General features: G+C 58.3%; 44 protein-coding genes and 3 tRNA genes (2 of these 47 running past the window's edge). 30 read left to right on the forward strand and 17 right to left on the reverse strand.

Going from position 1 to position 57,671, the window contains the following annotated elements; all coding sequences use genetic code 11:
- A protein-coding gene (locus ABD903_RS16995) for a methyl-accepting chemotaxis protein (RefSeq protein ID WP_345226273.1) crosses the window boundary here: on the reverse strand, positions 1-997 show its 5' portion. 3,446 nt of this gene lie to the left of the window's left edge; the window shows 997 of its 4,443 coding nt (coding positions 1-997); the start codon lies at positions 995-997; the stop codon falls past the left edge of the window.
- 370 nt (positions 998-1,367) lie between these two features.
- Here ABD903_RS16995 and topA point away from each other — a divergent pair, with 370 nt between their 5' ends.
- From topA to ABD903_RS17020, 5 genes are all read left to right on the forward strand, one after another.
- A complete protein-coding gene (gene topA / locus ABD903_RS17000; RefSeq protein WP_345226275.1) occupies positions 1,368-3,836 on the forward strand; it encodes a type I DNA topoisomerase in 2,469 nt (822 codons plus the stop codon).
- A 129-nt stretch (positions 3,837-3,965) separates the two neighbouring features.
- Positions 3,966-4,802, forward strand: coding sequence for a DUF4846 domain-containing protein (locus tag ABD903_RS17005; RefSeq protein ID WP_345226277.1), 837 nt, complete (start codon positions 3,966-3,968; stop codon positions 4,800-4,802).
- An 89-nt stretch (positions 4,803-4,891) separates the two neighbouring features.
- Positions 4,892-5,605 (forward strand): SIR2 family NAD-dependent protein deacylase, encoded by a 714-nt coding sequence (locus ABD903_RS17010; RefSeq protein WP_345226279.1) that lies wholly within the window; start codon positions 4,892-4,894, stop codon positions 5,603-5,605.
- 157 nt (positions 5,606-5,762) lie between these two features.
- Complete coding sequence (locus tag ABD903_RS17015) at positions 5,763-9,476, forward strand: BamA/TamA family outer membrane protein (RefSeq protein ID WP_345226281.1); 3,714 nt, start codon at positions 5,763-5,765, stop codon at positions 9,474-9,476.
- 89 nt (positions 9,477-9,565) lie between these two features.
- The gene (locus ABD903_RS17020) at positions 9,566-10,543 is read left to right on the forward strand and encodes a Ppx/GppA phosphatase family protein (protein ID WP_345226283.1); all 978 of its coding nucleotides are present in this window, start codon (positions 9,566-9,568) and stop codon (positions 10,541-10,543) included.
- A gap of 86 nt (positions 10,544-10,629) precedes the next feature.
- On the opposite strand, the gene ppk1 is transcribed toward ABD903_RS17020, so the two are convergent.
- The 8 genes from ppk1 to ABD903_RS17060 all read right to left on the reverse strand — a co-directional run bounded on the left by ppk1 (position 10,630) and on the right by ABD903_RS17060 (position 19,531).
- Complete coding sequence (gene ppk1 / locus ABD903_RS17025; RefSeq protein ID WP_345226285.1) at positions 10,630-12,930, reverse strand: polyphosphate kinase 1; 2,301 nt, start codon at positions 12,928-12,930, stop codon at positions 10,630-10,632.
- A 47-nt stretch (positions 12,931-12,977) separates the two neighbouring features.
- Complete coding sequence (locus tag ABD903_RS17030) at positions 12,978-13,358, reverse strand: RidA family protein (RefSeq protein WP_345226286.1); 381 nt, start codon at positions 13,356-13,358, stop codon at positions 12,978-12,980.
- Between the two features lie 224 nt (positions 13,359-13,582).
- Complete coding sequence (gene gyrB / locus ABD903_RS17035) at positions 13,583-15,565, reverse strand: DNA topoisomerase (ATP-hydrolyzing) subunit B (protein ID WP_345226287.1); 1,983 nt, start codon at positions 15,563-15,565, stop codon at positions 13,583-13,585.
- Positions 15,566-15,742: 177 nt separating this feature from the next.
- Positions 15,743-17,056, reverse strand: a complete 1,314-nt coding sequence (locus tag ABD903_RS17040; RefSeq protein WP_345226288.1) for a T9SS type A sorting domain-containing protein — start codon at positions 17,054-17,056, stop codon at positions 15,743-15,745.
- Between the two features lie 138 nt (positions 17,057-17,194).
- On the reverse strand, positions 17,195-18,667 hold the full coding sequence (locus tag ABD903_RS17045; RefSeq protein WP_345226290.1) for a T9SS type A sorting domain-containing protein: 1,473 nt from the start codon (positions 18,665-18,667) through the stop codon (positions 17,195-17,197).
- A 357-nt stretch (positions 18,668-19,024) separates the two neighbouring features.
- Positions 19,025-19,098: transfer RNA gene (locus tag ABD903_RS17050), tRNA-Arg, on the reverse strand.
- Between the two features lie 203 nt (positions 19,099-19,301).
- Positions 19,302-19,375: transfer RNA gene (locus tag ABD903_RS17055), tRNA-Pro, on the reverse strand.
- A 65-nt stretch (positions 19,376-19,440) separates the two neighbouring features.
- Positions 19,441-19,531: transfer RNA gene (locus ABD903_RS17060), tRNA-Ser, on the reverse strand.
- A 169-nt stretch (positions 19,532-19,700) separates the two neighbouring features.
- On the opposite strand from ABD903_RS17060, the gene ABD903_RS17065 reads away from it, so the two are divergent.
- The 7 genes from ABD903_RS17065 (at position 19,701) to ABD903_RS17095 (ending at position 29,717) form a co-directional block, all read left to right on the forward strand.
- The gene (locus ABD903_RS17065; protein WP_345226292.1) at positions 19,701-20,678 is read left to right on the forward strand and encodes a VWA domain-containing protein; all 978 of its coding nucleotides are present in this window, start codon (positions 19,701-19,703) and stop codon (positions 20,676-20,678) included.
- On the forward strand, positions 20,675-21,550 hold the full coding sequence (locus tag ABD903_RS17070; RefSeq protein ID WP_345226294.1) for a tetratricopeptide repeat protein: 876 nt from the start codon (positions 20,675-20,677) through the stop codon (positions 21,548-21,550). The genes ABD903_RS17065 and ABD903_RS17070 overlap by 4 nt, the downstream gene beginning before the upstream one ends.
- Positions 21,551-21,708: 158 nt before the next feature.
- Entirely contained in the window at positions 21,709-22,893 is a 1,185-nt protein-coding gene (locus ABD903_RS17075; protein WP_345226296.1) for an acetyl-CoA C-acyltransferase, read from the forward strand.
- Positions 22,894-23,138: 245 nt separating this feature from the next.
- Positions 23,139-24,542, forward strand: coding sequence for a toxin-antitoxin system YwqK family antitoxin (locus ABD903_RS17080; RefSeq protein ID WP_345226298.1), 1,404 nt, complete (start codon positions 23,139-23,141; stop codon positions 24,540-24,542).
- A 345-nt stretch (positions 24,543-24,887) separates the two neighbouring features.
- A complete protein-coding gene (locus tag ABD903_RS17085) occupies positions 24,888-27,350 on the forward strand; it encodes a TonB-dependent receptor domain-containing protein (protein WP_345226300.1) in 2,463 nt (820 codons plus the stop codon).
- Between the two features lie 1,026 nt (positions 27,351-28,376).
- The gene (locus tag ABD903_RS17090; protein WP_345226302.1) at positions 28,377-28,877 is read left to right on the forward strand and encodes a carboxypeptidase regulatory-like domain-containing protein; all 501 of its coding nucleotides are present in this window, start codon (positions 28,377-28,379) and stop codon (positions 28,875-28,877) included.
- A 186-nt stretch (positions 28,878-29,063) separates the two neighbouring features.
- On the forward strand, positions 29,064-29,717 hold the full coding sequence (locus ABD903_RS17095; RefSeq protein WP_345226304.1) for a TIGR02117 family protein: 654 nt from the start codon (positions 29,064-29,066) through the stop codon (positions 29,715-29,717).
- 176 nt (positions 29,718-29,893) lie between these two features.
- Here the strand turns inward: ABD903_RS17095 and ABD903_RS17100 are convergent, their stop codons facing one another.
- Together ABD903_RS17100 and ABD903_RS17105 are read right to left on the reverse strand one after the other, a co-directional pair.
- On the reverse strand, positions 29,894-30,241 hold the full coding sequence (locus ABD903_RS17100; protein WP_345226305.1) for a hypothetical protein: 348 nt from the start codon (positions 30,239-30,241) through the stop codon (positions 29,894-29,896).
- Between the two features lie 168 nt (positions 30,242-30,409).
- Positions 30,410-31,231 (reverse strand): helix-turn-helix domain-containing protein, encoded by an 822-nt coding sequence (locus tag ABD903_RS17105; RefSeq protein ID WP_345226307.1) that lies wholly within the window; start codon positions 31,229-31,231, stop codon positions 30,410-30,412.
- A 319-nt stretch (positions 31,232-31,550) separates the two neighbouring features.
- On the opposite strand from ABD903_RS17105, the gene hisS reads away from it, so the two are divergent.
- The 5 genes from hisS to ABD903_RS17130 all read left to right on the forward strand — a co-directional run bounded on the left by hisS (position 31,551) and on the right by ABD903_RS17130 (position 38,285).
- Complete coding sequence (gene hisS, locus ABD903_RS17110; RefSeq protein ID WP_345226308.1) at positions 31,551-32,945, forward strand: histidine--tRNA ligase; 1,395 nt, start codon at positions 31,551-31,553, stop codon at positions 32,943-32,945.
- 212 nt (positions 32,946-33,157) lie between these two features.
- The gene (hutH, locus tag ABD903_RS17115; RefSeq protein ID WP_345226309.1) at positions 33,158-34,654 is read left to right on the forward strand and encodes a histidine ammonia-lyase; all 1,497 of its coding nucleotides are present in this window, start codon (positions 33,158-33,160) and stop codon (positions 34,652-34,654) included.
- A gap of 125 nt (positions 34,655-34,779) precedes the next feature.
- On the forward strand, positions 34,780-36,693 hold the full coding sequence (locus ABD903_RS17120; RefSeq protein WP_345226311.1) for a T9SS type B sorting domain-containing protein: 1,914 nt from the start codon (positions 34,780-34,782) through the stop codon (positions 36,691-36,693).
- A gap of 145 nt (positions 36,694-36,838) precedes the next feature.
- The gene (locus tag ABD903_RS17125; RefSeq protein WP_345226312.1) at positions 36,839-37,174 is read left to right on the forward strand and encodes a YbaB/EbfC family nucleoid-associated protein; all 336 of its coding nucleotides are present in this window, start codon (positions 36,839-36,841) and stop codon (positions 37,172-37,174) included.
- Positions 37,164-38,285, forward strand: coding sequence for a glycosyltransferase family 2 protein (locus tag ABD903_RS17130; RefSeq protein ID WP_345226314.1), 1,122 nt, complete (start codon positions 37,164-37,166; stop codon positions 38,283-38,285). The genes ABD903_RS17125 and ABD903_RS17130 overlap by 11 nt, the downstream gene beginning before the upstream one ends.
- Positions 38,286-38,307: 22 nt before the next feature.
- Here ABD903_RS17130 and ABD903_RS17135 read toward each other — a convergent pair whose 3' ends face one another.
- Positions 38,308-38,526, reverse strand: coding sequence for a PspC domain-containing protein (locus ABD903_RS17135; RefSeq protein ID WP_345226316.1), 219 nt, complete (start codon positions 38,524-38,526; stop codon positions 38,308-38,310).
- 151 nt (positions 38,527-38,677) lie between these two features.
- Between ABD903_RS17135 and ABD903_RS17140 the strand changes: the two genes are divergently transcribed.
- The 3 genes from ABD903_RS17140 to ABD903_RS17150 all read left to right on the forward strand — a co-directional run bounded on the left by ABD903_RS17140 (position 38,678) and on the right by ABD903_RS17150 (position 42,534).
- The gene (locus ABD903_RS17140) at positions 38,678-40,489 is read left to right on the forward strand and encodes a tetratricopeptide repeat protein (protein WP_345226318.1); all 1,812 of its coding nucleotides are present in this window, start codon (positions 38,678-38,680) and stop codon (positions 40,487-40,489) included.
- A 316-nt stretch (positions 40,490-40,805) separates the two neighbouring features.
- Positions 40,806-41,783 (forward strand): pyruvate dehydrogenase complex E1 component subunit beta, encoded by a 978-nt coding sequence (locus tag ABD903_RS17145; protein ID WP_345226320.1) that lies wholly within the window; start codon positions 40,806-40,808, stop codon positions 41,781-41,783.
- Between the two features lie 187 nt (positions 41,784-41,970).
- Positions 41,971-42,534: a DinB family protein gene (locus ABD903_RS17150; protein WP_345226322.1), complete on the forward strand. Its 564-nt coding sequence runs from the start codon at positions 41,971-41,973 to the stop codon at positions 42,532-42,534.
- On the opposite strand, the gene ABD903_RS17155 is transcribed toward ABD903_RS17150, so the two are convergent.
- A complete protein-coding gene (locus ABD903_RS17155; protein ID WP_345226323.1) occupies positions 42,531-42,992 on the reverse strand; it encodes an acyl-CoA thioesterase in 462 nt (153 codons plus the stop codon). The two genes, ABD903_RS17150 and ABD903_RS17155, sit on opposite strands and share 4 nt — an antisense overlap.
- Positions 42,993-43,059: 67 nt before the next feature.
- Positions 43,060-43,797, reverse strand: a complete 738-nt coding sequence (locus tag ABD903_RS17160) for a class I SAM-dependent methyltransferase (protein ID WP_345226326.1) — start codon at positions 43,795-43,797, stop codon at positions 43,060-43,062.
- 104 nt (positions 43,798-43,901) lie between these two features.
- On the opposite strand from ABD903_RS17160, the gene ABD903_RS17165 reads away from it, so the two are divergent.
- Both ABD903_RS17165 and ABD903_RS17170 read left to right on the forward strand, forming a co-directional pair.
- The gene (locus ABD903_RS17165) at positions 43,902-44,093 is read left to right on the forward strand and encodes a DUF2256 domain-containing protein (protein WP_345226327.1); all 192 of its coding nucleotides are present in this window, start codon (positions 43,902-43,904) and stop codon (positions 44,091-44,093) included.
- Between the two features lie 68 nt (positions 44,094-44,161).
- Positions 44,162-44,551, forward strand: coding sequence for a hypothetical protein (locus tag ABD903_RS17170; protein WP_345226329.1), 390 nt, complete (start codon positions 44,162-44,164; stop codon positions 44,549-44,551).
- A 431-nt stretch (positions 44,552-44,982) separates the two neighbouring features.
- Here the strand turns inward: ABD903_RS17170 and ABD903_RS17175 are convergent, their stop codons facing one another.
- Positions 44,983-46,875 (reverse strand): CHRD domain-containing protein, encoded by a 1,893-nt coding sequence (locus ABD903_RS17175; protein WP_345226330.1) that lies wholly within the window; start codon positions 46,873-46,875, stop codon positions 44,983-44,985.
- A gap of 201 nt (positions 46,876-47,076) precedes the next feature.
- Here ABD903_RS17175 and ABD903_RS17180 point away from each other — a divergent pair, with 201 nt between their 5' ends.
- Positions 47,077-47,553 carry a nucleoside deaminase gene (locus ABD903_RS17180; protein WP_345226332.1) on the forward strand — a complete coding sequence of 159 codons (477 nt, stop codon included), beginning with the start codon at positions 47,077-47,079 and terminating at the stop codon, positions 47,551-47,553.
- Between the two features lie 180 nt (positions 47,554-47,733).
- Here ABD903_RS17180 and ffh read toward each other — a convergent pair whose 3' ends face one another.
- Complete coding sequence (gene ffh, locus ABD903_RS17185) at positions 47,734-49,080, reverse strand: signal recognition particle protein (protein ID WP_345226334.1); 1,347 nt, start codon at positions 49,078-49,080, stop codon at positions 47,734-47,736.
- Positions 49,081-49,284: 204 nt separating this feature from the next.
- On the opposite strand from ffh, the gene ABD903_RS17190 reads away from it, so the two are divergent.
- Positions 49,285-50,592, forward strand: coding sequence for a glycosyltransferase family 4 protein (locus ABD903_RS17190; protein ID WP_345226336.1), 1,308 nt, complete (start codon positions 49,285-49,287; stop codon positions 50,590-50,592).
- Between the two features lie 105 nt (positions 50,593-50,697).
- On the forward strand, positions 50,698-51,717 hold the full coding sequence (gene pseB / locus ABD903_RS17195; RefSeq protein ID WP_345226338.1) for a UDP-N-acetylglucosamine 4,6-dehydratase (inverting): 1,020 nt from the start codon (positions 50,698-50,700) through the stop codon (positions 51,715-51,717).
- 70 nt (positions 51,718-51,787) lie between these two features.
- On the opposite strand, the gene ABD903_RS17200 is transcribed toward pseB, so the two are convergent.
- On the reverse strand, positions 51,788-53,725 hold the full coding sequence (locus ABD903_RS17200) for a T9SS type B sorting domain-containing protein (RefSeq protein WP_345226339.1): 1,938 nt from the start codon (positions 53,723-53,725) through the stop codon (positions 51,788-51,790).
- A 133-nt stretch (positions 53,726-53,858) separates the two neighbouring features.
- Here ABD903_RS17200 and pseC point away from each other — a divergent pair, with 133 nt between their 5' ends.
- The 5 genes in view from pseC to pseG are tightly spaced (at most 11 nt apart) and all read left to right on the forward strand, a layout consistent with a single transcriptional unit that may run on beyond the window.
- The gene (gene pseC, locus ABD903_RS17205) at positions 53,859-55,031 is read left to right on the forward strand and encodes a UDP-4-amino-4,6-dideoxy-N-acetyl-beta-L-altrosamine transaminase (RefSeq protein WP_345226340.1); all 1,173 of its coding nucleotides are present in this window, start codon (positions 53,859-53,861) and stop codon (positions 55,029-55,031) included.
- The gene (locus tag ABD903_RS17210; protein WP_345226341.1) at positions 55,031-55,915 is read left to right on the forward strand and encodes an aldo/keto reductase; all 885 of its coding nucleotides are present in this window, start codon (positions 55,031-55,033) and stop codon (positions 55,913-55,915) included. Before pseC ends, ABD903_RS17210 begins: the two co-directional genes overlap by 1 nt.
- An 11-nt stretch (positions 55,916-55,926) precedes the next feature.
- Complete coding sequence (locus ABD903_RS17215) at positions 55,927-56,703, forward strand: SDR family oxidoreductase (protein ID WP_345226343.1); 777 nt, start codon at positions 55,927-55,929, stop codon at positions 56,701-56,703.
- Entirely contained in the window at positions 56,688-57,434 is a 747-nt protein-coding gene (locus tag ABD903_RS17220; protein WP_345226345.1) for a cytidylyltransferase domain-containing protein, read from the forward strand. Before ABD903_RS17215 ends, ABD903_RS17220 begins: the two co-directional genes overlap by 16 nt.
- A protein-coding gene (gene pseG, locus ABD903_RS17225; protein ID WP_345226347.1) for a UDP-2,4-diacetamido-2,4,6-trideoxy-beta-L-altropyranose hydrolase crosses the window boundary here: on the forward strand, positions 57,434-57,671 show its beginning. Its footprint extends 785 nt past the window's final position; the window shows 238 of its 1,023 coding nt (coding positions 1-238); the start codon lies at positions 57,434-57,436; its stop codon lies beyond the right edge, outside the window. Before ABD903_RS17220 ends, pseG begins: the two co-directional genes overlap by 1 nt.

Here is a 57,671-nt window from a genome sequence, read left to right on the forward strand (position 1 = left end):
TGTTGTTTACATTATCGGTGAGGTCCTTCCACACGCCTGCCACGTTTGGCACGCTGGCTTGACCACCTAGTTTACCCTCGGTGCCTACTTCCTGCGCCACGCGGGTAACCTCGCCGGCAAACAGGTTCAGCGAGTCCACCATCTGGTTGAGGTTCTCCTTGAGTTGGAGCAGCTCGCCCTTTACGTTTACCGTAATCTTCTGGCTCAAGTCGCCGCGGGCAACCGCGGTAGCCACGTTGGCAATGTCTCGTACCTGACTCGTCAGGTTCGAGGCCATCGTGTTCACGTTGTCCGTCAGGTCCTTCCACACACCACCCACGTTCGGAACCGATGCTTGGCCGCCGAGGCGGCCTTCGGTACCTACTTCCTGCGCCACGCGGGTTACTTCCCCGGCGAAGACGTTCAGGTTGTCGATGGTTTTGTTAATGGTTTCGGCCATCACCTTGAAGTCACCCGATACCGGAATCTGGAACGATTCGTCGAGGTTACCGCGGCTGATGTTCTTCAGTACCTTGCCTACTTCCAATACCGGAACGGCAATGGAGTCCACCAGGCCGTTGATGTTATTGATCATGTCGCGCCAGAAACCCGTGGCGTTTTCAGCCGAGGCGCGAGCTTTCAGGTTGCCTTCCACCCCGGCCACCTTGGAAATGCGCGACACCTCACCGCCTACCCCGCCTATCATCTCTACCATCGAGTTGTAGGCTTCGGCTATTTCAGCGAAGATGTCGTCGTTCTGCTTGGTGAGGCGCACCGAGATGTCGCCCTTCTTAAATGCATCGAGGGCGTAGAGCACCCGGTTCAGCTGCTCGTTAACGTAGTCCTGATCGGGGCCGGCTATTTGTGCGTTACCACGGGCAATACCGCGCTTGCGGGTTTGGTCAGTAGCGGGGGCCAAACCGTTCAAATCGACTTTGCCAGTAACGGTTGGCTTGGGCGTGTCGGGGTTGGCAGCGGTTGAATTCGTAGAGGTCTTGGTGGTCTTCGTTGAAGCCATAGACGGGAAGTAGTAGCGCGGTGGCGCCGGGTGGAGGCACGTAGGCTTGGCGCCAGAAACCCAAACGGGCAACCGGCAAAGCCTACAAAGTTAGCAATTCAGGGTTACCGTGAAACGAGCCTCAGTGGGAAATACGCGAAGTTTTTTCCAGGCAGTGACGTAGGTTGTTTCAGGATTGGGGAAACTGTGTTGGGGTGTACAATGTTCCCCGGCTTGCGTATCTGTTTATACGGCCTTTAGAGGCTGTGGCCGCAACCACATAGATTATTCATACATCTTTGCGGCCTCAATACGTGTTCTGCCTGTTTCGGCCGGCAGCTTTTTCCCGTCACGCACTGCTCCTCTGCCCTACCGCTACCCTCCTTCTTATATGGTCAAGAACCTTGTCATCGTGGAGTCACCCGCCAAAGCCAAAACCATTGAAGGCTACTTGGGGAAGGACTTTGTGGTAAAATCCAGCTTTGGGCACGTCCGCGACTTGCCGAAAGACAACAACGCCATTGATATTAAAAACGGCTTTAAACCCACCTACGTGGTGTCGCCGGACAAGCGCGAAATCATTGCGCAACTGAAAAAGCTGGCCAAGGAAGCCGAGGTGGTGTGGCTGGCAAGTGACGATGACCGCGAGGGCGAAGCCATTTCCTGGCACCTGAGCGAAACCCTCGACTTGACCAACGAGAAGACGCGGCGCATCGTGTTCCGTGAAATCACGAAAAACGCCATCCTGAACGCCATCGACTCGCCCCGCGAAATCGACCTGAACCTGGTGAATGCCCAGCAGGCCCGTCGCGTGCTCGACCGGTTGGTGGGCTTTGAGCTGAGCCCGGTGCTCTGGAAGAAAGTAAAAACGGGCCTTTCCGCCGGCCGGGTGCAGTCGGTAGCGGTGCGCATGGTGGTGGAACGGGAACGGGAAATATCCCAGTTCAAAACCGCTTCGGCTTACCGCGTAGTGGCCCGTTTCGATGCCGGCAACGGCGCCGTGCTGGAAGCCGAGTTGCCCCAGCGCCTGAAGACCCGCGAGGAAGCCGAAGCTTTCCTGGTTGCCTGCGTGGGTGCTGCGTACCGCATCGAGAACCTGGAAAAGAAGCCGAGCCGCCGGTCCCCGGCCGCGCCGTTTACCACCTCTACGTTGCAACAGGAAGCTTCACGCAAGCTGGGCTTCTCGGTGGCGCAAACCATGAGCGTGGCTCAGCGACTGTACGAAGCCGGCAAGATCAGCTACATGCGTACCGACTCGGTTAACCTCTCGCAGGAAGCCCTGTTAGGCGCTAAGCACGAAATTACCCAGAGCTACGGCGAGGAATACGCCCAAACCCGCCAGTACAAAACCAAGGCGTCGTCGGCGCAGGAAGCCCACGAAGCCATCCGCCCTACGGATTTCTCGCTGCTGAAAGCCGGCACCGATTCTACCGAGCAGCGCCTGTACGATTTGATCCGCAAGCGGGCTTTGGCTTCGCAAATGGCCGATGCGCAGGTGGAACGCACGACGGCTACCATCGGGATCAGCACCCAGCCGGGCGTTACGCTTACGGCGGTGGGCGAAGTCATTACGTTTGAAGGTTTTCTGAAAGCCTACGCCGAGTCACGCGACGAGGAAGACGGTCAGGACAGCAGCGAGTCGTCGTTTTCGCGGGGCTTGCCGCCCTTATCGGTTAACCAGGTGCTGCCCTTGCAGCGGTTGCTGGCTACGGAGCGTTACTCGCAGCCGCCGGCCCGCTTCACGGAAGCTTCGCTGGTGAAGAAAATGGAAGAGATGGGCATTGGCCGTCCTTCGACGTACGCACCTACCATCAGCACCATTCAGAAGCGCGGCTACGTGGAAAAAGACACGCGGGAGGGCAAGGAACGTAAGTTTCATGTGCTTACGCTGGACGGCTCGGAAGTAAAAACCGAGGTAAAAACCGAAACCTTCGGCGCTGACAAAGCCAAGCTGTTCCCGACCGATACCGCCATGGTGGTGAACGACTTTCTGGTGGAACACTTCCCCGTGATTGTGGACTTTCAGTTCACGGCCAAGGTAGAAGACGAGTTCGACCGCATTGCCGACGGCCTGGAAAGCTGGGAGGAAATGATTTCGGGCTTCTATGGCACCTTCCACGAAACCGTGGAGCGCGGCAAGGAAGTGGAGCGCGCCGACGTAGGCACAACCCGCGAAATTGGTCTGCATCCCGAAACCGGCGACAAAATCATTGCCCGTCTCGGCCGCTTTGGTCCTTACGTACAGTTGGGCGAGGCTGAGGGTGAGACCAAGCCGGCCTACGCTAACCTGCGCAAGGGTCAATTCATTGAAAACCTGACGCTGGAAGACGCGCTGGAGCTGTTCAAGCTGCCCCGCGTGGTGGGCCAGTACGAAGAGAAGGACATGACGGCCGCCATCGGCCGCTTCGGTCCCTACATTCGCCACGACAGCAAGTTTTACTCGCTCGATAAAACCCAGGACCCGCACACCGTAACGGCCGAAGAAGCCGTGAACCTGATTCTGGCCAAGCGCAAGCAGGAAGCCGAAAAGCTGATTCGCTCTTACGAAGCAGAAGGCCGCGCCGATATTCAGGTGGTAAACGGCAAATACGGCCCGTACATCGTGGCCGGGGGCAAAAACGTGAAGATTCCGAAGGGCGAAGAGCCTACCGAGCTAACGCTGGAGCGCTGCATTGAGCTGGCCGACGCCACTCCCGACAAGCCTGCCCGCGGCCGTTTCGGGGCCAAGAAAACGGCGGCACCAGCGACCGAGGATGGAGCCAAGAAAAAAGCGCCGGCCAAGAAAAAACCAGCTGCCAAAACCGCCGCAAAACCGGCCGCGAAAACCGCTGCGAAAAAGGCGCCGGCCAAGAAGAAATAACCTGCTTCTCATTTTGCATCAGAGCCTCGACCTCACGTCGGGGCTCTGCTTGTTTAGGGCCACTGCAATTTCCATAGTACCCATTCGTTCGAGCACCAAGCCGTCGTTTTTCGTTGCCGTTTTTGTCGTATGCGCTTCCTGATCTTTGGTAGCTTGTTGTTGCTTGGAGCCGCTGCTCCAGCCCCCGTGCCTACGGTTCAGTACCCTTGGCTGACGAATTACTCAGCACAGAATAGCTTGGCCGCTCGATTTATGCCGCCGGCCGGCTGCCAACGGGTTGCCTTGGCTTCGGGCTCGTTTGGCGAGTGGCTGCGTTACCTGCCGCTACGGCCTGCTGGCACGCCGGTGCGCCTCCACAATGGCCGCCCAAAGGAAATCCAATCGGTACACGCGGCCGTTATCAACATCGATACCGGAACCCGCGACCTGCAACAGTGCGCCGACGCGGTAATACGCCTGCGTAGCGAATACCTGTTCAGCCAAAACTACCGCCGCATTCACTTTCACCTTACCAGCGGTTACGATGCCTGGTTTGGTGACTGGGCCGACGGCAAACGATTTCAGCTGCAGGGCGAGGACGTAGCCCCGGTAAGCAAGCCGCCGGAAGCGCCCACCCACGCCCTCTTGCGCCAGTACCTCGACCAGATCTTCACGTACGCCGGCACCTTGTCGCTCGAGCGGGAATTACAGCGCGTGCCCCTGTCCGATGTGCAGCCCGGCGACGTATTCATCAAAGGTGGTTCACCGGGCCACGCCGTGCTGGTGCTCGATGCCGCCCAAAACCCCACCACGCGCCGCCGCTACGTGCTGCTCGCGCAGAGCTACATGCCTGCGCAGGATATGCACGTGCTCATTAACAAGCCGCGTTCCGGGCTCGGCGCTTGGTTTCTAGTGGAGCCGAACGCCGAGTGGCTGGAAACGCCGGAGTGGAATTTCAGCGCCGAACAGCTGAAACGCTGGCCGTAGCCAGCCGTTGAATAGGTGCCATATTCCGGCGTACCGCTGCCTATTTACGGCGACCCGCCGCCTCAGCAGCAACCATCCTATCCCTTGTTATGAAGAAAATAGTTGTACTGACTGGCGCCGGCATTTCGGCCGAAAGCGGCATTGCCACCTTCCGTGCGGCCGATGGCCTTTGGGAAAACCACCGCATCGAGGACGTAGCCTCGCCCGAAGGCTGGCAGCGCAACCCCGAACTGGTGCTCGAGTTTTACAACCAGCGCCGCGCCGCGGCTTATGCCGCGCAGCCTAACGCGGGGCACCGGGCCCTGGTAGAGCTGGAGCAGGCCTACGAGGTGGTTATCGTGACACAAAACGTGGACGACTTGCACGAACGAGCCGGCTCGTCCCGCGTGATTCACCTGCACGGCAAATTGCGCGAGGCGCGCAGCTCCCGCTTCGAAGAATTAGTGTACGACATCGACGGCAACCCCATTGAGCTTGGCCAGCACTGCGAGCGAGGACACCAACTGCGCCCCAACATTGTGTGGTTTGGCGAGGCGGTACCGCTAATGGAGCGCGCCATGGAGGAAGCCGCTACCGCCGATATTATGCTGGTGGTGGGTACGTCGCTGCAGGTTTACCCAGCCGCGGGCTTGCTGCATTACCTGCCTGCCGGCCGGCCGCTGTACGTCATCGACCCTAGCCAGCCGGCCGTAACCCGACGCGGACAAGTGCATTTTGTGGCAGAACCTGCCACTTTGGGCGTGCCTAAAGTGGTGCAGGAACTATTAGGACAGGCTGCTTTGGATGGCGCAAATACGCCGTAATACAGTCAGGTTCATTTCCATTCGCCGGCACAAAGCGTGTGGCTTTTGTGGAACGTTACGGTTGAGTTATCCGCGCCCGTATTTTTCGCGTACAGAACGGAATAACACGCTCAGGGCTACTTAATTCAACTCGTTGGGCGCCCGCAATTCACTTTCTATGCGTCTTTTCTACTGCCAGTTGCTTGCTGCTGGCTTGCTACTGACAGCCCAAGCTACTGTGTGCGCTCAAACCACTTCCTCCCCCGCGCACCGGGTGTATTTACTGGGCAACACGGCCGGGCCGGTGCCCGAAACGCGGCTCCGAATTCTGCGCCAAACCCTGGAAAAGGAAACGGAGCCGTTTACCGTGGTGCACTTAGGGGATATTGTGGGTAACGAAGGCCTTTCGGGCAAGAAAGACACCACCCGGGCCGCCCTGGAACTGCGGGCCAATGCGCTGGTGGCGCTGGTGAAAGGCTTGCCTAACGGCCGCATCTATTTTGTGCCTGGCGACAAAGACTGGGACAACTCCGGCCCGGATGGTCAGAAAAGCGTGCGGCGGCTGGAGCAGTACATCGAAAAACAGCTGGGCGGACAGAATGCCTTCGTGCCCAGCAATGGCTGCCCCGGCCCCGAAATCATTGATGTAGCCCCGCTGGTACGTTTGGTGGCACTCAACACTCCGTGGTTCTCGCACCCGTACGACCGGCCCGAAGCGCCCGACACTGACTGCAAAACCATGTCGGTGGAGGAGTTTCGGGAGCAACTGCAGGACGTGCTGAAAGACACCAAGGGCCGCAACGTGCTGCTGGTGGGTCACCAACCGGTCATCAGCAACGGCACGTACGGCGGTTACCAGCCCCTGAAGCGCCATTTGTCGCCGCCCGTTTTCGGCACCATCTACGCCGCTTACCGCCAGAACGTGGGCACCCCGCGCGACCTGGCTTCGCCCGGTTACCAGGCTTTCAAAAAAGAGCTGCTGGGTACGCTCAAAGAAAACCCGCATGCGGTTTACGCCGCTGCCCACGATTTTAACCTGCAGCTAACTCCTTTCGAAAAAAACTACCACATCGTGGCGGGCTCGTTTGCCCACACCGAGCCCGTCGGCTCCAATGCCGGCTCGCTCTACAACCAGGCCACAGCCGGCTATACCCGCCTCGATTATTATGCCGATGGTACGGTAAAGGCAAGCATGATAACGTTTGCCAATGAGGCCACCACACAGGATTCCTTTGCGGCCACGCTGTTCCGCTCGGCCTGCGAAACCGGTTCCTCGACTACGCCAGTTAACGCATTCATCCCCGAATGCCCTTCGACTGTTCGTACCGCTTCGGAAACAGCCCCCGTTACTTCTCAGGGCGTCACCGCTACCGTTACGCCGGGTCCGCAGTACCGCGCCAATGGCTTGCGGAAAACGTTTATCGGACCGGTTTACCGTTCGTCCTGGACGCAGCCGGTACAGGTACCGGTTCTGGATCTGAACACCGAAAAAGGCGGTTTGCGCCCGACGGGGCGGGGCGGTGGACGTCAGACGACTTCCTTGAAAATGATTGCCGCCGACAGCTCGGAATACACCTTCCGCTCGGTCGACAAAGACGTGACGCGCATCTTGCCGCCCGAGCTGCGTAACTCCGTGGCCGCCGACATTCTGCGCGATATTACGCCCACCGCCCACCCCTACTCGGCGCTAGTGGCCGCTTCCCTGCTCGACCGCACCGATGTGCTGCACGCCCGGCCACGCCTGTTTGTACTGCCCGACAACCAGCAATTAGGCCCTTACCGCGAGCAGTACGCCGGTTTGCTGGGCACTCTGGAAGACGACCCTTGGGACGCAAAACCCAACCTGCCAGGTTTTGGCGGCTCCACCGACGTGCGCCGCTCCTTCAGCATGTTTCGCCAGCTGTATAAGGATAACGACAACCAGGTTGACGCCTTCAAACTCGGCAAGGCCCGCGCCTTCGACATGCTCATTGCCGATTTCGGCAAGCACGAAGACAACTGGAAATGGGCCGAGTTTGAACGCGGGAAACAAACGGTATTCGAGCCCATTCCGCGCGACCGGGACCAAGCCTTTACCCTTTGGAACGGCGCCCTTACCTGGGTGGCGAACCGCGAGTGGGCCGTGCCCAGCATCGAGGACTTCGGTCCCCGGTTCCGCGACTTGGAAAGCCTGAACTGGCCCGCCCGTCACCTCGACCGCGCCCTGCTGCAAAGCCTGAACCGCGACGATTGGCGGCGCATCGGCCAGTACTTACAGCAGCGCCTTACCCCGGCCGCCATCGACTCGGCTACGGCGCAGCTGCCCCAAGAAATTCAGGGCATTTCGGGTAAGGACATTAACCGCAAACTAAAAAGCCGCATTCAGGAGCTGCCCAAAGCCCTGGACGAGTACTACCTGATGCTGGCCCGCGACGTGGACGTAGTGGGCTCGAACAAGGCCGAATACTTCGACGTGCAACGCCTGCCCGATGGCAACGTGCGGGTGCAGGTTAGCAAAAAAGACAAAGACGGCGGGGAGGCTAAAGGCCAGCCTTTCTTCGACCGCACTTTTGTGCGCGGCGAAACCCGCGACATTCGCCTGTACGGCCTCGACGGCAAAGACGTGTTCCGCGTAAGCGGCAGCGGCAAAAACAGCATTCGGGTGCGCATTATTGGCGGCGAAGGAGCCGACCAGATGACCGACGCCAGCAGCGGCGGCCGCACCGAAGTGTATGACGTGCCCAAAACCGAGCTGCAGGCCGGTCCCGCCACTGCCGACCGTCGTTCGGTGCAGTTGGGCGTGAACCAGTACAACCGTGAAGCCTTCGAGTACGACGGTTACGCCCCGCGCGGTGGCCTACTCTACAACCGCAACGACGGTTTTGGTGTGGCCGCTGGCTTCGACTGGGTTAAGCAAGGATTCCGCAAGCCGGATTACCGCGTGCGCTACGGCCTGGACCTGCGCGCTACCACCGGCGGCAACCGCCAAGTAACCGGCAACGTGCGCTGGCGCCACCTCATTGGCAAATGGGATGTGTGCGCCGTAGCCAGCTATGGCAATTTCTTTCCGTTCTACAACTTCTTCGGGCTCGGCAACAACACCGGTAAGAACGACGACCTTTTCGATGCTAACTACTACCGAGCCCGGTACCGCGGCTACGAAACCAGCGTGTTCTTCGAGCGGGCCTTTCGGGAGAAAAGTGTATTCCGCATCGGGCCGGTGTTTGAGGTGTACGAAAGCGACTTTGCGGCTAACAGCTACCTCGGCGAGTTAAAAACACCTGATAGTCCCAACCCAGAAAGCCCCGTTCCAAACACCAACAAGCAGCAGTTGCTGGGCGGTACCGCTCAACTCGACCTCGATTTCCGCGACCGAAAAAACTTTGCCCGGAAAGGCGTGCGGCTCTACGGAGCCCATACCACCTGGCAGCAGCTCAACCGCGGCAAGAACACGTTTGGCCTTACCGAAGGCTTTGCCGAATACTACGCCACGGCACGCCTCGGCATACCCGTAACGCTGGTGGTGAAAGGCGGCGGCGCGAAAAACTACGGCGACAACGACGCCATTCCCTTCTACAAATTCACCCAGTTAGGGCAGCGTCAAAACCTGCGCGGCTACGTGCGCAACCGCTTTACCGGCGACGCCAGCCTGTACCTGAATTCGGAGTTGCGCCTGGCATTGGGCTACGCCAATACGTCGTTTTTGCCGTTTTACTACGGCGTCTTCGGCTTTTACGACCAAGGCCAAGTGTATTTCAACGGCCGGGCCGACGGCGGCATTCACCGCGGTTACGGCGGCGGCTTTTACCTGGCGCCGGTATACGAAACGCTGGCTTTGTCGGTGTCGGTGCAAAGCTCGGCCGAGGAAAAGTTGCTGCTGCAATTTGGCCTGGGTTTCCGCATCGATCAATAACCATTCGGCATGCCGAACACTTAAAAGGCTGGGCTTCCGCCCGGCCTTTTATCTTTGCCTGCCTCTCCACCGCTTCTGCCCTACTTGCTATGGAATTTCCGCTGCTCAAACTGGCCGCTATCGACATCGGCTCAAACGCCGTCCGCTGCCAGATTTCGGCGGTTCTGGAGTACGAAGGCCACTACCGCCTCAAGCGCGTAGAGTACGTGCGCTACCCGCTGCGCTTGGGTGAAGATGTATTTGCCACCGGCCGCATTTCCCCCGAGAAGGAGGAAAAGTTCGTGAAATTCATTCACGCGCTGAAGCTGCTCATGGAAGTGCACGACGTGGCGCACCATTTGGTGTGTGCAACCTCGGCCATGCGCTCGGCTGAAAATGGGCCGGCTATTGTGGCACGCATGCGCAAAGAGCTGGGCATTGAGGTGCAAATTATTGATGGGCAGGCCGAAGCGGCCTTCATCAACAGCGTAATCATGCACCAGCTGGAGGACAAGCGCCACTACCTGCACATTGACGTGGGCGGCGGTAGCACCGAGTTCAACCTCTACCACGACCGTCGCAAAGTAGCCTCGCAGTCGTTTGAAGTAGGCTCTATCCGACGCTTGCAGCAAAACGGCAAGCCCGGCGAGGCTCTGCAGGACACTTGGCAGCGCATGGAACAGTGGGTGAAGGAAAACGCCCGGCAGCACCACGTTACGCGCGCCATTGGCACGGGCGGTAACATCAACAAGATTTACAGCCTGGCACAACGCCCCTTGGACCAGCCCGTTACGCGCCGAAAAATTGCTACTATCCTGGACAAGCTGCGTGGCATGAGCATGGACGAGCGGGTGAATCTGCTCATGCTCAACCCCGACCGCGCCGACGTTATCGTACCGGCCGGGCAGATTTACCTTTCCGCCATGGAATGGGCCAGCATTAACCACATGGTGGTGCCCGATATTGGCCTGAAGGACGGCATGCTGCAGACCCTGTTTGAGCAGTACTTCGACGAAATTGAGCCCAAGCATGCCCCCGGTACCCCCATTCCGTCGCCCGAGGTACAGAACGACCTCGCGGCTGGCTAACCCATCCCTTACACTTGCCTGAAAAGCCAGCGGCCCGCTGAATTTCGTTTCGGCGGGCCGCTGGCTTTTTACGCTTTGCTTCGTGGCTAGTCGCCTTCCGTAACGGGCGGAACCGGACCGGGCACCAGGGGCTCGGAAAGCACCGGCTCGGAAGTCGGCAAAATTTCGGCGCTGGTTAGCTCCAGAACCTCGTCGGCAATCAGGACATCCTCGGACAGGGACACGGGCTCCACATCTGCGGGCGGCACTTCGGGTACCACGGCGGCTGCTAGGTATTCGTTGAACAGCATTTCCGGCTCCACCAAGTCATACCCTTTGTGGTAGAACTCCTTGTGCACGTTGAACACCACTTCGTCGGTGGCCGGAATGCGCTTCACGTAGGCGCCATCCTCGCGCATGAGGTATGTATTGTAGTTGTCTTTGAGGTTGAAGTAGAGAATATTGATGGCCTCGCGCTGCAATTGCGGGTTGGCAATCAGAAAGAGCGCCTCAATGCGGCGGTCGAACGAGCGCACCATCATGTCGGCCGAGCCAGCGTAGAGCTTGGGCTGCCCGCCGTGGTGGAAATACAATAGGCGCGTGTGCTCCAGGAATTCGCCTACCAGGCTGCGCACTTCAATGTTGTCGCTCAGGCCCGGCCGGCCGGGGCGCAGGCAGCAAATGCCGCGTACAATCAGGCGAATGGGCACACCTACTTTTGACGCCTTGTAGAGCTCGTCGATGACTTCGCGGTCTTCGAGCGAGTTCATTTTCATAACGATGCCGCTGGGCTGGCCGCGCTTGGCATTTTTGGCTTCGTCGCGGATGAGCTGGATCAACTGCTGGCGCATGTCTTTAGGCGCCGTAATCAGATACTCGTAATCGTCGGGCTGCGAGTGGCCGGTAATTACGTTGAAGAATTCCGACACGTCGTGGCCGTACACATCGTTGCTGGTCAGAAGGCTCACGTCGGTGTACAGGCGCGAAGTGGTTTCGTTGTAGTTGCCCGAGCCCAAATGCACGTAGCGCGTCACCTTTTCGCCTTCCTTGCGGATGATCATGGCCATCTTGGTGTGCGTCTTGTACTTGCTCACCCCGTAAATGACAAAGCAGCCGGCCTTTTCTAGCCGGGAACCTTCCCGAATGTTGCGCTCCTCATCAAAACGGGCCTTCACCTCAAAGAGCACCGATACGTGCTTGCCGTTCTCAGCCGCTTTCAGCAGCGCCGCCGTCACGCGCGAGTCGTCGGCGAGGCGGTAAATGGTTTGCTTGATGCCCAGCACGTGCGGGTCCTCGGCAGCCAGCTCCAGCAGGCGCACCACCGGTTCTATGGAATTATACGGGTGGTGCAGGAGTACGTCGTGGGTTTTCAGGTAGTCAAAGAGGTTGTCTTCGGCACCCTCGGGCAAGCTCAGTGGGGTAACGGGCGTGGGCAGCTTGGGCAGCTTGTCGCGGAAGTTCGGGTGCTTCACAATCTGCACCAGGCCGCGCATGTCAATCAGCGAGTCGATAACGAACACGTTGCCGTTGTCGATGTGCCACCGCTCCCGCAATACTTGCATGAGCATGGGCGAGGCCCCGGGTTCCACTTCCAAGCGCACTACGCGGCCGCGCTTGCGGGTTTTCAGTCCCTGCTGAATTTCCTTAATGAAGTCAACGTCAATGTCCTCCGACTCTTCCAGCGTGAAGTCGCCGTTGCGGGTAATGCGGAACAGCGTGGCCGATTCCACGGGCACGTTGCGGAACAGCTTATCCAAGTTGGCACGCACAATTTCCTCCAGCGGCACAAACACCACGCGGTCTTTGCGCTGCAGCTCAAAAAAGCGGGCCAAATTCAGCGGAATCTGCAGGAACGTAAGCCGCTCCTGCCCCATCTCCGACCCCTCGCCCATGCGCGTGACCACGCCAAAAGTGAGCGACTGGTTCATCATGAGCGGGAAGCCGTGGTACGAATCGTATACCATCGGCGTGAGCAGCGGGAAAACCGTGTTCTTGAAGTATCCGTCGGCCTTTTTCTGCTCCACGTCGGTCAACTCGTCCACCCGCAAAATGTCGAAACCGTTGCGCACGAAATTCGGCCGCAACTCCTGCAGGTAGGTCTGCGACTGATCGTGCACGAAACGGTGGGCAAAATCGAGCAGCTTGCGGCGGAAGGGAAGCTCGCGCAGGCCCGAGTAATCGACGCGCACCTTGCCGTAGTCGAGGTAATTGTAGAGCGACCCGACGCGAATCATAAAAAACTCGTCGAGGTTGGAAGCCGTGATGCTCAGAAACCGCATGCGCTCAAACAACGACCGGGAGTCGTCGCGTACTTGGTCGAGCACGCGGTAGTTAAAGCGCAGCCAGCTTAGGTCGCGGCTGATGTATTTGCTTTTGCGGATGAGGTCCGAGGATTTGAAAATCTTCATAGCGCAACCAGCGGGCCGAGAGGCTGCCAGCGTCAGGGTAAGTGGAGTTACGAAATAACGGCGCTGGCCTCGATTTCAACAAGCAACCGTGCATCAATTAACGCGCGAACTTCCAGCATGGATGAGGCCGGGCGGATATTTTTGAACACTTCGCCGTGGGCCCGGCCCACTTCCTGCCACTGGGTAATGTCGGTGACAAAAATGCGCGTGCGCACTACATGGTCCATTGTAGCGCCGGCTTCGTGCAGGGCGTCGGCAATTTTCTCCAGAATGCGCTTGGTCTGGGTGTAGCAATCGGTGCCAGTTACCATGTCGCCGTCCATGGCCGTGGTTCCGGCAACCTCTACCAGGTTACCCACGCGCACGGCGCGGGAGTACCCTACCGGTCCTTCCCACGGCGAGCCAGAAGAAATGAGTTGTCGATTCATTGGTTTTGAAACGAATCCAGTCTGTTGTTCCGAGCGAAGTCGAGGACCCGAAGGAAGGCGCTTGCCAATCTTGCCGGATAGTGTTGCCTTTCGTTGAAGGAGAAGAATAGTACCGGGCGTCAGCACACGAGATGTCTCGACTGCGCTCGACATGACGGCCTTTCCACGACCAAGCTTGCCAATAAAAAAGCCCGCACGAGGCGGGCTTTTTCAATTACCGGAGCTTACACGTCCAGCTTGGCGTACTTGGCGTTTTTCTCGATGAACTCGCGGCGTGGGGCCACTTCATCGCCCATAAGCATGGAGAACAAGTGGTCGGCTTCGGCCGCCGATTCCACCGTTACCTGCTTCAAGGAACGAGTCGAGGGCTGCATGGTGGTGGTCCAGAGCTGCTCGGCGTTCATTTCGCCCAAGCCTTTGTAGCGCTGAATACCCACCGATTCCGGACGGCCTTTGGCCAGTTCGTCTACGGCAGCCTGGCGCTCCACTTCGGTCCAGCAGTAACGCTCCTCCTTGCCCTTCTTCACGAGGTACAGCGGGGGCTGCGCAATGTACACGTAGCCCTTATCCACCAGGTTCCGCATGTAGCGGAAGAAGAAGGTGAGGATCAGGGTGCGAATGTGTGAGCCGTCTACGTCGGCGTCGGTCATGATGATGACCTTGTGGTAGCGCAGTTTGGCGAGGTTCAGGGCCTTGTCGTCCTTCTCGATGCCGTTTTCCACGTCGGCCGGTACCCCGAAGCTCACGCCCAGGGCCGTAATCATGTTCCGGATTTCCTGGTTTTCGTAGATGTGGTGCTCCTGCGCCTTCTCCACGTTCAGGATTTTGCCACGCAGCGGCAAAATGGCTTGGAAAGCACGGTTACGGCCCTGCTTGGCAGTACCACCGGCCGAGTCACCTTCTACCAAGTACAGTTCGCAGATTTCGGGGTCCGATTCCGAGCAGTCGGCCAATTTGCCTGGCAGGGAATTCGAGCCGAGTACCGTTTTGCGCTGCACCATTTCGCGGGCTTTCTTGGCCGCAATACGTGCCCGGGCCGCCAAAATCACCTTCTCGATGATGATGCGGGCTTCCTTGGGGTTTTCCTCCAGGTACTGGTTCAGGATTTCGCCCACCACCGTGTTTACCGCGCCACTCACGTCGGAGTTGCCCAGCTTGGTTTTGGTCTGACCCTCGAACTGCGGCTCCTGCACCTTCACCGAAATAACGGCGGTGAGGCCTTCACGGAAGTCGTCGCCCTGAATTTCCACCTTGGCTTTTTCCAGCATCCCCGATTTGTCGGCGTACGACTTCAGGGTGCGGGTTAGCGCCGAGCGGAAGCCGGCTACGTGTGTGCCGCCTTCAATGGTGTTGATGTTGTTTACGTAGCTGAAAATGTGTTCCTGGTACGTATCGTTGTACTGCAGGGCCACTTCTACAGGCGTGCCGCCCTTCTCGCTGATAACGTGAATGGGGCGTGGCATCAGCACCGTCCGTTCGCCGTCGATGTACTGCACGAACTCCGAAAGGCCGCCTTCTGAGAAGAACTGCTCGCCGCGGGCCACGCCGGCTTCATCCTTTTCCCGAACGTCGGTCAGGTTGATGCGGATGCCCTTGTTCAGGTAGGCCAGTTCACGCAAACGCGTGGCAATGGTCTCGTAGCGGTAAACCGTCTCGGTGAAGATCGAGTCATCGGGCCAGAACTCTACCTGGGTGCCATTATACTCGGTTACACCAATTTCTTTCACTGGGTACATGGGCGCGCCACGCTCGTACTCCTGCTGGTAGATTTTGCCGTTTTTGTACACGGTTACGCGCAGCAGGTTGCTGAGTGCGTTTACGCAACTCACCCCTACGCCGTGCAGGCCGCCAGACACCTTGTAGGTGTCTTTATCGAACTTACCGCCGGCGTGCAGCACGGTCATTACAACCTCCAGCGCCGAGCGGCCCTCTTTTTGGTGAAAGTCCACCGGAATGCCACGACCGTTGTCGCGCACCGTAATGGAGTTGTCCTCGTTGATGGTAACGTCAATCGTGTCGCAGTACCCGGCCAGCGCTTCGTCAATGGAATTGTCCACGACTTCCCACACCAAGTGGTGCAGACCTTTCACGCCGATGTCGCCGATGTACATAGCCGGGCGCTTGCGCACGGCTTCCAGCCCTTCGAGTACCTGGATGTTATCCGCGGAGTACTCGTTGCGGGCTTTTTTCTCTTGGATTTCGCTCATGTGGGGCGGTTGAATTTCAGCCGTAAAATCTAGCCTAAAATGTAGCTTTAGCTAGAACAAGCAAAGATACCGAAACATCCCTTTTTTACTAGGTTTTTGGGCTTTTTCGCATGAACTCATGCGCGCAAAAAAGGCCGCTTTCTGAATGGGAAAGCGGCCTTTTGACTAAGCTTCACTTTACTGAATCTGGATTTTCAGGTGACTTACACCCGCCTTGCTGTTTACCTGTATGGTATAAAGCCCGGCGGGCTGTTGGCTTAGGTCCAGTGCCAATTGCCGGCTCACCACATCCGTAAACCTACGACGTACTACTTCTCGGCCCAGCGCATCGGTTACGCGCACGTTGTAGTCGCCGGCTTGCGGCACCTGCACGTTAATGAGCCCATTAGCACTTGGGTTTGGGAAAGCCTGCATGGCCAGCGTGGTCGCCCCGGATTTTGCCGGCAGTACGGTGGTGGTTAGTTTGTACACGCCCATTGCGCCTGTACTGGAATTCACCGCGCCGCTCCAGATAGTGGTGGGACTGAAAGCCGCCACGCCGGTGTGGTACCGCAGGTTATCCAACGAAATCCAAGTAGCGCCCTCGTCGGTGGAATAAGCTGAGCCAGGCAGGCTACGTCCATCTCCGGCACCTACGGCAATGTAGGTATTGGTGCCAGGGACGTTGTCGATTCCGGCCGTCTTCAGGTCGCCGGTGTATTGAATCTCGGGCCAGGTAACGCCGCCGTCGGTGGTGCGGTGCAGGTGAAATACATTGGCGTTGTCGACTGTCATGGCCAGGCCATTCTGCAAGTCACGGAAAGCCAGATCGAACAACTCTCCGCTGGGAGGTAGCGCAGCCACGTTCCAGGTTCGGCCTTTGTCACTGGAACGGTATACGCGGCCTTCATCGGTAGCAAACCAAATGGCGTTGCCAATGACCGAAGGCGCCAGAATCACGCCGTTCTCGTTTGAAATGGGGGCTGGCGCCGTAGCTGCTTGCCATGTTGTGCCGCCATCGGTAGTGGTGTATATATCAAGCCGATTGAGCGGCGCACTCTCGCCCAGGTCGCCCATGGCTACGCCCTCGTTGGCATTAAAGAAATGGACGAAGTTGGGGTCGGTTTGGGCAAACTCCGTGGTCGTTTTCCGAGTCCAGGTTGTTCCGCCGTTGGTGGTTTGCAGCAGGCGTCCGCCGCCGTTGTAATCCAGCACGCTAATCCAGGCAGTATTGGCATCCAGGGCGTTAATTCCACTAATAACATCATCGGGGCCAATACCGGGTACGGTAACCAGGCTCCAGTTTTGTCCTCCGTCAATAGTACGAGCTACCTGATTGAGGCCGGGTGAATCGTAGCCAAAGCCGATTGTCCACGCCGTACTCGGGTTACTGATGCTAAAACGGTAGGGGAATTGATCCGGCGCGGAGAAGGTAAGGGGTTGTAAGGCCCACTGAGCCGAGGCAGCTGAGGATAGGCCCAATAAGGCCAAAAGAAATACGAATTTCTTCATGTGTACTGAACCTGATGTAAGTTGTAAAAACAGGATGCGCTGGCGCGCCAATAAGTGGCGTGGAAACCGACGTAAAAGATAAAAAAAGCCCGACGGAGGGAATCCGTCGGGCTTTTTAGTGGTAAATAAGCGTTTCGCTTATTCGATAACCAGCTTCTGACGGCCGGTGCCTTCGCTGTTCGTCAGCTCCAGCGTGTACACGCCCGACTTCAGGCTGCTCAGGTCCAGGGGCAAGCCTACAGCACCAACAGCCGACGTAGCGTTCAGCTGGCGGCGGAATACTTCACGACCCAGGGCATCGAATACGCGGATGTTCTGCGCATTGCGGGTACCGCTTGGCAGGCCCAGCGTAAACACGCCGTTGCTGCTTGGGTTCGGGTAAACACTCAGCGCTACCGTGTTATTAGCGGCGTTGTTACGTGCGGCCAGGATGCTGCTGAACGGACGGCTGTTTTTGTAAATGGCACGCAGGCTGCCAGGCTGCTGACCTGCAGGCGGGTTCGTGTTATTACCTACAGCATAGCCAACCGTGTTGCTGGCAATGTCAAGGTCGTAACGAATGATAGTCGAGTCAATCTGCGTCCAGCGCTGACCGTTGTTGCCGGTAATAACCGTACCGTAATCGTTAGCCGTTGGGGTTGGCACGTCACGCAGGCCCGAAGCAACGTACATACCAGCAACGCCGGGAACTGCAGCAATATCAAACTGACCGTAGAACGGACCCGTGTAAGCTACCGGCGCGAAAGAAGTACCGCCATTGGTGGTAGCAGCAATATCGGCACCGTTCACGATGAGGCCGTTTGTAGCCGTGGAGAAGGCAATGCCTCCTACGTCGGTGAAGGGCGAGTTGCTAGCCGTCCAGGTACGGCCTTGGTCAACCGATTTATAGACCTTGGCATTGGCGCCGCCTTGGTCGGTACCGCCCATCCATGCTGTGTTGCCCACGCGTGCTACGGAGCCAACTAGCCCGTACTCGGCGTCACCAGCAACGGGCAGGTTACTGGTAGCCACCCGGCGCCATGTGTTACCGCCATCTCCAGTGGTGTAAATCTGAAACGGACCGGCCGGAGTGGTAGCCGTGGCAGCCGGTTGCGGGTCACCCGCTGCGAAACCGTTATTAGCGTCGAAAAAAGCAATGACGTTGGGAAAAGAACCAGGAAGCGTGAAGTTCACCCCGTTGGCTGCCATATTCACCCAGGTTGCACCGCCATCGGTGGTCCGACGAACTTCGCCACCGCCGTTATTGCTGTAGTTCATGAAAAAGCAGGTGTTGGCATCAATGGCCTGCATCATGCCCACAGTGTAACCCGTGCCAAACTGAATGTTGCCGGTTGTCCAGGTAGCACCGCCGTCAACGCTTTTAACCCACTTATCGAAGGTGTAGCTAGTAGCACCGGGAGGAGGTAATTCACCGCCAATGCCCCAAACGATGTTCGGGTTGGTCAAGGCAATGGACACGTGCGCTAAGCGAAAACCATTTCCTAAGCTGGCAGCAGGGTTGTAAATGCTGTTTTGCGGAGCCCAGAAGGGGGCAGCGCCTTGTGCCTGGGCCTTTGACGAGAAGCTCGCAAGAGCGCCCAGCAATGCCAATGAAAGTACAATTTTTTTCATGGGTGAGAGAAAAGGTTAATTAAGGGTTACGATGGGTGGAAGCCTATGGGAAAGGAGCTTCAGGTTTGCCAAGGTAATAACATTGGTTTAATTCCTTACGCTTCCTTATGCTCAACGTTGCTCGGGTTTCACGTTAAGTTGCGCGCTTTTTTCCTTATGTGATGATACTGCCGAGCTGTCAGTACCCTTTAAAAAGCGGGAAAGCAGCGTGTGCAATAATTACCTAAGGTAACTATCACTTTGCGGCTGTTCAATGAAGCCTGGGCGCTCTTAGCAGTTTGCTGTAATGGCTTTATCCGAAAGGGCAGAAATGGAAAAAAGCCGCTCAGCAAATATGCTAAGCGGCTTTCACATCTGTACCCCGTAAGAGATTCGAACTCCTGACCTACTGCTTAGAAGGCAGCCGCTCTATCCAACTGAGCTAACGAGGCGCATGTTTTAATGCGGGTACAAACTTAATCAGCTTAGGGCGAAAGTCACGTGTTAGCCCAACAAACCTTGATTTGCGACAAATTTGTCCATCCTTTTCGCGGGTGATATTTGCTATTACCGTTACTCCAGACGGAAACCCTATGCCTCGTGATAAGGCGACATGAAAAAGGCCGCTTTCCTAATTGGAAAGCGGCCTTTTACGTCGGGGTGGCAGGATTCGAACCTGCGGCCTCCTGCTCCCAAAGCAGGCGCGATACCGGGCTACGCTACACCCCGAAAGAGCCGGCTGCCATTTGCGCAGCCGATTAAAAAAGCGGGCTTCCCTGATGCCGGGAAGCCCGTGGCGGAGAGAGGGGGATTCGAACCCCCGGTAGCCTTTAGAGCTACGGCAGTTTAGCAAACTACTGGTTTCAGCCACTCACCCATCTCTCCAGATCAGGGCATTGTTCCCAGGGCCGTTTGCCCTTCGGGGCAGCAAATATACGGGCATGCTTCGGAAAACAAGTTGGTCGAAAGAAAAAAATCTACCGCATCGAGCCGCTACGGGCTATTATCTTTGACCATTCCCCATTCGTCTCTGTTTGTCAGGGGCTTGCTTTCTATGCTTACTTGGCTTTATGCGTGGACGTTCTGGGATGCTGCCCTGGCTGGAGTAGCCCTGATGCTCTATGCCGGCTTCGCGCTTCGCACCCGCCGACTGGCCCGGCCTCTGGGGCAATCGGGTGTGCGGGTGGCGTGGAAGCTACTACTGCGCTTAACGGCCTTTGTGCTGATGATGGTAGCGTTACGCGGCCCTGCCTACGGCCTGATGCCGCAGCCGGTACGCACCACGGGCAAAGATTTATGGTTGTTGGTGGACCTGTCGCGCTCCATGGATGCGCCCGACGTGGTACCTACCCGATTGATGCGGGTACGTGCGGAACTGGCGAAACTGGTGGAGCGCTTCCCCGCCGACCGCATGGGCCTCATCGTATTCGGGGCCGAGGCGTTCGTGCAATGCCCACTCACATATGATCAGAATGCCCTTTTAGCCGTGCTGAACACCTTGGAAACCCGGCTAGTGCCCGCCGGCGCCACCGATTTAGCCCAGCCCCTGCAGCTGGCACTTGTGCGCTTGGCAGCTACCCCGCAGCCCACTTCCGAAGCCACGCAGCGGGCCACTGCTTTGGTGTTGGTGAGCGATGGAGAGGACTTCGGCGAGCAGCTGGAAGCCCCGGTTCGGGAGCTGGTGCGCACGGGCGTGCGGTTGTACACGGTAGGTGTGGGTACGGTCGCCGGCAGCAAAGTGCCCCGCCCGGGAGGTTTTCTGCGGGATGCGCAGGGCAGAACCGTTACTACACGTTTACAAGCACCAGCCCTCCAACGGTTGGCCGACCTCACCGGTGGAACCTACGTGGAAGTGTCGGAGCAGCGCAATGAGTTTCCCGTGCTGTTGCGCACCCTCGCCCGACTGGAAGGCCAAACCCAGCAGGTACGTACTATTTCGGTAGCCGACAATCGTTACGCTTACCCGTTGCTCGGCGCGCTGCTGCTGCTGGCCCTCGACGTGCTGTTTGCCGTTAAAGTAGTGCGCCCATGATCCGGATTTTGTTTTTGGCAGTAGCGCTAAGTACCGGCATTTGGGATTCCCTGGTGCGGGTACGCAACCACAACGAAGCCGTGCAGCAGGCCCAGATGGCCTTTACACAGGGCAACTATGGTGGTGCCGCGCTGCTGTACGAATACGCACTGCGGCTTGGGAAAGGCTCTGAAAATATTCGGCTGAACCTGGCGCACGCCTACGCTCGTCTTGGGCGCGAGGTGCGGGCCAGAGAAGTATACGGTAGCTTATTGCCCAGCAAAAATCCTTACATCCGAAGCGTTGCCCGGCAACAGCTAGCTGTACAAGCGGCGGCCGAGGGCGAATACGCCCAAGCAAATGCTTTGCTGAAGCAGGCCTTGCTCGACTACCCTTCTAATGCCGCCGCGCGCTATAATTACGAGTTGCTACGGCGCTATCTGGGCAAACCCAATCAACCCCGGATTCCTCCACCGGCTCCCAAGAAACCCTCTAATGGCCAAGGAGGTACCGAGCAACCCCAGCAGGGAACCACAGCCCGTGCTCCAAAGCCCGAGGCTGCCCCCGAAAAACAAACGAAAGGCGCCGCTAGCCTGCAACCCGGCAACGATGCTACCCAAAGTGCTGCCCGTGGCAACGAGCCCGGTGACGTGCGCGGACTAGGCCCCGATGGCGGCCCCGATGGTGGCGGCACTGGCCGTGCGGGCAACGACGCGGCTACCGGAGCCGATGCCCGCGTAAACACGCGGCGAGAGCGGCTGCAGCAACTCGATATGAGCGAGGCGCAGGCCCGGCAACTTCTCGACGCGCTTCGGGCCCAAGAGCAACAGTACTTGCAGCAATTGCCGCACAAAGCCACGCGCCGCCCTGAACCCGGCAAACCGACGTGGTAGTTTAGCGGTTTTGGCGACGGGCGTTAATGCTCGCAGGCTTAACCTGGGTTCAAGCCGCCGGAAATTCCTGCTACTTTTGAGCCGCCGGCTGCAGCGACTTTGGTTCGATGCGCCGCGTGGTTTTGCCCTACTTTCCCCAACCTCTCCCCTACTTACTCATGCAAATCAAGGAAGTATACATCATTTCCGCCGTACGCACGCCCATTGGCTCGTTTGGTGGCAGTTTGTCGTCGTTGTCGGCTACTGAGCTGGGCGGTATTGCGCTGAAAGGTGCGCTGGAAAAAGCCGGCGTCGACCCTAAGGAAGTGCAGCAGGTTATCATGGGCAACGTTATTTCGGCTAATCTGGGCCAGGCCCCGGCCCGTCAGGCGGCGCTGAAAGCCGGCCTTGGCTTCGAAGTAGAGTGTACCACCGTAAACAAGGTTTGTGCCTCGGGTTCCAAAGCCATTATGATGGCCGCTCAATCCATTATGTTGGGCCAGTCGGATGTGGTATTGGCTGGTGGCATGGAGAGCATGTCGAACGTTCCGTACTACCTCGACAAAGCCCGTTTCGGTGCAAAGTACGGCCACGGCCAGATGATTGACGGCTTGATGAAGGACGGCCTGTGGGACCCGTACCACAATTACGCCATGGGCAACGCGGCCGAAAACACGGCCAAGGAAATGGGCATCACTCGCGAGGATCAGGATGCTTTTGCCATTGAATCTTACACCCGCAGCGCTAACGCGGCCAAAGCTGGCAAGAAGAAGGACGAGATTATCCCCGTTACCATTGAGCAGCGAGGCAAAACCGTGGTAATCGAGGACGACGAGGAATACCTGAAAGTAGACTTTACCAAAGTAGCCGGCCTGAAGCCCGCTTTCCTGAAAGAAGGCGGCACCGTAACGGCCGCAAACGCTTCCACGCTTAACGATGGCGCGGCTGCCGTGCTGCTGATGAGCAAGGAAAAAGCCGAAGCCCTGGGCCTAAAGCCAATGGCCCGGGTACTGGGTTTTGCCGACGCCGAACAGGAACCCCAGTGGTTTACTACTTCGCCTTCGTTGGCTATTCCCAAGGCTCTTAAGCACGCCGGCGTTGAAGCCAGCCAGGTGGATTTCTACGAAATCAACGAAGCCTTCTCGGTAGTATCGTTGGCAAACAACAAGCTCCTGAACCTCGAAGGCACCAAGGTTAACGTGTACGGCGGTGCCGTTTCGCTGGGTCACCCACTGGGGGCTTCGGGGGCACGCATCGTAACCACGCTGCTCAACGTGATGAAAAACGAAGGCGGCAAAATTGGCGTGACCGGTATTTGCAACGGCGGCGGCGGCGCCAGCAGCATTGTTGTAGAGAAGCTCTAACCGATAGCACAGGCGTTTATGAACGCCGAATACTGATTGACAAAGCGCCACGGCCTCACGGCTGTGGCGCTTTTTTTCTACTAAAAATCTCAAAGTCCTCCACTAGATCAACCTAGCTGGGGCCTTACCGGCAGCGGCTCTTTTGGAGACCAGCTAAAGCGTACTTAGGTATTAAATAACTCCGGCTAATTACCCTTTCCTGATGGGTTTCGCACGATTGGCAAAATTTCTGCGTTTTTGCGGGCATGAACCGATTTCTTCTGCTTTTGCTGCTGACATGCCTGGCAGCACCAGCTTGGGCCCAACGGCCCCGCGTGCTCACCACTTACTACGACTCCACCAAAACCAAAAAGCGCGAAGTATACCGAGCCTTGGTGGGTGCCGACACCGTGATGGAGGGCAATTACAAACGTTTTTACCGCTCGGGTAAGTTAGAAGTACAAACCAGTTACCGCGGCGGCAAGCCCGATAGTGCCTACGCTGAACTCTTCGAGAACGGGCAGCGGCGACTGGAAGTCACGTTCCAGAATGGGCAGCGCCAAGGGCCTTTCCGCACCTACTATGCGAACGGCAAACTAGCTCAGGAAGGCTCCTATGAAAATGATCAGCCCACGGGCAACATCAAGATGTACCACCCTACCGGGGAGCTGAAGCTGGAAACGACCCTGCTTAATGGCCAGCCCCAAGGCGTTGTTCGTCAGGTGTATTCTTCGGGTAAGCCACAGGCTGAAATAACCTACCGCAACGGCCAGCCCGATGGCTCCGTGCGCACGTATTTTCCCTCGGGCCAGCAGCAAAGTGAGGGCATGTACCGCAACGGCTTGCTCGCGGGTGGCTACAAAACCTGGTACCAGAACGGTCAGCTGGAAACGGAGGTGACCATGGACAAAACCGGGCGCGGAACCATGCGCACCTATTACCCCTCGGGTAAACTGCGTACTGAGGGCAATTACGTGCCGGCCACCGCCGCTACTCGCCAAGTTAAAAATCCGTTGGGCGACGACCTTACCAAACGGGCCCAACAACTGGCACCCAACACCGCCAACCTCGAAGGCCTGGTGAAAACCTACTACGAAACCGGCGCGCTAAAAAGTACCCAGAACTACAAGGGCGGCGTGCTTAACGGGCCGGCAAAATACCTCTACCCTTCCGGCAAAACCGAGCAGGAAGCCACCTACAGCAACCTGGGCCGCGACCGTAAAGCCACGCTTTTTTACGAGGAAGGCAGCGTGAAAGAGGAGCAGGAATTCAAGAACAACCAGCGCACCGGCACGTGGCGTACTTTTTACCCCGGTGGTAAGCAGGTGCAGCGTAAAGAAACTTACTTGAATAACCGCTTGGTGGGCGAACAGCTTTCTTATCACCCAAACGGCCAAGTGCAGCGCAAACTGCTTTACGAGAACGGCCGGGCTACCGGGCTGGAACAGGAGTTCTACGAGTCGGGCAAGCTGCGTAGCGAAACCACCTGGAAAGGTGGCCTCAAGGTGGGCCCTCACCGCCAGCTTCGCGAAGATGGCACCCTGGAAGTAACCGGCCAGTTCCGCAACAACCGCTCTACCGGCATCTGGACATATTTCGGACCCGACGGCAAAGCCGTTCAACAGAAGAAAACGTTTCGCAATGGCTTGGAGGTAACCGCGGCTAAATAGGCTTTACCACCAACCCACAGGGCATAAAGCGCCGGCAGCTATACGTCAGCAGCCGGTGCTTTATTTTTTTAATACTCATTATCAAACACTTAACCACTAACAAGGCATTACCCATATACTTATCTAGTCAGGTACCTTGCGTCACAAAGTACCTGCCTTTATATTTGCATCAACCAAAGAGGAAACAGCCTTTCTTCCGGCACTCAGTAAACCGGCGCTACTTGCGTCGCGGCCCTTTGTTGCCATTTCGTAACGGCAAAACAGACTTCCATTTCCGGTAGCACACCCAGCGGAACCGCGGCCGCTGACGAAGTGCGCCCGTTCACCCCCTACTCTTCCTGCAATATGGCACTGGTGTACACCACCCGCCGGGCACTGCTGTGCTCAGGCCTCCTGCTTACGCTCTTCCCCCTGAGCATGCAAGCCCAAACCGCGGGCGCCGTTACCGGCACCCTACTCGATAAAGCCACGCAGCAGCCACTGCCGTTTGCCAGCGTGGTACTCCTGCGCTTACCCGACTCAACGGTGGCAACGGGTGCCCAGACGGCGGAAAACGGCGGCTTTCGGCTTGAGCCGGTAGCACCCGGCAACTACGCATTGCGGGCCTCGGTGCTGGGGTATGGGGTTTTGCGCCGCGGCGTAACTCTGGCGGCTGGTCAAAAAGAGCAGGCCCTGGGTAGTGTAGCGCTGCTACCTACAGCTACGCAGCTTAAAGGCGTTACGGTAACCGGCGAGCGGGCTGCCATGGAAGACAACCTCGACAAGAAGGTTATCAACGTAGAGAAAGACCTAGCCAGCGTGGGCGGCTCTGCCGTGAACGTACTGCAAAACGTGCCCTCGGTTACCGTAGACCAAAGCGGTGCGGTAAGCATGCGCGGCAGCAGCAACATCACCATTCTCGTGGATGGTAAGGCCACCGGGGCCGCATCGGGGGGCATGGGCACACGACTGGACCAAATTCCGGCCAGCAGTATCGAAAAGGTTGAAATCGTGACTAATCCTTCTGCTCGCTACGACGCGGCTGGCTCGGGCGGGGTCATCAACATTATCCTGAAAAAGCAGAAAAAAGACGGGTGGAACGGCACTGCGGCGGTAAATGCCGGCACTCGCGACAAGTACACGTCGACGCTGAGCCTGAACCGCCGGGCCGGCAAACTCAACTTGTTCGCCAGCTACGACATGCGCGACAACCGCTTCCGCCGAATGAACACCACCCAGCAGGAAGCACAGCTGAACGGTGTGCGGCTGACCACAGATCAGAATTCGCGCGGTTTCAGCCACAACTTCGACCAGAATGCCCGTTTAGGTTTCGACTACACCATTTCGCCCGAGCAAAGCCTGAGCCTGTCGGTGCAGCCAAACTGGCACCGTGGTAATAACACCGGCCGCCAGTCGGCTTTGCTACAAAGCGACACCAGCGCCGTTACGCAGTTTCAGCGCACCGGCACGTACGTTACCGAGAAGGTGGACGTGGTGGACGTTTCCACCGATTACCGCCGCACCTGGGCCAAGCAAAAAGGTCGCGAATTAACCGGCAGCCTGCACCACACCCGCGTGGGCGCCGATGTGCTGGTGGGCCAGCAGATGCTGGAAGGCGTAACCGGCCTGCCCGACTGGCAGCAGGATTTCGACGTCACCATTCGCGCCTACGTTGCTCAGGCCGACTATGTACATCCGCTGGCAAACAAGGGCCGCGTGGATGTTGGCCTGAAAAGCCAGTGGCAGGCCAACGACGGCTCCGCCGATTTTGAGCGGCAGAATCTGGGTAACGAAGGTCGTTTCGACCGCGTGGCAGAACGCTCTTACGCCTACGAGTTCAACGAGTACGTGCAGGCGGGCTATGCTACTTACCAGAACGAAATGGGTAAATGGAGCTACCAAGGCGGCATTCGGGCCGAATACACGCACACTTACGGACAGGTGGCTGGTAACCAGGGTAAGTTTGATCTGCAGTATTTTAACCTCTTCCCATCGGCCACGGTGGCGCGTAAACTTGCCGGCGACCAGCGGCTACAACTCAGCTACTCCCGCCGCCTGAACCGGCCAGGTTTCATGCAGCTGCTTCCTTTTCAGCTGTACCAGGACCAGCGCAGCTACCGAATTGGCGACCCCAGCCTACGCCCCGAGTACATCAATGCATTGGAAGCCGGGCACCAAGTCACCATTGGCGGCGCCACGCTTAGCTCCACACTGTTCTGGCGCCAGACCAACAACGCTATTCAGCAGTTCCGCGACGTGGATACCGTGGCCACGCGCCTGAACCCAAGCGTGGGCATTACTTCGCGCATGTACAATCTTAACTTCGGCCAGGCCACGAGCATGGGTGCTGAAATGTCGCTGAACCAGGCCATTACCAAATGGTGGCGTGTTACGGCCAGCGGCTCGTTGTTCCGCCTGAGCATAACGGCAGCTACCGAGAACGAGAACAGCAAAGCTAACCTCACCGGCACGGTGCGCGTGATGAACACGTTCAATCCAACGCCCAAGCTCGATGTACAACTCACCGGTAACTACCGCGCCGCTACCCTTACGCCCCAAGGCCGCATTCTGCCGGTGTACGGCATCGACCTGGCACTGCGCCAGCGCCTGTTCTCCGACCGCGCAGCCCTTACCCTGCGGGTGAGCGACATTTTCGATACCCGGCGCGAGCGGCTCTCCGCCTTTGCTCCCGGCTACACGGCCTCGGGCGAATTCAAAAACGAAACCCAAGTAGGGTACCTGGGCTTCTCGTGGTACTTCGGGTCGAACAAACCCTCCAAGAAAATTGAAGCGCAGCCCCAGGGCGGCGGTGGCGGGTTCGGTAGCTAATACAAGGGCCGAAGCGCAGCACCTATGACCATCGTAGATGCAATCTTAAAGCCGGAGCCTCTAGCTCTGGCTTTTTTGCTGGTTTGATACTGGAAATGTACCGACCGAACGCAACGAAAGGGACCGGCTGCAGTCCATTATAAAGCCAAGAAATAACAAATAAAAAATATTCCGCGAGCAACCTACGAATATGTTCGTAGTCTGTAACCTTTGAAAATACTAGCAGTTACCACTGCCGAAACCCAAAGTTCTACTGCTTCTGTCTTGCTTGGCCATGAGTTGCTTCTGTTATGCTACTGCCATCAGCCATACACCAAAAGCTTACAACCGGCTAGTTCTCCCACCATAATGTGAGTCCGCAAACATCAGCAAACCTTTTACAGCGCATTAAAGCATTTGAATGGGTTTCAGCCACATCATTGTGCGATTGTAGCCCTTCTGCCCGCAGACCTACCTTTGCACTGTCGATTACACAAGCCAGCAAACAACTCAAGATCAAGACCTTTCCCCTGCTGACTTGCTCGCTTATTCCTCGAAACCGCCACGGCCATGATTTTTTTGAATTTTTTAAAATTTCAGGCAACCCCTCTCGCAGGCCGCGCATCTAACGTGTCGAAAGCCAACAGCACCGAAACGTTAAGCGCTGTACGGTTCTAAACCGGGTTTTCTACCCTTTCCTTTTGCTTATCATTGCTCTGTTAACCGGTCACATTCTAACCGGAAGCTGTTAAAACCTAAACCAAAAAATAAATATCAATAGTACCTTGCATCACAAAGTACCTTACACTATCTTTATATCGTTCTCCTCGCTGAGCGCCGTTTGCCGCTCCTGAAAATACCCTGCCGGGCAAGCGGCCCGCAGCGAAGCTCCTCACCTCCGGTCAACAGGGCCGGTTTCGCCCAGCTCGTCGTTCGCGGCGGGCGGCATGTTTCAGTCCTTCATTTGGACCGCCCCGCACCAGGCAGCAGAACCGCGGCTTCTGCCAACGCCCGCCGGCCCGCCCATTTTCTTTCTTCTTTTCAGCCATGAAAACGTTCGTAATCCGTTTCTGCTTCTTTGTTGTTGCCCTTTTTGCCGGTTTCTCGTTCGCCTCGGCCGGCACTTCCACCGCAAAAGGCGCCATTACCGGCAAGCTGCTCGACGGCCACACCCGGGAGGCCATTCCCCAGGCCAACGTTATTGTGCTGCGGGCCAGCGACAATGTGTATGTGTGCAGCGTAACCACCCGCGCCGACGGTTCTTTCAGCATCGGGAACCTGCCCATGGGCAACTACCGCTTGCGGACTACGGTGCTGGGCTATGAGCAGCCTTACCCCGTATTTCAGGTTTCCACGCGCCAACCCCGCCTGGCACTTGGCTCGGTAGCCCTGGTCCCGATGGCGTCGCCGGTAGCGGTGCATGTACAAACGGGTCTGCCAGTCTCTAACCTGTTGGGCAAGCAAACCAAAGTGGGCCAAGCCAGCAAGTTCGTGCTGAACACCACCCAACCCGGCCGCTACGCCAAACGCTCGGTAGTGCGCCTGTAAATCAGGGCTTGCCTTGCGCCTCCATCCCCTTCCTGAGCTATGATTCTTTGCGGGGCTTTGGCATACTTGCCGAGGCCCCGCGGGTATTTTAGGGTTACGCAATTAACTGTTGGCGCATCAAGAGGCGGCAGGCCGGGCAAAGGCTGCCGCCGTATGAGCATGGTGTTACCAGCGGTGCGTTTTCTGATGTCGGCTTTCGTTGTATTTATTGTATTGCTGATGGGAGGCAGCGTGGTGCCGCGCAACGCCAACTTCCGGGAAACGCCCGATGGTGTGCCTATTTACGTGGTATCGAACGGTTTCCACACCGATTTGCTGATGCCCCTTTACGAAACCCGCAGCGGTATTCGGTGGCTCGATACGCTGGGCCAACCGGCGCTGACGGCAGCTTTCGGCGCTCATGAGTACGTGGCCTTTGGGTGGGGTAACGAAGCCTTTTTTCTGGAATCGTACGCGGGCGGGTTTCCGAAAGCCGGTACGGTGGCGCGGGCCTTGCTACCGGGCCGTACGCTGATGCACGTCGATTTTTACCGCCAGGACCCGGCCGCGGGCAAACACGTGGTGCCGCTACGTATTTCGGTAGCGCAATACCAGGAGCTGAGCCGTTACATAGCCCGTTCCTTTCAGCCCGACTCGGCGGGACGCCGTGTACTGCGCAATGCTCATGGCTATACCGCCGAAGACTTTTTCTTCCTGGCGCGGGGTCAGTACCATGCTCTGCGCACCTGCAACGACTGGACCAATCAAGGCTTGCGGCAGGCCGGCATTCGGTCGGCCCTTAAAGCGCCATTAGCGGCCTCGGTGCTTTTTCAAGTGCGGCGAGCGGCAGCCCGCAAGTAGATTGCACGGTCAGGCCACTGCATTTCATACCGAGCAGACCACGCCCTCATGTCCCGTCTGAGAGTGTGGTCTGCTTCGCGCCTACTCTTGAAATCAGAGCTGAGGGGGCAAGGAGCCGGATGTGGACGAAGCAAGGACTAAGCAGACCTGCCCCCTACGCTCCTGCCGGCGTGCCGTTACCGCACCGCGTACACCCGCTGCAAGCGGCGGTTTTGGCCCAACTGAACCGCCAACATGGAGGCTGAATCGGTATTGCCTGGATTTTGGAGTACCTGGGTCAGGGTAGAATTGAGGAGTTTGGCTGTGCGTCGGCACAGCGGCGTGCCTTGGCTTAGGTCGAGGCACAGGTTATCGAGCCGCTCCTCCCGCACTAGCTGGTGCTCGTCGTTGTAAAAGCGTACGAGGGTGTAGTCGCGAGTGGAGAGGTTGGTTTCGAGGTTCCAATAACCGGTTGCGGGTGCCTGGGCATAGGCGGCAGTACCGGCACTCAGGGCCAATACTGCAGAAATCAAAAGTGTTTTCATAGCGCAGAAAGGGTTGGGAAGCGGGCGTTTTTGGGCAAAGAGCAACCGGGCCACTGCGGTGGCCAAACCGGTACGGCCGGCCATGCGGGAATTGGCAGGCACCGTAAAAAGCTGAGCAAAAGATACTCCGGCCTTCAGCTGAAGTATAGGAAGAATGCGACAGGAGCCTCAACGGGCCCAGAAAAAGCGGGCGAAGTCGTCGTAATGGGAGAAGTAAGCAGCGGGGGTTTCGCCGGTAAAGCGCCGGAATTCCCGAATCAGGTGGGCCTGATCGTAGTAACCGCAGCGGTAGGCTACATCCACCCACTGGGCCTGGGGCTCGTCTTTCAGCAGCTTGCACACGTAACCGAAACGGGCAATTTGCGCATAGAGCTTGGGGGATGTTCCCACCTTCGCCTGGAAACGCCGCTCCAGCTGCCGGACGCTCAAATTGGCTATTCGGCACAGCTCATCGATACTCACATTGCCATGTTGCCGTACGATGCTAGCTGCTATAAAGTCGATGGCATCGAGCCGGGGCTGCACCTTGGCCAGTTGGCGCAGCAATATTTCTTCGGCGGCCCGTACCCGCTCCGGGTGAGACCCGGCTTCGATGACGCGGCTTGTTAGCTCCCGGCCGAATTTCCCGGCGGCACAGTCGAGGTCGATGGTGGTATCGGTGGCCTGGTGCATGGGAATACCAAACAGGTTAAAGAACCCCGTGGAAGTAAACCGCACGCCAAAAATGCCTACCCGGCCTGTTTGCTGCAGGTACAAGCGCTTGGCGGTAACGCGGCCCAGCACCAGGCCCTGCCGAATGTCGCGCACCTCGCGGCCATCGAATGTTATGGTTTGGTACGGCTCGCCAAACACCACGATGGCCGACTGCACAGCCGCCGGTAATACCGCATGCCGCACCGGGGCCTCGGGCGTAGCCTGGTCCTCCACGACCCAGTAGTGCTCTACGAAGTCGGCTAAAGCGGGCGAAGGCTGATAGGTACCTAGCTTCATGCCGCAACTGCTTTACACCTACCGCTTCCACCAGGAGCGGCAGCTACTCCCAAGGTACGCCCTCCACGGCACGATTGATAGGACGAATGCGACACGGTACCGGCAGGCGCGGCCGTACCAGCTTTGCGGCAAGGCAGAAGAAATGCTGTTATGAACGGCAACCCGCTGGACTGTTTCGGGCCCGATTAAACAGCAAGGGTGAATCCTGTACAGCGGCTTAGCACGTCGGCGCACTACTGGGTTGGTTGGGTTTTTAACTAGGCTCATTACAGCCGGGGCGCCCACACTGCTACCTTTGCGGCCTCGCTCAACACTCATCATGCAAAAACCCAGCATTCCGAAAGGCACCCGCGACTTTGGTCCGCAGCAGGTAGCCCGCCGCAACTATATTTTCGGCACTGTGCGCCGCGTGTTCGAGAAATTTGGCTACGCTCCGCTCGAAACCCCAACGATGGAAAACCTGTCGGTGCTTACCGGCAAATACGGCGACGAAGGCGACCAGCTGCTGTTCAAAATCCTGAACTCGGGTGACTTTGCGAAGGATGTAACGGCCGAAGATTTAACGGCTGGCTCGAAGAAGATCCTGCCCAAAGTGGCCGAGAAAGGCTTGCGCTACGACCTCACGGTGCCCTTTGCCCGTTACGTAGTAATGAACCGCGGCCAGCTCACGCTGCCTTTCAAACGCTACCAGATTCAGCCCGTATGGCGCGCCGACCGCCCGCAGCGCGGCCGCTACCGCGAGTTTGTGCAGTGCGACGCCGATGTGGTGGGCACCACGTCGCTACTCTGCGAAGCAGAAATTGTGCTGATGATCGACGAAGTGCTGTCTACTCTTGGGCTGACGGATTTCACCATCAAAATCAACCACCGGGGCGTGCTTTCTGGTATTTACCAGGCGCTGGGCGGCGAAGGCACCGAGTCGGATTTGTTTGTGGCCATCGACAAGCTCGACAAGATCGGGCGCGACGGCGTGACGCGCGAGCTGCTGGAGCGCGGTTTCTCGCAGGGCGCCATCGATAAGGTATTCGCCTACCTGGAAGTGAGCGGTTCGTTCAACGACAAACTCGCGGCGCTGCGCACCACCTTCGGGGCCGATGGCGTGCTGGCCGATGCATCGAGTGGTCCGGCCCGCGGCCTTTCTGATTTAGAGCAAGTGCAAGGCTACCTGCAGGACTTCGGTTTCCAGAACTTTCACCGCCTCGACTTCGACGTGACCCTAGCCCGCGGCCTCTCCTACTACACCGGCTGCATCTTCGAGGTGAAGGTGAACAACGTGCAGATGGGCAGCATTTCGGGCGGCGGCCGTTACGACAACCTGACCGGAGCGTTCGGCCTGCCGGGTCTCTCAGGCGTGGGCTTTTCATTCGGCGTCGACCGCATTTACGACGTACTGGAGGAGCTGAAGCTGTTCCCCGAAGACGTGGCCGCGGCGCCCTTGTGCCTGGTGGCCAACTTTGACCAGGAAGGCCGCGCCACGGTGCTGCCGCTACTCAAAGCTCTGCGCGACGCCGGCCTCTCGGCCGAGCTGTACCCCGAAGTCAGCAAGCTCAAAAAGCAGTTCGAGTACGCCGACAAGCGCGGCATTCGGTACATGCTGCTTGCCGGGCCCGATGAACGCACGGCCGGCCAAGTAAAGCTGCGCGACATGCGCTCTGGCACCGAGCAGACGCTGGCGCTGGGAGATGCCGCCTCGGAGGTGCAAAAGCTGGCATAACCTACCAAAGTCGGGCAAACAAGGTGGTGCTCTAACGCATAGTTGGAGCACCACTTCCGTTTTTATGCGGCACAGCAACCGGTAAACAATGGGCTCCATGAAAGCCTACGGAGCTCAACTTTAGCCACCAGCCCCGCGCTGACATTTGCGCGCAATGCAGTAGTTTCAGGCCCCCTTCGGCCGCCCACCCCGGCTGTACTCTTTCCCCACCCATGTCTGCTGACCACGCCCTTCACCCCGCCACCCACCTCGATTTAGCGACGATAGAGCAGCTGCTGCGCTCCAACGCGGCTCTTACGCTCTCCGACGACGCCCGCCAGCGCATTGCCGACTGCCACGACTACCTGCGCAACCGTCTGGCCCACTCCGACGCGCCCGTCTACGGCATTAACACCGGATTTGGCGCTTTGTGCAACACCAGCATTTCGCCCGAAGACCGCGGCCAGCTTCAGTTGAACCTGATGATGTCGCACGCCTGCGGCACGGGGCAGGAAGTGCCCGAGGAGCTCGTGCGCCTGATGCTGCTGCTGAAAGCCCAGAGCCTGAGCTACGGCCACAGCGGCGTGCAGGTAGCCACCGTGCAGCGCCTGCTCGACTTTTACAACCGGCGCATTCACCCAGTGGTGTACCAGCAGGGCTCGTTGGGTGCCAGCGGGGATTTAGCGCCGTTGGCCCACTTGTGCCTGCCACTCGTGGGCCTGGGCGAGGTGCAATACGAAGGCTACCGCCTGGCCGCCGCCGATGCCATGCACCTCTTTAGCTGGCAGCCTATTGCGCTGGAGGCCAAGGAAGGGCTGGCCCTGCTGAACGGCACCCAATTTATGCTGGCTTACGCCGTGCACACCACGTTGCGCGCCCGTCGCCTCCTACTCGCCGCCGATGTCATTGGCGCGCTTTCCCTCGAAGCTTTCGACGGCCGCCCCGAACCGTTCGACGAGCGGCTGCACCGTATTCGGCCGCACGTCGGCCAGCTCGCGGCGGCCCGCCACCTGCGCGAGCTACTGGAGGGCAGCGAGTTGCAGCAGCATCCTAAAACGGCCGTACAGGATCCTTACTCCTTCCGCTGCATGCCCCAGGTACACGGCGCCTCCCGCGACGCGGTGCAGTACGTAGCCGGCGTGGTGGAAACCGAATGTAACGCCGTAACCGACAACCCCAACATTTTCCCACAGGACGACGCCATTCTCTCAGGCGGCAACTTCCACGGCCAGCCCCTGGCCCTAGCGCTGGATTTCCTGGCTATTTCGGTGGCCGAGTTGGGCTCTATTTCCGAGCGGCGTACTTACCAGCTCATCAGCGGTCAGCGCGGCCTGCCGCCGTTCCTGGTGGCCGAGCCGGGGCTGAATTCGGGCCTGATGATTCCACAGTACGCGGCGGCCAGCATCGTCAGCCAAAGCAAGCAGCTCTGCACGCCCGCCTCCGTCGACAGCATTGTGAGCAGCAACGGGCAGGAAGACCACGTGAGCATGGGCGCAAATGCCGCTACCAAAGCCCTGCGCGTAGTTGAAAACACCGAACAGGTGCTGGGCATTGAGCTCCTGAATGCCGTGCAGGCCCTGGCGCTACGCCGGCCCGTTCGCACATCGCCCCAGTTACAGCAGGTTGAGGAAGCGTTCCGGGCCGAAATACCCTTTATAGGTCGTGACCGGGTACTGTACCCCGATTTACACGCCGCTGCCCGTTTTGTGCGCCAATATGCCTGGTCCTGATGTCCTTTGGTAGGCCCGAGTTGATACCAACGTCGTATTTTCGGGCTATGCACACTTATTGGCCTTTTTTACGCGTTAAGGCAGGCGTGAAATATGCGCTCCTGGTTTGGCTGCTAATGGTGGAAATGCTGGTTCTGCCGAAGGCGCAGGCGCAATGCAGTTACCCGCCTGAGCCCGGCGTAACGCCCAACTTCCGCGTTTTCATCCCAAACACCACCCAAGAACTGCCATTTCTGTGTCCCGGCACAACCGTTGAGCTGCGCGATGCCAGCGGCCGTACGCTGGACCCTCTGCAGGTATACTACAAGCTGACCGACGGCACCACCTGTTTCCCAGCTTTCAGCTTTCTGCCATCGGACGCTACCAACACTTTGGTCATTCCGGCCAATCAACCGGCCGGCACAGTACGCATTCACCAACTTACCCCTAAACCCAATAACGCCGCGGGAGGAGTACTTTTCGTCCGTGAGTTTCAGGTTCGGCCCCGGCCTACCATACCGCCCCTTACTCTCAACAGCTGCGGTGTAGGGCGCGACCGGGTGCAGGTACGTATTCCGCCCCAATCCGGCGTGCAGTACTTCGTGCAAATTGGCAACGGCCCGCGCAGTGCTGGCACGCCCGATGGCGGGATTTACCCAACTAATGGCGCTACCACACTCACCGTATTCGCCAACTATACGGATTTCGCCCAGTGCGAATCGGCTTCCAGCGCGCAGCCAATCCCTACCACCGCACCGCAACGACCAGTTTTGCAACAGCTGCAGGTGCGCGGCACAAACCTGGAATTCACGTTTGCGGCCCCGGGCCTGCAGCCCCAATTCACCTACCAGCTGCTGCAAGGCACTACCGCGGTAGCCACGGTGCCCGTCGCACCCTCGTTTACACTTACCAACGGAGCCCTGAGCAGCTGCTACACGCTTCAGCTCCGCGACGCCTGCGGCGACGCCCTCTTCACATCCGACGCGTTGTGCCCGGTAAGCCTCACGGCCACGGCCGGCAACCGACGGACGGAGTTAACGTGGAACGTGCCGGGCGGTAGCGCCCTGAGCGGCTTTGACATTCGCCGCGACGATCAACTGCTGGCCAGCGTGGGACCGGGCGTAACCGCCTACACCGATTCGCTGGTGACCTGCGGGCGCAGCTACCGTTACCGGGTGGTGGCCAAGGTAGGCTCTGCCACCTCTGTGTCCGATGAAAAAACAGCTACCACCGTCGCTACTTCACCGCCTGTAAGTCCGCAGCTCACGGCCTCGTTTACACTAACTAACTCCGTAGAGCTGGCCTTCCTGCGCCCTGCCCGCGATACCGCCGACCGGCTGCTGGTGCAACGCACGCTGGGCGGCAGCGCCCCCCAGGATGTAGCACTTGGCCGACGTGCGCCTTTTCTGGACCAACCCGGTGCGGTTTCGCTGGCGCAGGTGCCGTGTTACACCGGGCGGTTTCGTGACCCGTGCGGAACGCTGTCGGCCCCCGGCCCAGCGGTTTGCCCGCCCGTGCTTGAAGCCCGAAGCTCCGACCGCGACGGCAACGACATTCAGCTGCGCTGGAGTGCGCCTACCGGCCAAGGCAGCGGCTGGACCTACCGCCTGCTGTTGATCGATGCGCAGGGCCGCGAGCTGGTCGGCACCCCATTACCCGCCACAGCTACCGATTTCGTAGTTTCCGCACGCCCCTCCGACCCACAAATCCTGCGTTACCGCCTGGAAGCCACGGCGGCCGGTACCGGCACTAAAGTATTCAGCAACGTGGCTCAGGTGCAACGAACGGTGCGTATTGTGGTACCCACGGCCTTTACCCCAAACGGCGACGGCAACAACGATATCCTGACCGTGAAAGGCTTGTTTCTCACCAACCTCACTTTCACGATTTACGACCGCAACGGCGTGGTGGTGTTTCGGGGTACCGAGCGCAACCAAGGCTGGGACGGACGAATCAACGGCATTCAGGCGGCGCCGCAGGTGTTTTCGTACCAGGTAGACGTGTTGGATGAGACCGGCCGCCGCGTAACCCAACGGGGCACGGTTACCCTGCTGCGTTAACTCCAATTGCTGGTCTTGACCAGCAGCCAACCGGAACTGCGTCCTTACCCGTATTTTTGCCCTTCCTGACTTGCTTCCCAAAGCAACGAAGACACCCTGGGTCACATCTGCCCGGTAATATTTTCTCCTCTAAAAGACTTCGCTTATGTTTGATATGATGGGCATGATGGGCCGCGTGAAAGAGCTGCAGGAAAAAGTAAAGCAAGCTCAGTCCGAACTACATACCATTACGGCCACAGCCGAGGCCGGCGGCGGTTTGGTGCGGGCCACGGCCAACGGCCAACGTCAACTGTTAAAACTGGAAATAGACGAATCCTTGCTTACCCCCCAGGACCGCGACATGCTGGCTGATCTGGTAGTGGCGGCCGTAAACAAAGTGCTCGACGAAGCCGGTGAAAAAGGCAAAGAGCACCTCAAGCAGCGCACAGCGGGCCTGTTGCCCAATATTCCCGGACTCGATTTAGGCGGATTTGGCATCTAGCACCGCACAGCAAGGCTCCGTTGCTGCCGACGTGGCCGTGGTTATTTTGAATTGGAACGGCCGGCACTGGCTGGAGCAGTTTCTGCCCACCGTGCTGGCCCACTCCGACGGCGCCGCCATCGTCGTTGCCGATAACGCTTCCACCGATGACTCGGTGGCGTGGCTCGTGGCTCGGTACCCGCAGGTACAAGTGCTGCGTCATGCCGAAAATATGGGCTTTTGCGAGGGCTACAACCACGCCCTTCGTCAGCTGCCGGCCTACCGCTACTACGTACTGTTGAACTCCGACGTGGAGGTTACCCCCGGCTGGCTCCGGCCCTTGCATCAGCTGCTGGAAAGCAATCCGCGCATTGCCGCCGCACAGCCGAAAATTCTGGCCCACGCCCACAAAAACCAGTTTGAGTACGCGGGTGCCGCTGGCGGCTACCTCGACCGTTTGGGCTACCCCTTCTGCCGCGGCCGCCTCTTCGATACCCTCGAAACCGACCACGGCCAGTACAACGACCCGCTACCTGTAGCCTGGGCCACCGGCGCCTGCATGTTTGTACGGGCCGAATCCTGGCGGGCCCGAGGGGGCCTGGAACCCGCCTTTTTTGCCCACATGGAAGAAATCGACCTGTGCTGGCAGCTCTGGAACGCGGGCAGCGAGGTATGGTACCACGGCGGCAGCACGGTGTACCACGTGGGCGGCGGCACGCTACACAAATCCAACCCCCGGAAAACCTACCTAAACTTCCATAACGGCTTAGCGCTGGTTTACAAAAACACCGCCGCTGCCGAGTTGCCGGGTACGCTGGCAGCCCGGGTTCTGCTGGATTGGGTTGCCGCGCTTCAATTTCTGGTCAAAAGCAGCCCGGCCGATGCCAGGGCAGTCCTGCGGGCGCACTGGAACCTCTGGCAAAAACGTCGTTATTGGCGCGAGCGGCGGCTTCTGGCAAATCCGCGTTTACGCACCCACGAGCGGCCCGGCGTGTACAACGGCAGCCTGGTATGGGCCTATTTCGCCCGTGGCTTTAAAACTTTCTCCAAGCTGAACCTGCCGAGCAACGGTGCCCCGCAGTCTGCTGCGGCCGTGAAACAAAAAAGCCCGGAGCCAAGCCCCAGGCAATAGAAAACGCACAGCACAATTGCTGCTACAAATCCCACACCGTGCTGCGCTGCCGGCGCATGGCGCGGCGCACGTTCATCCAGAAGGCTAACGCGAAATACAATACGATGGGCGAGCCAAACGTAAAGAACGAAGCGTACACAAAAGACAGTCGTACGCTGCTGGTGGAAAAGCCCAGCCGGTCGCCCAACGTGCTGCAAACGCCAAAGCTTTGCTTCTCGATGTAGTCGGTAATGCGTTTCATGGCGGGGTGAGGGTCAGTACAGTTTAGCTGAAAAGATAAGGTATTAAAGACCGTTCGTCAAGCATTTTTCTCCGGCTCTCCTATTCAACGCACGTCCAAACTACGGCAATTTGCGTTTAGGGGGCTGGTTTTATCGTCTGAATTTCGCTGCATGAGTCTACCGTCCGTCGCTACTTTTCGTCTGCTCGCCGCCTGCGCGGTAGCCTCGCTCTCGGCTTGTACGCTGCCACGCATGCTCCGGGTTGCGCAAGAAGGCCAGCAAATTGCGATGCGCCCGCCCGTATTGGAAGCCAACGGCGACAATGTGCTGGCCGAACTCACCGTAAAGGTACCGGCCAAGCACCTCAGGAAAGGCTACGTGTACGAGTTGCCGCTGCGGTACCGCTACCAAAACGACCTGCGCGAGGACACCGTGCGCACCCTCCGGTTTCTTTCCGGAGAGTTCGTGTACGACGAGCAGGACCGCAACCTGCTCGTAATCAAGCAGCCGATTTCTTTTCCCTACGAGCCGCGTAAAAACCCTGGCTTGTTGGTAGCCCGGCCGCAGGTACGGCGCCTCAAACCGGGCGGGAAAGTGCTAAAAGCCGAAAAAGAGCAGCTTCTGGCCCGCGGCATCGTTATTACCAGTCGGCTGGTAGTGCGCGAATCGGAACCCGTGGAGCTGCTGCCCGCCACCGCCGAGCTGGCCCAGGGCGGCACACGGGTGCTGCCGTTTTTCTTCGATCAGGGCCAGCACGCCATCCGCAACTACCTAGGCACGAACGTTGCCGCGCTGGAAGAATTCATTGAGGCCAACCAGCGCACCCAGAAGGTCATTATCGTGGCGGGCCACTCCCCCGATTCCATCGACTCGCGCGACGCCCGCCTGGCCGACAAGCGCGTGCAGGCCCTGGCCAAATACTATAAGAAGCGCCTCGACACCGATTCTTACCTGAACTCCCTAAACTCGGTGAAGTTCGAAACCCAGGCCTACCACCGGCGCTGGGACTTATTTCTGACTAAAGTGGCCGCGTCGGCCCTCAAACCCGAGCAACAGGACTCGGTGGTGAGTATCATCAACGACGCACGGGGTACCTGGGCGCAGAAGGAAAAGCAGCTGCACAAGCTTTCTTACTTCGATTATCTGGAGCAATACATTTACCCCGTCATGCGCTTTGGCACGGTGGCCGTGGTGTATTCAGCGCCCAAACGCTTCGACTCGGAAATCTACCTGCTCTCGAAGAAGATCGTGGAGAAGGAACTCGAAGCCGACGCCCTCACCCCTGAAGAGCTGCGCTACTCCGCCACCCTCACGCCGCTCTTGGCCGAAAAGCAGCGCATCTACGAAACGTCAGTGGCCACCACTGGCAATTGGCAGTCGTACTATAACCTGGCCGTTATTCTGCTGGAACGCTCCGACAAAGAAGTGAGCGACAAAGTGCGGAAAGCCTACCTGCGCCGCGCCGCTACTAACTTCACCCTGGCCGCGCATCGCAACCCCACGGCCCAAATGTTCTACCACGTAGCCGATGCCTACCACCGGGCCGGCGACCGGTTAGAAGCCCTGCAGAATTACGATTACGCCGTAAAGCTCGGTGGTCCGCGCCCGGTGCTGGAAAAGATTTTCGCCGATAAAGCCGCGCTGGAAATCGAAATTGGGCAACCCGACGATGCACTGCGCAGCCTTTCCTTCGGTGCTAAAAACTACCAGAACACCATGAACCGCGCCCTCATTTACCTGATGAAGGAAAACTACGACGGCGCCGCTGAAATTTACCAGGAGGCATTAACCATCAAGCCCAATGACCCCATGGCCTACTACAGCCTGGCCGTGGCCGCCGCCCGTGCCCAGCGCGAAGGCGACGTGGGCCAGTACCTGCGCCGCGCCGTGCAGCTAGACCGTGCTTACGCCCAGAAAGCTGTGGAGGATCTGGAGTTTCGGAGCTACGCCAGCAGCAAGATGTTTGTCGAAGCGTTGCGGTAAAAGATTGTGAAGTAATGCTAGCAATCAGTAAGGGCTGTATCCATTTTGCAGGAGCTGCCGAGATGGAGTTTGGCTTAACTGCGGTGATAAAAAATACCGGGTGTTACAGGCGCTAGAGGAGCCCAGTTTAGAGAAGCTGTAGCGTAACGCGTGCGGCTTGGTTCAGCCGGACATTTTACCGCAAACGTTTGGGGAAATACTCTTCCCAGCCAGCATTTGCCCACTCCCGCCTAGGGTTGTAGCTTTACGAGCCGGTTCATTCCGTGAACTGGCCTTTTACTGTCCCTCCGACTTTTTCCGAACCAACATCCTACCAATGCGGACGATCCAATTCCGGGAAGCCCTGCGCGAAGCCATGTCTGAAGAAATGCGCCGCGACCCGAGCGTATTCCTGATGGGCGAAGAGGTTGCCGAATACAACGGCGCCTACAAAGTGAGCCAAGGCATGCTCGACGAATTCGGCGCCGAGCGCGTTATCGACACCCCCATTGCCGAGCTGGGCTTTGCCGGCATTGGCGTGGGTGCAGCCGTGAACGGCCTGCGGCCCATCATCGAGTTCATGACCTTCAACTTTTCGTTGGTGGCCATCGACCAGGTGATTAACTCCGCTGCCAAAATCATGTCGATGTCGGGCGGGCAGTACACCTGCCCCATCGTGTTCCGCGGGCCTACCGGCAACGCCGGCATGCTGTCGTCGCAACACTCGCAGAACTTCGAGAACTGGTACGCCAACACCCCCGGCTTGAAAGTAGTGGTGCCTTCCACGCCTTACGACGCCAAGGGCTTGCTGAAATCGGCCATCCGTGACCCAGATCCGGTGATTTTCATGGAATCGGAGCTGATGTACGGCGACAAAGGCGAAGTGCCGGAGGAGGAATACACCTTGCCGCTGGACAAAGCCAACGTAGTGCGCGAGGGTAAAAACGTTACCATCGTGTCGTTCGGCAAAATGATGAAAATTGCCCTCAGCGCCGCCGACGAGCTGGCCAAAGAAGGCATCGAAGCCGAAGTAATCGACCTGCGTTCGGTTCGCCCCATCGACTACGGCACGCTCGTGGAATCGGTAAAGAAAACCAACCGCATGGTGGTGGTGGAGGAAGCCTGGCCGCTGGCCAGCATCAGCTCGGAGCTGGCCTACAACGTGCAGCGCTACGCCTTCGATTACCTCGACGCGCCGGTGCATCGCGTAACCAACGCCGACGTGCCCCTGCCCTACGCCCCCACGCTTATTGATGCGGCCCTGCCAAACGTGCCCCGCACCATTAAGGCCGTAAAAGCGGTGCTGTACCGTTAATACAGGCTTACCCGATTACCGAAAACGCCCCGCAGCATCTTGCTCCGGGGCGTTTTGCGTAAATGGCTATGCCCTGCGCCCGATGTATGCAATGCGCTTCCGTCTGGCAAGGAAACCGGCAACGAAGACCCCACTGCAGGTTTTTCAGTACCTTTTGACAGCCTTGTTTCGCAAACTGTTCCCCGCCATGAACCACCGCTTAAACATTCGTTTCGAACAGCTTGAACTAGCAACGGAAAAATTGCTGCGGGCGGCCGAAGCATTGGGCGCCCGTTCGCACGAGGTGCCAGCGGCGGGCCAATGGTCGGCGGCCCATGTGGTGCACCATTTATTGGTGGCAGAGCAAGGCATCGAGCAATACATACAGCAGAAGTTGCTGCAAGAAGAAGGCCTGCGCAAAGTCAGTCTGAAAGGGCGGCTGCGGGCCTTGCTGTTGCGCATACTGCTGCGGGTACCGGGCCTGAAATTCCGGGCTCCGCAGCGTTTGGCGCAACTTTCTCCTGCCGAAGGAGCGGGAATTCCGCCCATGTCTGAGTTGCGCCAGCAGTGGGCGTCTTCGCGCCGGACGTTGGAGCAGTTGCTGAACGAGTACCCGAGCCGATTGATGAGCAAAGCTATTTTCAAGCACCCGCGGGTGGGCATGCTCACCATTCAGCAAACCCTAGACTTCATGCTCGACCACGTACTGCACCACCAGCAGCAGCTGACGCGCATCAGCAAGAGTCTGCCTCCGGTTTCCATGCCGGCTTAGCCGCTGATTTCCCCTGAAGAACGGCGCTCAATGATTTCAAAGGAACTGTGCCGGTCTAACGTGCTGAGGGCTTCGGCCAATTCGGGCGGTGGAACGGCCAGTTTGCGCAGGCGCAAATCCAGCCATGCGCCGTCTACGGTCACAATGGCGGCTTCCCGGCCATCGGCTTTGTAAATGGTATGTACAATGCGCCAGCGGCTGCCATCGGGGCTGTGGCCAGCTAATTGGGCGCCCACCGTAATGGTTTCGTTGGGACTAATTTCCTTCAGGAAGCGGGTTTCTTCGCGGAACAGGATGGGGCCGATGCCCAGCAGCGCGAATTTGGGTAGCGGAAAACCGTGGTCGTGGAGGTAGTCGAGGCGGTGCTGAGCAGCGTAGTCGTTGTAGGCGGAGTGGCGCATATGGCCATTGGGGTCGAGGTCGGCCCACCGGACGGGGTATTGCTTGGTGTAGGGCATAATGGCAGTAGGTCTGACGCCTTTTACGGAGCTGTTAGCAGCGCTTAGCGGAGGTGAATATGCAGGGTTAGCTGCGCAGGGTTAAGCGCACCAGAAACTGTTGCTGATCGTCTTCGCCCAGAAATTCCACGTCGTACCCGGCGGCTTCAGCGTAATCCTGCACGATGGAAGGATCGGCGAAGAGCCAGCCAAAGGACTTGCCTACTTGCTTTTGGTAGCCGAACTGGTACTCCACTTCACCGTAGTACGGCCCATTTAGGTTGATGACGAGGGCGCCGTCTTCGTCTTCAAACAGGTAGCTGATGTCGCTGCTGGTAGCCAGAATCTGGCCATTGGGTGCGAGCTGCGTTTTCACTCGTTCCAGAAACTGCTCTAACCCTTCGAGGGAGCCCACAAGGCCGAGGCCGTTCATGAGCATGAGAAGCGTATCGAAGGGCTGTCCATCGGGCGCGGGCAGGTGCAGTACGTCGTGGCAGGCCACTTCCTGTACTCCGCGCTGCTGCATGGTAGCCACTGCCCCAACCGACTCATCGACAGCCTTTACGGTGAAGCCGCGCTGCTGCAGCTCTAGGGAATGACAACCGGCTCCAGCGCCCAAATCGAGCACCCGGCCGCGGCATTCGTCGAGGGCCATGCGCTCCAGCTCGGGCATTTCCCAAAGGGTTCGGAAGAAGTAGTCAACGGCCAGTTCTTCGTCTTCGGTAACATTGCTGTGCACGGTAAGCAGGCCGGTGGTCTGGCCTTTCTGGTAGTCGAGGAGGGCGTGGCCGACGGGGTCGGGATGAATGGCGGGGGCAGAAGACATAACCGAAGATAGAGCAGACCGGGCAATGGAGGCAGTAAAGGGCTGCAACCAACCAGCCTAGCCAGCGGTTATACGCACCCATAGGCTCCCCGATTCTCGTTTGCATGGCCGCTGCCTCTCTTCCCTCCCGTTTAGTTAAAGGCCAATTGCCCAGCAAACTGTGCCGCACATGCGGGCGCCCCTTTGAGTACCGACACAAATGGCGCAACTGTTGGGATGAGGTAATGTATTGCAGCGAACGGTGCCGTCGTAATAAGCCAACTGCCGAACCGGAAACAGCCGCTCCACGCGGTTAAACCATATCCGAGTGCATCTTTCGAGCGTCCCATTCCGTTGAGTTAGTTCTCGTTTACCCTTTTGCGCAATGGCCACTAACCTCGACTACCTCGACCCTGCTCTGCTGCCTCTCGAAGAAAAAGTAAAAGCGTACCTCGAAACGGAGGAAGAACTGCGCAAAGCAACCGTGGATGCCCACTCCCTCTCTGGCCACGCCGATACCGGCCAGGAAGCCGGCGGGTTCGAGCAGCGCCCCGCAACCGGCAGCCTCGACCAATCGGCCGATGAGATGCAGAATAAAGTCAGTAACCTACAAGACCTGCTGCATACCCTCCGCCAGGAAATTATGGACTTGCTACCTGCCCGCGACGAGTGGGTGAAAGTTAACCTGGGCTATGGTCCGAGCCGCGTAGGCGCCTTCCGCCCCGAGCAGGCCGAAGGTGCATCCACTGAATACATTCTGCGCATTGTCCACTAAGCTGTAATGGGCAAACCTGGGTAGCTTAGCGGCGAACCTGCTTATTGCCTCCCAACAAGACCTTATAGAGGAACGTAATGCGAGTGTTTTTCACCAACACTTTCCTTTTCCGCCTAACAGAAGCTCTGCTGATTGCTTTGGGAGGCGCCGCTAGTGCTGCCTTGAAAAATCAGTCGTGGTGGTTGCCCTTCTTGGATACACAATTACAAAAGTGGACGGCTTTGCTCGTTTGTGCTGTGCCATTCATCAGCTTTTACTCAATAGGCTCGGCATACCGAAAAAAGCAGAAAGCCCAGGTCGAATAGTCGTAAGTCGACTACACAGCAGTTTTATGGCTTAAGTATTTATAATTTGACCTATTCCGGAAAAAGCGCATAAAAAAAGGATGAGCAGTGCCCATCCTCTTTTCCACAACCAAAACACCTAAAAAACTATTCTTTCGAGAATTTGGAAACAATCTTCGTGCCAGAAACTTCCACTGACACAAAATAGATTCCCATTTTCAGGTAATCAACAGGAAGAGTCAAGTTATTGGTGCCAGGTTGCACGCGCATTTCTTGCGCAGTTATTTTTCTTCCCAGTAAGTCGGTAACCTGTACTTGGGCGGCACCGGCCAAGCGGCTTTCGAACTGCAATTGCATTCGGTTTTGGGCCGGATTAGGGAAAGCGCTAAACGATTCAGCCACTATGGCAGCGGGCTGGGCAGCCAAAACGCGGCTAAGGTTGCGTGCGCCCCGGAACACTTGCCCGCGTATTTCGCCGCCGGGGTTGGCGGCTGTATGGATGTTCACATACATGCTGTCGCGCCGGAATTGCGTGGAGCGGCGCAGCGTGAACGGACGGGTGGCGTTGGGCGCCGCGTTGGTGGGGTTCCAGAAACCTTCGGCCGCAACGGCGTTGGTGGCGTTGTTGAAGAAAGGCGCAAGATCAAACACCACTGGCCCCGACTGGCGCAGAAGCCCGACGTGAAAATGCCCCACGGTAACGGGGCCACTGAGGCCGCCCCACACCATTGCGAAGGACGCGTTCGACTGGTCACGGTCGATGGACACAAAACCGGCTCCGTACCCGGCAGTAGTAACTGGGTTGGGGGCTTCCTGCTGACCGTTCAGGGAGAACGTGTAGCCTTCGCGGGCTAGGCGGTACACCTGACCGCGAATTTCGCCAGTGGGATTAGCTGCGGTAGTAAATACCAGGTTGGCGCCGCCGCGCAGAAACTGGTTAACCAACCCGGTATTCAGACTCAACAAATTAAAGCTAAACGTATTGGAAAGCCCGGCAGGAAGAGTTGCTGTACCAATCAGGTTTGCCGGGGTGTTGGCTTGCCCCACTTCGCCAGCGTATATCTGCAACGTTGCAGGAGCCCCGCTCAGGCCCGTGTGCGATACCGCAACCCGCAGCGTGTCGAAGGTGGTATTCAGGCGCAATACCGCCACGGCCTTGGCATTAGTGGTTACGGCCGGCACCATTTGACTGCCATCGAGGCGGGCATCGTGCACCAACGAGCGGAGGGAAACCAGCAACTGCCCGCGGATTTCTCCGCCCGGGTTAGCAGCCGTGTGCACGTTAATGTAAATCTGGCCGGCAGCCAGCGCCGTGTGGAACGCCGGAGTTGGTGTAATCTGTCCTTCGATTACGTTACCGCTCAGAAACGGGCCCAGGTCTACAATCACCGGACCGTTGGTGCCGGCGGCGGCGTTGTGAAAGTGCGCAACGGTTACAGGGCCGCTCAAGCCCGAAAACACCACCCGAAACTTAAGCAGGCTGCGGTCTTGGCTGAGGTTAAAAGAGCCCAGCCCCGTGGCCGGGGTGTTCACGGCTGGCACCTCCTGGGCACCGCTAAGCGTGGCCACATATTCCTCGTCGGTTTCGATTTCAATCTGCCCGCGAATTTCACCGCCGGGGTTGGCCGCCGTGTGTACGTTAATGTAGTACTCGCCCCGCAGGTACTTGCTGATTTTGGCGCGGTCGATATCGGCGCCGGTCAGGAAACCCTGCAGGCGGTTGTTGTTGCGCACAAATTGGCCCAGGTTGGTAATAACAGGGCCATTTACGCCCCGGGCGCCGTCGTGCACGTGCGCGCCGGTGATGGGGCCGCTCAAGCCGTTGAATGCGGCGGTGATGAAAAGCGTGTCGCGGGTATTATTGAAAGTAAAACTGGCAACACCGCGAGCGGCCGTGGAAACCGCCGGCACTTCCTGAGCCCCTTCCAAACGGGCACCAAGCAATAAATGCGGACGCAAGTGGTCGGCGTGGGCACCAAGGCTAAGCAGCAACAAAGCCATCAACAAACGGCCGCGCCAAAGAGTACGAAGTGTAATCATCAGTACAAGTGGTTAAGAGGTTGAAGGAATGGTTTTGGTTGTGTTTGTTGTAAGTAACCCTTGGTAACCAAGGCAATGACCAAGCTACCCGAAGGGCTTTACCAACTACAAGCCATGCGGCTAAATGTTATTACCTGTTCGGCAGCCCCACCCCAACGGTTGCCCGCCATCCTCGTATTTTTGCGCCCTACCCCTATTCCCATGGAAACTCCCAACCCCGAATTCATGCGTGAGGCCATTCGCCTCTCGGTCGAAAAAATGCAAGCCGGTCACGGTGGCCCTTTTGGCGCCGTTATCGTGAAAGACGGCCAGGTCATTGCCCGCGGCTTCAACCAGGTTACCAGCACCAACGACCCCACTTGCCACGCCGAAGTCGATGCCATTCGCAAAGCCTGCAAGGAGCTAGGCACCTTCCAGCTCTCCGACTGCGACCTGTACACCAGCTGCGAACCGTGCCCCATGTGCCTCGGCGCCATTTATTGGGCCCGCCCGCGCCGCGTGTTTTATGGCAACACCAAGCAGGACGCCGCCGCCATCGGCTTCGATGACCAGTTCATTTACGACGAAATCGAGCAGCCTCTCCCCAACCGCAGCATCCCGATGACGCAGTTGCTGCGCGACGAAGCCTTGGCCGGTTTTCAGGCTTGGGAAGCCAAGGAAGGCAAAACAGAGTACTAGGCTGCTTTTTAAGCAACCGTCATCCTGAGCGCAGTGAAGGACCTTCTTACGCAAGGCCGACCATCGTAGCGACGACACGTTCAGCGGTGGTGAGGTCCTTCGCTGCGCTCAGGATGACAGAAAGACAAAAGCCCGGCCGCTTTGCAGCGGCCGGGCTTTTGTTAGTGCCTTCGAGATTAACTACCGGCGCAAACCGCCGCCCATCATCTTGGCCATTTGAGCCATGCCACCCTTGGTCTGGCTCATCTTGTTCATGGTGCGCATCATTTTGCGCATCTCATCGAACTGCTTCATCAGGTTGTTTACCTGCTGAATGCCCTGGCCCGAACCGGCCGCGAGGCGCTTGCGGCGGCTGCCGTTCAGCAAATCGGGGTTGGCGCGCTCCTGTGGGGTCATGCTCTTGATGATGGCCTCGATGGGCTTGAACGCGTCGTCGTCGATTTCCACGTCCTTCATGGCCTTACCCATACCGGGAATCATGCCAACCAAGTCCTTCAGGTTGCCCATCTTCTTGATTTGCTCCAGCTGAGAGAGGAAGTCGTCGAAGTTGAACTGGTTCTTGCGGATTTTGGCGTTGATGCGCTTGGCTTCGTCCTCGTCGAACTGCTGCTGGGCGCGCTCTACCAGCGAAATAACGTCGCCCATGCCCAGGATGCGCTGGGCCATGCGGTCGGGGTAGAAAAGGTCGAGGGCCTCCATCTTCTCGCCCGTCGAGATGAACTTGATGGGCTTCTCCACCACGGCCCGAATGGACAGGGCCGCACCGCCGCGGGCGTCGCCGTCGAGCTTGGTCAGCACCACGCCATCGAAGTTCAGCCGGTCGTTGAAGGTCTTGGCGGTGTTTACGGCGTCTTGGCCGGTCATGGAGTCCACTACGAACAGCGTTTCCGACGGATTGATGGCCTTTTTAACGGCCTCAATCTCGCGCATCATCTGCTCGTCGACGGCCAAACGGCCGGCGGTGTCAATGATGACTACCTTCTTGTTGTTTTTGCGGGCGTGCTCGAGGGCGTTCTGCGAAATAGAAACCGGGTTTTTGTTTTCCGGCTCCGAGTACACTTCCACTCCAATCTGTTCGCCCAGCACCTTCAGCTGGTCGATAGCGGCCGGACGGTACACGTCGCAAGCCACGAGCAGAACGGTGCGGTTTTGCTTCTTAATGTAGGAAGCCAGCTTGCCAGCGAAGGTAGTTTTACCCGAGCCCTGCAGGCCCGAGAGCAGCACCACGGCCGGGTCGCCTTTGATAACGATGTCCTTCTTCTCGCCGCCCATCAGCTCGGTCAGCTCGTCGTACACGATCTTGACCATCAGCTGGCCCGGCGAAACGGCAGTCAGCACGTCGCGGCCCATGGCCTCGTCCTTGATCTTGTCGGTGACTTCCTTGGCCACCTTGTAGTTCACGTCGGCGTCCACCAAAGCGCGGCGGATTTCCTTAACCGTGGAGGCTACATTGATTTCGGTGATGCTGCCCTGGCCTTTCAGGGTTTTAAAGGCGCGGTCGAGCTTGGTACTTAAATTATCAAACATGGCGGTGCTGAAGGCTAATATCTGGGTACGCGGGCCACTAATGGGAAACGGAACGCGTTAAAGCGCATCTGCTTCGCTTCCTGACCTCTGCCTGGCAAGACAAAGGAACACGGCCGCGTACGAAGCACAAAAATAGCCACAAAACCCCGAAAGCCGGTTCAAGGCTTTACTTTCGTATTTCCGCCGCATTTTTTCCGCTTACCCGTGTCCGCTGCTCCGCTGCGTTTGCTTGTTATTACCTATTACTGGCCGCCTTCGGGCGGGGCCGGCGTGCAACGCTGCCTGAAGTGGGTAAAGCACTTGCCCGCACTGGGCGTGGAGCCTACGGTTATTACCGTAGACCCCGCCCAGGCCGCTTACCCGGTGCTGGATAACTCCCTGGCCGCCGACATTCCGCCGGGCGTGCGCGTGATTCGCACCAGTACCTCCGAGCCCTTTGCGGCGTACCAGAAACTCACCAACCGCCCCATTCCGCACGGAGGTTTTGCCAACGAAGGCCGGCCTTCCCTGGCGCAGCGGGCGGCTCGGTTCGTACGTGGCAACCTTTTTCTGCCCGACCCCCGCCGCGGCTGGAACCGTCACGTGCTACGCGCTGTGGAGCAGCTCCTGCAAGCCGGTGAGCAGTTCGATGCCGTGCTGACGTCGTCGCCGCCCCATTCAACTCAGCTCATTGGTCTGGAATTGAAACGGCGGCACAAGCTGCGCTGGCTGGCCGATATGCGGGACCCTTGGACCGACATTTACTACACGCAGGCGCTGATGCGCACCGCCCCCGCCCGCTGGCTCGATGCCCGCTACGAGCGGCAGGTGCTGGCCGCCGCCGATGCCGTAATTACCACCAGCGCCGACACGCGCCGCCTTCTGCTGGGCAAAGTACCCGAGCTGCCCGCCAGCAAGTTTGCGGTGCTGCCCAACGGCTACGACGAAGCCGACTTCGGCGCTCCTTCTCTCCCGCCCACCAATAAGCTGCTCATTACCTACGTGGGCACCATTACGGGTCAGTACCACGTGGGCCCGTTTCTGCGCGAAGTTGTTGCCTGCATTCAGCGCCACCCCGCGGTACCCTTGCGGCTGCGGTTTGTGGGCCGCGTGGCGCGGGAAATTGAGCAGCAGCTGGCTGAAACCGGACTTACTGCTTACACAGAAGTTGTACCCTTTGTGCCCCACGACGAGTCCATCGGCTACCTGTTGAACACCACTGCGCTGCTGTTGGCCATTCCCGATGTGCCGCACAACTTCGGCATTCTGCCGGGCAAGATCTTCGAATACCTCGCGGCTAATAAGCCCATTATCTGCATCGGTCCGGCAGGCTCCGATGCCGACCACATTCTGGAGGAAAACCAAGCGGGCCGGGTTCTGCCTTACGAGGCCACGGCAGCCATGCAGGAGCATTTGGATCAGTTAGTGGCGGCCTGGCAGCAGAATCCGAATCTGGACTTGCCTGCGGTAAGCCACGCCCGCTATTCTCGTCGCGCACTTACCGAGCGACTTAAGCGGCTGATTCGCAGCTGAGCCCCGTGCTAAAACGCCCGCTTGCGGTTTGCCAGCGTAAAGCCCGCGCCTATTCCCTAATTTTGTCTTTTACCCGGCCCCGATGCTGGGCCCTTTTCCCCTGGCATGGCTCTCGACCTTAACCACAAGTCTATTCTCGTTACCGGCGGTACCGGTTCCTTCGGCAAGCAGTTCGTGCGGTCGGTTTTCGAAAAGTTTCCGCAGGTGAAACGCCTTGTGGTGTATTCCCGCGACGAGCTGAAGCAATACGAAATGGCGCAGGAATTCTCCACGGAGAAATACCCCGCTATGCGCTACTTCATAGGTGACGTGCGCGACCCGGAGCGCATGAAGCGCGCTTGCGAAGGCATTGATGTGATTGTACACGCCGCCGCCCTTAAGCAAGTGCCCGCCGCCGAGTACAACCCGATGGAGTGCATTAAGACCAACATCTTCGGGGCTGAAAACGTGATTAACGCAGCCCTGGACTGCGGCGTGAAAGACGTGGTAGCCCTGAGCACCGATAAAGCTGCCGCGCCCATTAACCTGTACGGCGCCACCAAGCTCTGCTCCGACAAACTGTTTGTGGCCGCCAACAACATGAAAGGCTCGCGTGATTTGCGCTTTTCGGTGGTGCGCTACGGCAACGTAATCGGCTCCCGCGGCTCGGTCGTGCCGTTTTTCATGCAGCGGCGCGCTTCGGGTGTCCTGCCCATCACCCACCCCGACATGACCCGGTTCAATATTTCGCTGGAGGAAGGCGTGGACCTGGTGCTGTACGCGTTGGAGCATTCCTGGGGCGGGGAAATTTTCGTACCCAAAATCCCTAGCTACCGCATTACCGAGTTGGCCGAAGCCATCGGCCCCGAATGCCGCCAGGAAATTGTGGGCATCCGTCCGGGCGAAAAGCTGCACGAGGAAATGATTACCGAAACCGACGCGCTGAGCACCGTGGAGCTGAGCCGCTATTACGTTATACTTCCCGCCACCCCGCGCTGGGACGTAGACGAGTTCGTGCGGCATTTCAACGGCACACGCATGCCGCTGGGCTTTCACTACAACTCCGCTAACAACGAGGAATGGCTGAGCGCCGAGCAGCTGCGCGAAGAAATACGCCAGCACGTGGACCCCACATTTGAAGCTTAAGCACGCTTGTTTCAGCTCGACGGCAACGCCCGACCATAACGGCCGGGCGTTGCCGTTTTTGCACGTGTAGCTACCGAATAACTTCCATTGTTCCTTTGAAGCGCTGGCCGGTTACGGAGTTGGTTAACTCATAGTAATACACGCCGGCGGGTTGGTCATCGGCTTGCCAATCGTTAGCGTAATGCTCGGCTTGGTACACGCTACGCCCCCAGCGGTTGTACACGCGTAGCCGCCATTCGGCCGTTTTCATTCCCTTTAACACGAAATAGTCGTTGCGTTGGTCCCCATTGGGGGTTATCACGTTCGGAATGGTATAGCGGCAAGGCTCACCGGTTATTGTAATTGTGTCGCGGGCGGTGCAGCCGGCGGGCGTACGCAGCTCCAGCCAGTACGTTCCGGGAGAGGTAGCGCGGTATTCGGCCGCCGTAGAACCGTCCTGCCAGCGGTAGGTAGTGCCAGGCGGCTGTGCGCCCGCCGTGAGGCGTACATCGGAGCGGACACACAGCGAAGTATCCGGCCCCAATGAAATTTGCAGCCCCGGCTCGGCGGTAACGCGCAGCGTTGCGGTAGCTTGCGGCCGGCCACGCCCGATTACCTGTACCGTAACCGTGTAAGTGCCGGGCCTATACACATGCGTGAGGCTCGATTGGGTAGTTTGCTCGATGGCCCCGTCGCCAAACGTCCAGCGCAGCGTATCACCGACAATGCCCAATGCCGTTCCGCTGACTTGGAACTGCCGGGCGAGGCCTCCACACGATGCCGAAGCCAGCCGGAGAGTGGGCTGAAACACATCGTTGGGCATAGCGGGCAAGTTCTGCTGCGCCTCGCGGCCCGCCAGGGGCCGTGCGCCCACGGTGTACTGGCACATTGGGCCGCGCATCGTGGGAGCCTGAATAACATCGAGGCGGTTGCTGCCCACCACCGAGGCATATATCAGCCCATCGGGGCCGCGCTGCAAACCACGCACAAAGCGACTAACTGCAGGCGTGGGCCGTTGCGGAGAGCGGTATACCACCAGGCCCGACTGCGCCACGCTGGTAACCACGGGCGTGAGGAAATACTGCACCACGAACACGTTGTCGACCAGCGGGTCGTTATAGGGCAGTACAAACGAGGTGTACAACAGGCGGTCATCGGCTGAAAAAGCTGCGCCGTAATGGTAGGGCCCCAGATTGGGGCGCGTGGCACTGCTAGGCACTTCCAGCTGAATTGGGTTGCTCAGGTGGCCCGTCGCGTTATCGAAATCAAACAGCTCGGTTCCGCTGACCGACCACGTGTAAGCTATTCGGCGGCCGGTGCGGGTAGCCGTGAGGGTGCCGCCGCCCGCGTACGGGTAGCTGGCGGGAAAACCGATTTGCCTGCCCACCGCGCTTACCACGCACCGGCTGCCGGGAGTAATTCCGGCGCTCAGCAACACGCTCACAAAGGCGTTCGAGTAATACAGGTGCGTTACCAGCCAGTAGTCGCGGCCGTTGGCGTGCCGCACCAAGGTCATTTCTTCGGCTAGATTTTGCGTGTTAAAACGCCGCAGGATAGAATCGGGCAGCACCGGCACTTGTTTGCTTAACACCTGCCCCAGCCCGCCCGCGCCGACCATGTCAACCTCGGCCATAAGCAAGCGGTTGGCCAACCGGTTTTCATACGCGTCGAGGGTAAAAACGTAATAGCGGCCGGGCTGGCCGGGTTTAGCCGCAATCAGGCAGCCTTGGGCCGCGGAACTGTTCCCGCCCAGATTCTGGCCGTTCAGCAGGGGCTGATGCTGCCGGTTCCAAAGCTGTTCGGCGTTACCATAAAACTGCAGGTTTCCTTGCTCGTCGCAGGCTGTGGCGCAAGCTTCGGGGGCTTGAATACGGCTGTCGGTGAGGGCGCGCACCGAGTCGGGACCGAAGTGCAGAGCCGCTTCGGAGCCAAAATCCCACCGTGAATACACGCCTTGCGCAGTGGCAGTAGTCGCAGTGGTTAGCCAGCTGATCAGGTTGATAAAAACCATTAATAAGCCTATGCGCATAGGGAAAGCATGAAATAACCGGCGCAAGGTAAGCCGCCTTGCTGCGTAGCTCATGCGGCACATCGAAAGTAAACAAGACGGGTTTCCGGCCTCATTCTTTGCTAAGGAGCAGAGCGCCTATCTTTGAGGTTGCATGAGCACTTCCACGACCCGCCCCATTCCGTACGGCCGTCAGCACATCACCGAAGCCGATGAGCAAGCCGTAATCCGCACGCTGCGTTCCGACTTTCTGACGCAAGGACCGCAGGTAGCCGAGTTCGAGCAGCAGTTCGCCCGCTACATTGGAGCCGAGTACGCGGTGGCAGTAAGCAACGGTACAGCCGCGCTGCACCTGTGTGCTTTGGCACTGAACGTGCAGCCGGGCCAGCGCGTCATCACCTCCCCCATCACGTTTGCGGCTTCGGCCAACTGCGTGCGTTACTGCGGCGGCGAAGTACACTTTGCCGACATCGACCCAGCCACGGCCCTTCTTGATCTGAAAGCTGTGCGCCGCTTGCTGGAAAGCCACCCCAAAGGCTTTTTTCACGGCCTGATTCCGGTGGATTTTGCGGGCTTGCCGGTTAACCTGGAAGAAGCCCGGCAGCTAGCCGATGAGTTTGGCCTCTGGATTATCGAAGACGCGTGCCACGCCCCCGGTGGCTCGTTTACCGACAGCCACGGCAACGAGCAGCGCTGCGGCAGCGGGCAGCTGGCTGATCTGGCCATTTTCTCGTTTCACCCGGTAAAGCACATTGCCACCGGCGAAGGCGGCATGATTACCACCAACCGCCGCGACCTGTACGAACGACTGCTACTGCTGCGTACCCACGGCATTACCAAGGACACCGCCCAGCTCACGCGCCCCGACGAAGGCGGCTGGTACTACGAAATGCAGGACCTGGGCTACAATTACCGCATGCCCGACATGCTCTGTGCCCTCGGAATCAGTCAGCTCAAGCGCGCCGAAGAAGGCCTGGACCGCCGCCGGGCCATAGCTGCCCTCTACGATACGGCCTTTGCCAATGTGCCCGGCATTGAGTTGTTACGAGCAAACGAAGGCCACGCTTACCATCTGTACATCGTGCAGGCAGCCGACCGCCGTGGCCTCTACGACTTCCTGCGCACCCGCCAGATTTTTGCGCAGGTGCACTACATCCCGGTTCACACCATGCCGTATTACCAGCAGCTGGGCTGGAAAACCGGCGACTTACCGCATGCGGAAAACTACTACGCCCACTGTTTGAGCCTGCCCATGTTTCCGGCGCTTACGGATGAGGAGCAGCAGTATGTGATAGAGTCGGTGGTAGAATTTGTTAACCGTGGCTAATGGCGTTTTCCCTCGTGCAGCGCCTGGCTTTGGGAACGGCTCAATTCGGGCTCGATTACGGCATAAACAACCAAAGCGGACGGCCTACTACCGCTGTAGTTGAAAGTATTCTGCGGGCTGCGCACGAAGCCGGAATCGGGATGCTAGACACTGCGGCCGCTTACGGTGACAGCGAAGCCCGACTGGGCGAGTTGTTGGAAGGGCAAAGTGAATCGTTTCAGGTGGTAACCAAAGTGGCAGCGGGACCGGCTGAAGACGTTTCTCAGCGGATACGTCATTCGCTGGACCGACTGCGCCGCCGGAATATCTACGGCATCCTTTTCCATAGCTTCGATGGATTGCAGCAGCATCCGACAGCATGGCAGACGTTGGTGGCAGCCCGGCAGGCAGGCTTGGCAACTCGTATTGGGGTATCGTTGTACCATCCGGCACAAGCACGTTGGCTGCTGGAAAATATTCCCGAGGTTGACCTGGTGCAGGTACCACTTAACGTACTCGATCAACGGTTTATACCCCTATTGCCCGACCTGGCAGCCCGGGGCATTGAGGTTCACGTGCGCTCCGTTTTTTTGCAAGGCTTGCTGCTACGGAATTTAGCTACGCTGCCCGTTTTTTTTGAACCGTTACGCCCTAAGCTTCAGGCTTTACAACACTTGGCTACCGATGCCAACTTGCCCTTCGAAGCCCTGCCGCTGCTGTTTGCTGCCCAAACGCCGGGTGTTGCGCGGGTGGTGGTGGGCGTCGATTCGGCCGAGAACTTACGGGCTAATGCAGCAACTGCAAACCATGCTGACACGGCCGAGCGGCTCCGCCCTCAACTTTTAGCAATGGCCGAACCAACGGAAGAATTTATTCTGCCTTACACATGGCCCCCAACGCGTTAACCGGTTTTACCATGGCCGATTTATTCTCCCTGCACGGCAACGTAGTGCTCATTACCGGCGGCTACGGCCATTTAGGCCGGGCCATTGTGAGAGGCCTGTTAGGCCATGGCGCTACCGTAGTGGTGCTGGGCCGACGCGAAGAAGCCTTCCGGGAAGTTTTCGATACTCCTGAGCCGAATCTGCACTTCGTTGTGTGCGACGTGGCCAGTACCACTTCAGTACAGGAAGCATTTGCCAGTGCCCGCGCCATGTTTGGCTTGCCTTCGGTGCTCATTAACAACGCCCTTTACAGCCGAGGCAGCCAACCCGATAACCTAACCGACGAAGACTTTGCTTTTGGTGTTGATGGTGGATTGGGCTCGGCTTACCGCTGCATCCGTGAGATGCTACCCTATTTCCGCGAGCAGGGCGGCGGCAAAATCATCAACGTAGCATCGATGTACGGGGTAGTCGCTCCCGATTTTTCAGCTTACGAAGCCACTCCCCAGTTTACCAACCCACCGCATTACGGGGCCGCCAAAGCCGGCGTGATTCAGCTCACGCGCTATTTTGCTTCGTACTTAGGGAAGGAAAACATCCAGGTTAACTGCGTGTCGCCGGGGGCATTTCCCAGCGCTGCCGTGCAGCAGCATCCGGGGTTTATGCACGAGCTAGAGCAGCGTATTCCGCTCGGCCGCATTGGCCGGCCCGAAGATTTAGCAGGAGCTTTCGTTTTTCTCAGCTCGCGAGCCGCCGACTTCGTGACCGGGCATAACTTAGTAGTAGACGGCGGATGGACCATTCGGTAAAGCCAGTTCCCCGCGTGGGGGCGGTAATTCAGGCCCGCATGGGCTCCACCCGGCTGCCCGGCAAGTCTTTGTTGCCGCTGCCCTTACCAAGTGGCCCCACCGTGCTGGCCCACGTAATTAACCGGGCACGCTGCACAAAGGGCATTAGCGCCGTGGTGGTGGCTACCACCACCCTTTCGCAGGACGATGTACTGGCCGCTGCCGCCGCTGAAGCCGGAGCAGTCGTTTTTCGCGGTTCAGAACACGATGTATTGGATCGATTTTGCAGCGCTGCCGTCGCGTTTGAATTGGATGTAGTGGTTCGTCTGACGGCCGACAACCCCGCCGTGGATCCACATTATGTAGGACTGGCCGTAGCCCATCATCTTGCCAATGGCTTAGATTATACCCTTACGGCAGGTTTGCCTTTGGGCACAAATACGGAAGTTATTAACCGTACGGCGCTGGCTACAGCGGCGGCACAGGCGCAGCAACACGAGGAGCGGGAACACGTTACGCCCTACCTGCGTCGGCATCCGGAATTGTTCCGTTCGGCAACGTTTACGCTGGCGCTGCCGGAGAAAGTGAGTCAACTACGGCTCACCCTAGATTTTCCCAGTGACTACGCCCTTTTGCAAACGCTATTCACCAGCTTACCTCTCAATTTCAGTCTATTGCAATTAGAGGGCTTACTCAGGCAGTACCCTTGGCTACCGGCCATCAACAGCCACAACCAACAAGTAAGTCCGTGATGCTTCCCCGACTAGTTCTGCGCGCCGACGGCAATGCGCAAATTGGGCTGGGCCACGTGGTGCGACTACTAGCCTTAGCCGAAATGGTGAAGGCCGAGTTTGAAGCCTTTGCGTTCGTCATTCGTGACCCTACGCCAATCGTGGCGCAGCTTATTACCGACGCAGGCTTTGAACTCCTAGCCATTAAAGGCCCCACTGGCTTGCCCGAAGCCGCGATGCTCGCTTCCGGCTACTTAC

This window comes from Hymenobacter koreensis (genome assembly GCF_039541855.1).
Classification (GTDB): domain Bacteria; phylum Bacteroidota; class Bacteroidia; order Cytophagales; family Hymenobacteraceae; genus Solirubrum; species Solirubrum koreensis.

Excerpts from the sequence above, each read along its gene's own strand:
- pseB (WP_345226338.1), top strand. The coding sequence starts at position 50,698 with ATGGCTCTCGACCTTAACCACAAGTCTATTCTCGTTACCGGCGGTACC.
- ABD903_RS17120 (WP_345226311.1), top strand. The coding sequence starts at position 34,780 with ATGCTGGTTCTGCCGAAGGCGCAGGCGCAATGCAGTTACCCGCCTGAG.
- ABD903_RS17215 (WP_345226343.1), top strand. The coding sequence starts at position 55,927 with ATGGCCGATTTATTCTCCCTGCACGGCAACGTAGTGCTCATTACCGGC.
- ABD903_RS17075 (WP_345226296.1), top strand. The coding sequence starts at position 21,709 with ATGCAAATCAAGGAAGTATACATCATTTCCGCCGTACGCACGCCCATT.
- ABD903_RS17030 (WP_345226286.1), bottom strand. The coding sequence starts at position 13,358 with ATGAATCGACAACTCATTTCTTCTGGCTCGCCGTGGGAAGGACCGGTA.
- ABD903_RS17105 (WP_345226307.1), bottom strand. The coding sequence starts at position 31,231 with ATGAAGCTAGGTACCTATCAGCCTTCGCCCGCTTTAGCCGACTTCGTA.
- ABD903_RS17200 (WP_345226339.1), bottom strand. The coding sequence starts at position 53,725 with ATGCGCATAGGCTTATTAATGGTTTTTATCAACCTGATCAGCTGGCTA.
- ABD903_RS17175 (WP_345226330.1), bottom strand. The coding sequence starts at position 46,875 with ATGATTACACTTCGTACTCTTTGGCGCGGCCGTTTGTTGATGGCTTTG.
- gyrB (WP_345226287.1), bottom strand. The coding sequence starts at position 15,565 with ATGAGCGAAATCCAAGAGAAAAAAGCCCGCAACGAGTACTCCGCGGAT.
- ABD903_RS17135 (WP_345226316.1), bottom strand. The coding sequence starts at position 38,526 with ATGAAACGCATTACCGACTACATCGAGAAGCAAAGCTTTGGCGTTTGC.
- ABD903_RS17065 (WP_345226292.1), top strand. The coding sequence starts at position 19,701 with ATGCTTACTTGGCTTTATGCGTGGACGTTCTGGGATGCTGCCCTGGCT.
- ABD903_RS17160 (WP_345226326.1), bottom strand. The coding sequence starts at position 43,797 with ATGTCTTCTGCCCCCGCCATTCATCCCGACCCCGTCGGCCACGCCCTC.
- ABD903_RS17155 (WP_345226323.1), bottom strand. The coding sequence starts at position 42,992 with ATGCCCTACACCAAGCAATACCCCGTCCGGTGGGCCGACCTCGACCCC.
- topA (WP_345226275.1), top strand. The coding sequence starts at position 1,368 with ATGGTCAAGAACCTTGTCATCGTGGAGTCACCCGCCAAAGCCAAAACC.
- ABD903_RS17045 (WP_345226290.1), bottom strand. The coding sequence starts at position 18,667 with ATGAAAAAAATTGTACTTTCATTGGCATTGCTGGGCGCTCTTGCGAGC.
- ABD903_RS17010 (WP_345226279.1), top strand. The coding sequence starts at position 4,892 with ATGAAGAAAATAGTTGTACTGACTGGCGCCGGCATTTCGGCCGAAAGC.
- ABD903_RS17015 (WP_345226281.1), top strand. The coding sequence starts at position 5,763 with ATGCGTCTTTTCTACTGCCAGTTGCTTGCTGCTGGCTTGCTACTGACA.
- ABD903_RS17085 (WP_345226300.1), top strand. The coding sequence starts at position 24,888 with ATGGCACTGGTGTACACCACCCGCCGGGCACTGCTGTGCTCAGGCCTC.
- ABD903_RS17070 (WP_345226294.1), top strand. The coding sequence starts at position 20,675 with ATGATCCGGATTTTGTTTTTGGCAGTAGCGCTAAGTACCGGCATTTGG.
- ABD903_RS17040 (WP_345226288.1), bottom strand. The coding sequence starts at position 17,056 with ATGAAGAAATTCGTATTTCTTTTGGCCTTATTGGGCCTATCCTCAGCT.
- ABD903_RS17005 (WP_345226277.1), top strand. The coding sequence starts at position 3,966 with ATGCGCTTCCTGATCTTTGGTAGCTTGTTGTTGCTTGGAGCCGCTGCT.
- ABD903_RS17140 (WP_345226318.1), top strand. The coding sequence starts at position 38,678 with ATGAGTCTACCGTCCGTCGCTACTTTTCGTCTGCTCGCCGCCTGCGCG.
- ABD903_RS17090 (WP_345226302.1), top strand. The coding sequence starts at position 28,377 with ATGAAAACGTTCGTAATCCGTTTCTGCTTCTTTGTTGTTGCCCTTTTT.
- ABD903_RS17210 (WP_345226341.1), top strand. The coding sequence starts at position 55,031 with ATGGCGTTTTCCCTCGTGCAGCGCCTGGCTTTGGGAACGGCTCAATTC.
- hutH (WP_345226309.1), top strand. The coding sequence starts at position 33,158 with ATGTCTGCTGACCACGCCCTTCACCCCGCCACCCACCTCGATTTAGCG.
- ABD903_RS17180 (WP_345226332.1), top strand. The coding sequence starts at position 47,077 with ATGGAAACTCCCAACCCCGAATTCATGCGTGAGGCCATTCGCCTCTCG.
- ABD903_RS17165 (WP_345226327.1), top strand. The coding sequence starts at position 43,902 with ATGGCCGCTGCCTCTCTTCCCTCCCGTTTAGTTAAAGGCCAATTGCCC.
- ABD903_RS17095 (WP_345226304.1), top strand. The coding sequence starts at position 29,064 with ATGTCGGCTTTCGTTGTATTTATTGTATTGCTGATGGGAGGCAGCGTG.
- ABD903_RS17020 (WP_345226283.1), top strand. The coding sequence starts at position 9,566 with ATGGAATTTCCGCTGCTCAAACTGGCCGCTATCGACATCGGCTCAAAC.
- ABD903_RS17100 (WP_345226305.1), bottom strand. The coding sequence starts at position 30,241 with ATGAAAACACTTTTGATTTCTGCAGTATTGGCCCTGAGTGCCGGTACT.
- ABD903_RS17125 (WP_345226312.1), top strand. The coding sequence starts at position 36,839 with ATGTTTGATATGATGGGCATGATGGGCCGCGTGAAAGAGCTGCAGGAA.
- pseC (WP_345226340.1), top strand. The coding sequence starts at position 53,859 with ATGAGCACTTCCACGACCCGCCCCATTCCGTACGGCCGTCAGCACATC.
- ABD903_RS17080 (WP_345226298.1), top strand. The coding sequence starts at position 23,139 with ATGAACCGATTTCTTCTGCTTTTGCTGCTGACATGCCTGGCAGCACCA.
- ABD903_RS17150 (WP_345226322.1), top strand. The coding sequence starts at position 41,971 with ATGAACCACCGCTTAAACATTCGTTTCGAACAGCTTGAACTAGCAACG.
- hisS (WP_345226308.1), top strand. The coding sequence starts at position 31,551 with ATGCAAAAACCCAGCATTCCGAAAGGCACCCGCGACTTTGGTCCGCAG.
- ppk1 (WP_345226285.1), bottom strand. The coding sequence starts at position 12,930 with ATGAAGATTTTCAAATCCTCGGACCTCATCCGCAAAAGCAAATACATC.
- ABD903_RS17220 (WP_345226345.1), top strand. The coding sequence starts at position 56,688 with ATGGACCATTCGGTAAAGCCAGTTCCCCGCGTGGGGGCGGTAATTCAG.
- ffh (WP_345226334.1), bottom strand. The coding sequence starts at position 49,080 with ATGTTTGATAATTTAAGTACCAAGCTCGACCGCGCCTTTAAAACCCTG.
- ABD903_RS17170 (WP_345226329.1), top strand. The coding sequence starts at position 44,162 with ATGGCCACTAACCTCGACTACCTCGACCCTGCTCTGCTGCCTCTCGAA.
- ABD903_RS17145 (WP_345226320.1), top strand. The coding sequence starts at position 40,806 with ATGCGGACGATCCAATTCCGGGAAGCCCTGCGCGAAGCCATGTCTGAA.